This is a genomic window from Ottowia sp. (assembly GCF_046348305.1).
Taxonomy (GTDB): Bacteria; Pseudomonadota; Gammaproteobacteria; order Burkholderiales; family Burkholderiaceae_C; genus Ottowia.
Genome location: NZ_JAXMEM010000006.1, coordinates 284,178 through 339,470, shown reverse-complemented (window position 1 = coordinate 339,470; position 55,293 = coordinate 284,178). Strand labels below are relative to the sequence as shown.

The window sequence follows — 55,293 nt, the reverse complement described above, 5'->3', positions numbered from 1 at the left end:
GGCCGACGTCGCCAAGGGGCACCCGGCCGCGCGGGCGCGCGACGACGCCATCAGCCACGCGCGCTTCGAGTTTCGCTGGGAAGACCAGTTCAACCTGGGACTGGACCCGGACACCGCGCGCGATTTTCATGACGAAACCCTGCCCAAGGACAGCAGCAAGACGGCGCACTTTTGCAGCATGTGCGGGCCCAAGTTCTGCTCGATGAAGATCACGCAGGAGGTGCGTGACTTTGCGGCGGCCAAGGGGCTGAACGAGGCCGAGGCGCTGCAGGCCGGCATGGACGAGAAGTCGGCGGAATTCGCCAAGCAGGGCGGCGAGTTCTACATTCCCATTGCCAAGATTTAAAGCCAGATTGCCGTCTGGCGACCGGTGGATGGGCGCCAGCAGCTATCAATTCAATAGTTTTCATGACCAACTCGATGCACATCGGCATTGCCGGCGCCGGCCTGCTGGGGCGCCTGCTGGCCTGGCGGCTGGCGCGCGCCGGGCATGCGGTGCAGGTGTTTGACGCGGCGGCCGGGCCCGAGCCGGTGTTTCGCAGCCAAGCGCCCGAGCAGGGATATGTGCCGACGGCGGCCGGCTTCACGGCGGCGGGCATGCTCAGCCCGATGGCCGAGCTGGACAACGCCGAGCCCGGCGTGGCGGCGCTGGGCTGGCGCTCGATTGCGCTGTGGCGGCGGATCGTGGCCGCGCTGCCCACGCCGCAACCTCTGCTGTCGGTGCAGGGCAGCTTGTTATTGGCGCATCGCGGTGATGCGGGGGCGGCGCAGCGCGTGCTCGATCGCTTGCACGCGGCCACGATGGCGCCCGCGTGGCAGCGCGCCAGTCCGCCCGAACTGGTGCAGGCGCTGGACCTAGCGGCCTTGCGCGCGCTGGAACCGTCGATCGCCGGCCCGGCGCAGGCCTGGCTGCTGCCGGGCGAGGGCTTCATCGACACGGTGGCCGCCATGCACGCCTTGCACGCCGACGCAGCGCAGGCGCAGTGGCACTGGGGTCAGCCGGTGCTGGCGGTGGACGCGGGCGCGGGCGGCGGCACGCTGCGCCTGGCGGGTGGGCGGGTGCTGGCCTTCGATGCGGTGATTGATGTGCGCGGTGTGGGTGCCCGGGGGCTTGCTCCTTCGCCCCTTTTGGGAGAGGGCGGGGGTGAGGGGCCGGCGGTGGTGACTGAGCGCGCGCCGCCGGCCCCCACCCCAACCCTCCCCCAGCGGGGGAGGGAGCACCCTCACCCCAACCCTCTCCCGCGAGCGGGAGAGGGGGCAGACCGGCGCGATGCGGGCGCCATGGGCGTGCGCGGCGTGCGCGGCGAGGTGATCACGCTGGACTGCCCCGGCCATGGTCTGACTCGGCCGGTGCGGCTGCTGCACCCGCGCCACCGCGTCTATATCGTGCCGCGCTCGGCGCGTCAGTTGATCGTGGGCGCCAGCGAAATTGAAAGCGAGGACCGCTCGCCCGTCAGCCTGCGCACGGCCGTCGAGCTGATGGCGGCGGCGCACAGCGTGCTGCCCGCCCTGGCCGAGGCGCGCATCGAGCGCCTGGACGTGAACCTGCGCCCCGCGCTGCCGGACAACAACCCGCGCATCGATCATGCCGGCCGCAAGCTGGCCATCAATGGCCTGTTTCGCCACGGCTGGCTGCTGGCGCCGGCGCTGGTGGAACAGGCCTTGCAGCAAACCGGTTGGGCGCTGCCGATGACCGCACAAACGGAGCTTGCATGAGCGACCTGGACTCGACCCCAACCGTGGCCATCCAGGTCGATGGCGCCGCGCGCCAGGTGGCTGCGGGCACCACGCTGGCGCAACTGGTCGATGCGCTGGGCCATGCGCCGCAGGCGGTCAGCACGGCCGTCAACGCGCAGTTCGTGGCGCGGGCGGCGCGGCACAATCGCGTGCTTCAGGCCGGCGATCAGGTGCTGCTGTTTCAGCCCATCGTCGGCGGCTAGGCGGTCGATGGACAGCAATCGAAAAAAACTCGGGGTGGGCGCGCTCACCGCGCTGGTGGTGGGCTCGATGGTGGGCGGGGGCATCTTCTCGATCCCGCAGAACACGGCGGCCAGCGCGGGCGTGGGCGCCACGGCGCTGGCCTGGGGCATCACCGGCGTGGGCATGCTGGCGCTGGCTTTCGTGTTCGTCAACCTGGCGCTGCGCCAGCCGAAGCTGGATTCGGGCATCTACGCCTATGCGCGTGCCAGCTTCGGGCCGTTTACCGGCTTCAGCTCGGCCTGGGGCTACTGGTTCATGGCGGTGCTGGGCAACGTGGGCTACTACGTGCTGCTGTTCAGTACCCTGGGCCACTACTGGCCGGTGTTCGGCGACGGCAACACCAAAGTCGCGGTGGCCTGCGCCTCGGTCATGCTGTGGGGCACGCACGCGCTGGTGCTGCGCGGTGTGCGCGAGGCGGCGCTGATCAACCAGGTGACCACGGCCGCCAAGCTGGTGCCGCTCTTGCTGTTCGTCGTGCTGGTGGCGCTGGCCTTTCAGCCCGGCGTGTTCCAGGCCGACGTGTGGGGCCGTGCCAACCCCCGGCTGGGCAGTGTGCTGGAGCAGGTGCGCGGCATGATGCTGGTCACCGTGTGGGTGTTCATCGGCGTGGAGGGGGCCAGCGTGTATTCGGCCTACGCCGCGCGGCGCGTGGACGTGGGGCGCGCCACGCTGGCGGGCTTTTTGTTTGTGCTGGCGCTGCTGGTGGCCGTCAGCCTGCTGTCGATGGGGGTGATGGCGCAGCCCGAGTTGGCCGCGCTGAAGAATCCGTCGATGGCCTACGTGCTGGAGCGCGCCGTGGGCCCGTGGGGCGCCGTGCTGATCAGCGTGGGTTTGTTCATCTCGTTGTCGGGGGCGCTGCTGTCGTGGCTGATGCTGTCGGCCGAGACGCTGTATTCGGCCGCGCGCGACGGCGCGGCTCCCGCCTGGCTGGCGCGCGAGAACGCCCGTGGCGCGCCCGCGGCGTCGCTGTGGCTGACCAGCGCCTCGGTGCAGCTTTTTCTGCTGGTGACCCTGGTCAGCGAATCGACCTACCTGTCGCTGGTCAACCTGGGCACGGCCATGATCTTGCTGCCCTACACCGGCGCCGCCGGCCACGCGCTGAATGTGGCGCTGCGCGGCGAGAGTTACCACGTGGGCGAGGGCCAACGCCGGCGGCGCGACGCGGCGGTGTCGGCGCTGGCGCTGCTGTACGCGCTGTGGCTGGTGTATGCCGGCGGCATCAAGTATTTGCTGCTGGGCTGCCTGCTGTACGCGCCGGGCGCGCTGCTGTATGCCTGGGCGCGGCGCGAGCACGGACGAGCGGTGTTTTCGCGGCGCGAATGGGCGGGCTTTGGATTGCTGGTGCTGGCGGCCCTGGTGGCTGCCGTGGGGCTGCGCCAGGGATGGCTCACGTTGTGATGCAAGGGATCGATTCGATGACGACAGACAAACCGGGTGATGACCATTGGCATGTGGGCGAGGTGCGGCTGGCCAGTCGCTTCCTGCTCGGCACGGCCGGCTACCCCTCGCCGCAGGTGCTGGGCGATGCCATTGCCGCGTCGGGCACGCAGATCGTCACCGTGGGTCTCAAGCGCCAGTTGGCGGCGGGCGGCGACAACGGCTTCATCGACATCATCCGCGCTGCCATGCGCCGGCAGGGCGCGCGCCTGCTGCCCAACACCGCCGGCTGCACCACGGCGCGCGAGGCGGTGCAGCTGGCCCACATGGCGCGCGAGCTGTACGACACGCCCTGGGTCAAGCTGGAGGTGGTGGGCGATGACTACACGCTGCAGCCGGATCCGGTCGAGTTGGTCGAGGCCGCGCGGCAACTGGCGCGCGATGGCTTCACGGTGTTTCCGTACTGCACCGACGATCTGGTCACCTGCAAGCGCCTGCTGGACGCGGGCTGCCCGCTGCTCATGCCTTGGGGTGCGCCCATTGGCTCGGGCCAGGGCCTCATCAACCCCTTTGCGCTGCGCCTGCTGCGCGAGCGCCTGCCGGGGGTGGTGCTGATCGTGGACGCCGGCATCGGCGCGCCCAGCCACGCGGCGCAGGCGCTGGAGCTGGGCTTTGATGCCGTGCTGCTCAACAGCGCCGTCAGCCAGTCGAGCGACCCGGTGCGCATGGCGGGCGCCTTTCGCCAAGCCATCGAGGCGGGGCGGGCGGCGTATCGCGCCGGCGTGATGGCGCGCCAGGACTTTGCCGTCGCCACCACGCCGGTGACGGGCAATCCGCTGCTGATCGGATAGGGCTGTGACGCCCGTGCAGCAAGCGCAAGGCGCTTCGGATATCGGAGCAAGGCCGCCCATCGTCTGGAGCATTGCCGGCAACGACAGCGGCGGTGGCGCGGGCCTGAGTGCCGATGCGCGCGCCGCCCAGGCCTTTGGCGTGCACCTGTGCCCGGTGGTGGCGGCCATCACGGCGCAGAACTCGGTGGGCGTGATGCGCGTTGTGCCCGTTGATCCGGATGTGCTGGATGCGCAGTTGGCCGCGCTGGCGGGCGACATGCCGCCGGCGGCCGTCAAGACGGGCCTGCTGGGCAGCGCTGACAACGTGGCCGTGGTGGCGCGCTGGATCGACCGGCTGCGCGCGCGCGGCCCGGTGGCACTGGTGATCGACCCGGTGCTGGGCGCGACGACGGGTGCCGCGTTTGCCGACGACGCCGTGCTGCGCGCCTACCGCGAGCTGCTGCTGCCGCGCGCCACGCTGGTCACGCCCAACGAGCGGGAGGCGTGGCGGCTGGTGGGTGACGTGGGGGGCACGGCGGATCAAGTACCAACCGAGGCAACCATCCCTGCACTCGCGCAAGCCATGCGCGCGAGAGGCGCCCAAACCGTCGCCATCACCGGCGGCGACAGCGCGCACGCGCTGGGCCTGGCGCTCGACTGGATCGACACGCCGCACGCCCGCGGCTGGCTGGCACTGCCGCGCATCGACACGGCCCACACCCACGGCACCGGCTGCACCTTCGCCACCAGCGCGGCTTGCGCGCTGGCGCTGGGCTTTGTCGCGGCCGACGCGCTGGTGCTGGCCAAGATGGCAACCGCGCACGCCATCGACTGCGGCCATGCGGCCGGGCAGGGCGCGGGGCCGGTGGCCGCAGCTGCCGGATTTGGCGCATTGCCCGCACGGCTGCCGCTCATGAGCTGGAGCGAAGACTTTGATTTTGATAGCTGGCTGCGCTTTATTGACGGGGGGGATAGGCCAGTTTCATCAAAATCGGAGGACATCGGCCTGTACGCCATCGTGGACACGGCCGAGCGCGTGCGCCAGGTCGTGCAAGCGGGCGTGCGGGTGGTGCAGCTGCGCATCAAGACCCCCGACGCGCCCGACGCGGCCTGGCATGCCGCGTTGCACGAGTCCATCGCGCAATCGCTGCTGGCGTGCCGCGCCGCTGGCGCGACCCTGGTCGTCAACGACCACTGGCGCCTGGCGGTCGAGCTGGCCGGAGAGAAGGATCGCCGCCATTTGGCCGTGCACCTGGGCCAGGAAGACCTGCTGGCCCTGGGCGACGCGGGCCGCGCCGCGCTGGCGGCCAGCGGGCTGCGCCTGGGCATCAGCAGCCACAGCCTGTGGGAGCTGTGCCGCGCGCGCACGCTGGCGCCGGGGTACGTGGCCTGCGGCCCGGTGTGGCCCACGCTGACCAAGGCCATGCCCTGGCAGCCGCAAGGCCTGGACAACCTGGCCTGGTGGGTGCGCATGGCCGGCGTGCCGGTGGTGGCCATCGGCGGCATCCTGGAACACGCGCAGGCCGGGCAGGCGGCGCAAACCGGCGCGGCCGGGGTGTGCGTGGTGCGCGGGCTGGGGGATGACCTTGCAAGCAGCGTGCCTGCGTGGCAAGCGGCCATTGCCAGCGGGCGCGGGCAAGAGCGCTTGCCGACGCCGGCCCTGCCTCACCCATCGCTCCTGAACCAATAGCTGGCCGCGCACAGCGGGCGCGCGCCAACACCGAGTTTGACCATGACGCACATGACCCAGCAATACATTCGCGTGCTCACCATCGCCGGCAGCGACTCGGGCGGCGGCGCCGGCATTCAGGCCGACCTGAAGACCTTTGCCGCGCTGGGTTGCTACGGCATGAGCGCCATCACCGCGCTGACGGCGCAAAACACACAGGGCGTGACGGCCATCCACGCCGCGCCGGCCGACTTTCTGGTGGCGCAAATCGACGCGGTGATGGGCGACATCGGCGCGCACGCGGTCAAGGTCGGCATGCTGCACGCCCCCGAGATCGTGCGCACCGTGGCCGCCGCCATCGACCGCCACGGCATGGCGCCCGTGGTGCTCGACCCGGTGATGGTCTCGGCCACCGGCGCACCGCTGATCGAGCCGGCCGCGGTGCAGGCCATCGTGCGCGAGCTGTTTCCACGTGCGGCGATCATCACCCCCAACCTGGATGAAGCCGCGCTGCTGCTGGGCCGGCCCATCACCGCTGTTGCGGACCTGGAAAGCGCGGCGCAAGCGCTGATCGGCCAGGGCGCGCACGCCGTGCTGCTCAAGGGCGGCCACCTGCCGGGCGACGCGGTGCATGACGTGCTGGCCATTGCCGGCCAGGCGCCGCTGCGCATGGTGGATGCGCGCATCGCCACGCGCAACCTGCACGGCGCGGGCTGCACGCTGTCGTCGGCCGTGGCGGCCCACCTGGCGTTGGGCCTGGCGCTGCCCGATGCCGTGCGCGCGGCGCGGCAGTATGTGCGCGCGGCGCTGCTCGCAGGCGCGCCGGTGCGAACCGGCCACGGCGTGGGGCCGCTCGATCACGGCTTTGCGCCGTGTCCCATGGTGCTGCGCGAGCACGGTTGAGCGCCCTGCAGGCCGGCGCAATCCGGTGCCGATATTGATGCCGAAAGATGTAACTTGATACCGATTTATTGCGTGACATACGCCTGAAGGAATACACAAACCGACATCCGGCGTCTTACCATCGCATCGTCGGTTTCGCCAGCGCGGCGGGCTGGCCAAGCACCTGCGAGGGGCGGCACCCAACGCAGGCGGCCCAGCGCATGACGGGTCCGACGGCCAAGAGAAGGAAGCCGGACATGGCCCCGCAAACCCTTGCATGCCCGAGCCCCGTCGGGCCCGCGCCGCAGCCGGCGCGCGCAGTCTGGATCGACCTGCGCTGCCAACCCGATGCGCGCAGTCTGTGGCTGGACGCCGCGTCGCAGGGTGACTGGGTGCGCCTCACCCGGTTGGCGGACTTGGGCGGCGCCGTCGCGCGCCAGCGGGCGCAGTTTGCCTGTATCGAATTCGACTACCCGGACCGCACCCGGCTGGCCGCCGTGCCGCTGCTGCGGCGCGAGTTTCCGGCGCTGCCGCTGTTGATGTTCACCGAATACCACACGGAGGCGCTGGCGATCTGGGCGTTTCGCTGCCGGGTGTGGGACTACCGCGTCAAGCCCGTCAGCGCCGACACGCTGGCGCGGCTGATCCAGGCCGCGGGCGCCTTTGTCCGCCGCGTGACGCTGGACGGAGGCTGGCTTGCTCCGGCGCTGCCACCCGGCCTGCTGGCGCCGGCTGGGCACCTGCGCCGGCCTTTGACGGCGCCGCCGCGCACCGCGGCGGCGGTGGCCTGGGTCGGCGAGCACTATGCCGAGCCGTCCCCGGTCAAGGCCGTCGCCGAGCTGTGCCACCTGTCCGAGTCCGAGTTCAGCCGCGCCTTCCATCGCGAGCAGGGCGTGTCGTATCGGCGCTTCCTGCTGCATTACCGCATCGACCGGGCGCGCGAGTTCCTGGCCGAGCCGCGGGCGTCGGTGTCGCAAGTCGCGTATGAGGTGGGCTTCAACGACCTGTCTTACTTCGGGCGCGTGTTTCGACGCCTCGTGGGCGTGCCCGCCTCGCATTTCCGGCAACGCCTGCAGGTGCAGGCTGTCGCGGCGCTGTCGGCCCACGCAGAATCGTTCCAGTCAAGCGCAGATCAGGGCTAACGCCACCCGCCGTCGCCGCGGCAAGCTGGCGGCTCCGTTCACATGCGCGTCCCGCCGGCTCATCGATGGGACGCGTGCCCGAGGAGCGCAGCATGACCAAGATCGTCGGCGAACTGGATCTGAGCCAGATCCCGGATGCGGAGTACAAGCCCGAACTGGAACTGCGCGTGGCCGTCGTGCGCGAGGACAGCGTCCTCGGATCGGTCGTGCTCAAGCCGGCCGGTGCCAAGCAGCGGCGCCTGCCTTTCGAGGTGGAGTTCACGCCGCCGCTGCTGCCCGGCGCGCGCCGGCCGTGTCCGGTGGTGGTGCTGGCCGGTCCCAACTTGGCCGATCGCGAATTCCTGGCGCTGGACACCGTGCGCCACGTGGTGGACCTGGGCGCGGCGCCCGAGCGCGCCGCCGCACGGGCCGCGGCTGCGACGGCGGCACAACTGAAGATCGGCGCGGTCGCGGTCGACGCCTCCATCTACCGCTGCTGGTTGCTCTGCTGTCGCACCTACACCATCAACGGCCGCATCGTCTGCCGCCACTGGCAATACGACCCGCGGCGCCATCGCTGGAGCTTTTGCGACGAGCCCGTGCCCGGCGCCATGGTCGAGGCCTGGGACGTCGATCGCTTCTGGTGGTGGTTCTGGCGCGACGAAGTCGCCAGCGCCGTGACCGACGTCAACGGCAATTTCCACATGACCTTCCGCTGGTGCTGCCTGCGCTGGCGGCCGTGGCTGCGGCCCAACCCGGCGATCGATCCCGAGGTCTTGGCGCGCATTCAGCAGGTGCTGGCCGCGGCGCAACTGCCCTTGCCCTCGATCCCGCCCGGTCCGGACCCGGACCCGATGGTGTTCCAGCGCCTGCTGGGTGGCGCTGCCAGCCTGCCCGGGCCGGTGCTCGCCGCGGCGGGCTTGCCCGCGGTCCAGCAGCCAGCCGCCGCGTTGTCGGCGCAAGGCCTGCGCGCGCTGCTGCCGGCCTCGCCCGAACTGGCGGCGCTGCGCGTGTGGCCATGGTGGGAGTGGGACGACTGCGCACCGGACGTGGTGTTTCGCGCCACGCAGCGCTGCGATGGCCGCGTCAGCGTGATCTACGAGGAGTCCAACGCGCAGACGCGCTGGGACATTCCGACCACGCTGAACGTGACGCTGATCGCCAACGACCAGGCCTGCTGCCTGCCGAGCTGCCGCGACCCCGAATGCCCCGAATGCCTGACGCTCACGTGGGTCGGCTGCACGCCGGTTGACTTGATCAGCACCAACGCGGGCCCGCCCGACCTGCGCGGCTACGCCCGCGTGGCACTCGCCGATGCCGACCCCTGGAAGGACAACCCGTTCTTTGGTTCGCTGCAAATTCGCGGCGGCGTGGGCTGGGACGTGGACTACTTCAAGGTGCAGATCTCCCGGGACGGCGCGCCCTGGGTCGATCTGCCGGTGCCCGCGTTTGCCGGCTACGCGCGCCGCTACTGGACGGGCGGCGGCTTCTCGCCCTACATCGACTTCACGCCCAAGAACAACAGCGGCCAGACGGTCATCATGACCCGTCACCACTACGAGCAGCTCAACCCCGGGCTGCCGCAGTTTGGCGGGCAGGTGCTGTGGGACGACTACGACACCCTGTTCTACTTCGACAGCACGCAGCCGGGCCTGACGCCGGACGGCCTGTACGAGTTGCGCTTTGTGGGCTGGGCGGCCGACGCCGCCGACAAGCTGATCGCCAGCAGCGAGCGCATCCTGCCCACCTGCGGCCAGGACACGGCCGAGCGCGTGGACCTGCGCATCGACAACCAGGCGCGCGTGCACCCGGCGCCGTCGCTGGGGGGGCCGTGCAAGATCCCGCACGGGCTGGAATGCAACCCCGTCACGCTGTCCTGCGGCCTGATCCACCAGTACACGGTCGAGCCCGACTGCTACATCCGCGAGATCTGGAAAAACGAAGGCCAACCCGGCCAGAGCTGCGTCGCGGCCTGCGACATCGTGCGCCTGGAGCCCACCGACACGCTGACCATTCATTTCAGCGTGACCTGCCCGGCCACCGTGCAGGACGGCCACCTGGGAGGCTACTGGCTGCGCGCCGAGTACGGCGCCAGCCAGGCCTTCTACATCGTCGAGGCCGGCGGCGGCGTGGGCACGCTGGCGGGCGACCCGACGTCTGAGTTCGGCCCCGGCTACAGCCAGGCGCTGGCGCAGGGCGCGCCGCGCCCGCAGTGGTATGGCGGCGACTTCAAGGTCACGCTGCACGGATCGGACTTTCCGGGGTGCTGTGCCTACCTGCTGCGCCTGTGGGCCTGGAAGCGCACCACCAACGGCTGCTCCGATCCGACGGTGACGCACGTCAACCAGTTCGAGCTGAGCTTTACCGTGCTGCGCCCCGAAATGTGCCCGGATCTGTGCCCGCCGCCGCGCGATCCATCCGGGGCTGCTGGAGACAACGCGCCATGACGGCCAGAGCAAGCCGACGGCAACTCCCCGCGATGGACGACGGTCGTGACCCTGCTCGATTCCTGGCTGACGTTCGCGCTGGCTGCGCTCGCGACCTGGCGGGTCACGCACCTGCTGGCCGAGGAAGATGGCCCGGGCGCGCTGGTGCTGCGGCTGCGCATGCGGCTGGGGGCCGGCGGCCTGGGCGCCCTGATGGACTGCTTTCAGTGCCTGTCGCTGTGGGTGGCCATGCCGTTTGCCTTGGCCCTCGCGCACTCGGTGGCTGGTTGGGTCCTGGCCTGGCTGGCGCTGTCGGGCGCGGCCTGCCTGCTCGAGCGCATCGGCGCGGGGCGCCCGCCGTGGCCCGGCGATCCCCTGAACTTTCCGGAGAACAACCATGAGCTGTTGCGGACAAGGACGGATGGCCCTGAAAGCTAGTCAAGCGGCAACCTCGACCGCGCCGGCACGGACCTGGCCCGGTGTGCAGGCGCGGACGATCGCGCCGCCCCGCGCGGGCGTCCCGCTGCGCTACCTGGGCGCCGCACCCATCGTGGTGCGTGGCCCCGTCACCGGCATGGCCTATTCGTTTGCCGGCGGCCGCAACATCCAGCCCGTGGACGCGCGCGACCTGCCGGGTTTGTTGAAAAAAGGAATCTTCCGCGGTGGCGGTTGAAGGAGAAAGTCATGAGCACGAAACTGGACGACCCCAAGAAATTGGCCGAACTCAAGAAGCAGCTCGAGGCGCTGGCGGGGCATGAGATCGATGCCAGCCCGCAGCAGATCATCAAGTTCCGCTATCCGGTCAGCTCAAGCACCTCCGCCGACGGCAGCACGACCTGGCGCAGCATCTTCCTCCCGGGCAAGAGCTGTAGCGACGCGAACCTGCTGGACGTGGACGGTGCCGGTTGGACGGGCGCCAATGGCCAGCAGACCTTTTTGCTCAGCGACGTCCTGTGCTGGTCGAGCTTCGTGTTTGCCTACCCGGCCAACGTCGTGGCCACCGCGCGCGGCGCCAGCCCGTTCTTCCTGACCACCGACTACCACACGGTCGGCCCCGCGCCCGGCACCTTGAACACGGACCTGCAGATCACCGTGTACGCGTGGCAGCCGGGCGGCGCCCCGGCGCCGGGCGTCTCGTACGACTGGCGTTGCCGCGTGGTTTCGGTGCCCATCATTTTCTGAAGCGCACACCCGCAGCGCGCCGCTCGTTCGCAACGCGTGTCCTTTCATCGCATGACCGGAGCAACACCATGGCCACCTCGACCAACGACAAACCCTCCACCGTGGCCTGCTGCCCGGACCTGGCGCCAGACGATGTCTGCGATGAACTGGACTTTTTCTACCGCCTGACTTCGTGGACGACGGTGGCCGGGCGGCCCGGCACCGTCGCGCCGGCACCCATCCCGGTCGAGGTCAAGCTGCACTTTCACCTGAAGCGCTGCCGCGGGCCGCTGGCGCTGGGCGACCTGCTCTACACCACCACCTTGCTTCCGGGCGAGAAGGTGCGCCTGTTCACCTCGGACCGCCGCAGCAAGTTCACCTTCGACACCGAGAGCAAGTTCGGCTATCGCAATTCGCAGTCGTCGGAAGAGTCCTTCTTCATGCAGCAGATGAGCGACTCGCTGTTCGACGTCAACTCGCGCGACACCGCGCACTCCAGCAACCAGTCGCACTCGCACGTGGACGGCAAGGCCGACGCCGGGGTCAACATCTTCGGCCTGGGCGGCTCGGCCAGCATGAGCGGCAACTTCGACGCCAACTCGGTGTCGGACTTTCTGGGCGAGCACAGCGCGCACGCGCAATCGTCGTCCAAGGCTGCCGAAATGGGCGTGCGCAAGGCCTCCAGCGTGTCGATCGGCGAGGCGCAAAGCCGCACCCACACCGAAAGCGAATCGCAGGACCATTACGAATCGGCCTCGCGCGAGTTCCAGAACGGCAACGACTGCCACGCCCTCACGTTCTACTTCTACCAGATCAACAAGACGCAGACCATCAGCTACACGCTCGAATCGGTGGACCTGCGCGCCATGATGGACACCGACCCGGCCAGCGACTTCACGCGCGTCGCGGCCACCCCGCTGGACCCCAGCACCGGCGTGGGCGTGCTGTCCAACAACGTCCTGTCGACCGACGCCAATCGCCGCGCGAGCTACCTGGAAGCGGCCACCCAAGTCGAAGGCAGCGACCGATTGGCCGCCGGCGCGGCGCTGCGCCAGCAAATCCCGGTGCTGGCGATCGCCACGCGGGCGCAGGCGATCAAGCAGGTGCGGGACAGCCTGGTCAATGCGGGGCTGCTGGACAAGAGCGGCACGGTGTCGGCTGATGCGCAGAAGCGCTACTCCTTCACGCGCCAGTCCTCGCTGCCCACGCCCGGCGTGCTGGTCAAGGGCTGCCTGGACGAGTGCAACGTGTGCGAGTCCACGCGCCTGCAGTTGATCGAGCTCGACATCGAGCGCAAGCAACTGGAGAACGCCTTGCTGCAAAAGCAGATCGCGCTGCTGGAGCAATCGCAGGAATACCGCTGCTGTCCGCCGGCGCCGGTGATCGAGTCCTGAGCCGCCGGGCTGCGCGGCGTCGCCGACACAAGCGGCGTGCGGGTCGGGTGCCAAACAATGCAACGGAGGATAAGCCATGTTGAGAATCGAGATCGACGTCTTCTCCGGCCGGCCCAATCCGGTCTGGATGCTCACCGACGAGGCCGAGACGAAGCGGCTCATCGGAGCGATCGCCGAGGCCAAGGGTGCACTGGCCAAGCCGGGCACGGGTTTCACGGGGCTTGGCTTGCGTGAGGTGCGCGTCAGCTTCATGGCCGACGACCCGGTGCGTCCGCGGGGCGTGCCGCAGTCGTTCGCGCTTGCGTCCACCGCCAGCGCGGACCTGAAGGCCTCGGGCGTCCTTGCCCGGGGCCTGATTGAAACGATGCCGGTGTCCCCGCGCATTCACCAGGTGGAGCACGCGATCACGCCGCTGTCGCGCGAACTGCGTGACCACATGCTGGAGTGGCTGGAGCGCCATCTCGGCGATCTGCCGCATCCGCGCCCACCCCAGCCGACGCCACGCCCCAGCTCGCTGCGCACCACGATCCACGACGAAAAATGCGAGCGCTGCCAGTACGAGGTCAGCAAGTTCAACCCGGCCTTCTGGAACCGCCCGGCCGTGCAGCCCTACAACAACTGCTACAACTACGCGCGCAACTGGCGCACCGACACCTTCGCGCAGCCGGGCCGGGCGCACGGCGCCATGACCCACACCATGGCTTGCCCCAACGTCACCACGGCCGCGATGGCCGACGGCCTGGTCAAGCGCTGCCAGTGCCTGCCGCCCTCGGAGTACCCGCGCCGGCTGATGGCGCTGGTGATCGCCCCCGGCTGGGACTACCATTGGTACCGGCATCAGCGCGGCGGCTTCTGGGGTCACAAGCCGGGCAGCACCGCCGCGCGCAACGTGGACAACAGCAACGTGCTGATCGTGAACCCCGAGACCTGCAACCGCGGCCCCTATACCGAGTTTTGCGGCTACTTCTACGCGGGCCGCTCGGTGGTGATCAACTGAAGGCGGATGACGCACGATGCGGGTCGAGCTTGATGTGTTCAGCGGTCGGCCCAATCCGTGCTGGGAACTCGACGAGTCCCAGGGCGACGAGTTGCTGCAACTCCAGGGCCAGCTTGAGCTGAGCCGAAGCGGGGGCGCCGAGCCGCCTGCGCTGGGCTACCGCGGGTTCGTGTACTCGGATGCGAGCGGGCCGGTGCGCGCATACCGCGGTTGCGTCAAGACCCTGCACGCGCTGTATGCCGATCCCTCGCGGCGCGTCGAGCGCTACCTGCTCGAGCAGATGCCGGCGCCATACGCCACGCTGCGCGCACAAGTCGCGTCCGAGCTTGACGCTTGAGGACGGCCGCGCGCTTGAGGCTGCATCCGGGCGCATCAACGGCCGGCATCAGCCGGCCATGGCCACCCGGGTCCTGGCCTGCAGCGCGCGCACGCGCGCCAGCGCGGGCCGGTTGGCGACGGCGCTGCGGTACATCCGCGCCAGGTCGGCCTTGAGCGCGGTGCGCGAGCCGCCATCCAGGTAGATCATGTGGCCCGAGGGGTAGAAGGTCGCATTGAGGTTGTTGCGGATGGCCTGGCTCTGAAGCGGCATCTTCTGCAGGTCCATGATGGTCTGGTAGAAGGGCGTGACGAAGTCGTAGTAGCCGTTGGCCGACAGCACCTTGAGGTCGGGGTTGAGCGACATCACCGCCGCCAGGTCGCCGGCCGTGCACAGGATGACGTTGCCCCGGGCGTCCACGCCCTTTTGCGCGCCCGTGGGGTCGATGTGGCCGAAGTCCCAGTTCTGGAAAGCCTGGTCGTTCAGGTCGGTGAAGGACGAGTTGCAGGTGAACTTCAGCTCGTCGTTCAGGTAGTGGTTCCACATGGCCGTGTACACGCCGGACACCGCTGTCATGGTGGGGTCGTTGCCGCCCGAGTTGGGGTCGATGTTGCCGGCGATGCCGGTGTTTATGGCCGTCACGCGGCCGTCATAGGCACCCACGGCCAGCCCCTGGTCCTTCAGCAGCGTGATCAGGAACAGCGAATGGCCGCGGTTGTCGTAAGCCGCGATGTCCATGCTCCAGCTGCTGAGCGTCTGCGTGTCGATGCCGGTGTATTGCGCCATCTGCTTGAGCGCGGCCGCCACCGCCGCATTGCCGGGGGCGGGGAATTTGCGCAGCGCCTGCGCGTACCCGGTGCGGGCGAACTGGGCCACCTGATCGGCAAAGGCATTCAGGTTGGTGGGCGCCGGCTTGAGGCCCAGGCGGTGGTGATACCAGGCGTCGGCCGCGGCGGTGGGCAGCGCGCCCATGGGGTTGCCGGCCTGGGTGTAGTCGAGGATGGACGATTGCAGCGTCACGCCGTTCAGGTCCACGCCGTCCTCATGCAGCCGATAGGCCAGCACGCAGCTGCGCGCCGTGCCGTAGGACTCGCCGAACAGGAACTTGGGCGAGTTCCAGCGGTCATTGGCCGTCAGGTAGCGCTTGATGAATTGCTTGATCGAATCGGCGTCCTGGTCCACGCCCCAGAACTCGCGGTTGTGCCGCGGCGCCACGGCGGCCGAATAGCCGGTGCCCACCGGGTTGATGAACACCAGGTCGCTTTCATCGAGCAGGCTGTCGGGGTTGTCCTCCATGGCGTAGGGCGCGGGCGGCGTGAAGCCGGGCATCGAGGTCTTGATGCGCCGCGGCGCGAACGAACCCAGCAGCACGAACACCGACGAAGAACCCGGCCCGCCGTTGTAGAAGAAGGTGAGCGGGCGCGTTTCGGGCTTGACCCCGGGGCGCGTGAAGGCCACGTAGAAGAACTTGGCGCTGGGCTGCGAGCTGCTTGGGTCCACCGCGACCAGGTGCCCGGCGGTCGCCACGTAGGCGATGGTCTGGCCGCCGATGCGCACGCTGTGGTGGGTGATGGCCGCGTTCTCGCTGGCGTCGCTCACGGCGTCGTCGGGGCCGTTGCCGTAGGCGGTGGGGTCGAACAGCGGCTGGTCTTTGGAGCCGGACGGTGCGGCGGTCGTGCCCATGTTGTTCTCCTTCTTCGATGGTTGAGCGGGTGCGGTGCTGGCGCCAGGCTGCGACGCGCCCAGCGCGGCCGCCACCTGCATGCCGCGCGGCGAGCCCAGGCCGGTGCAGGCATCCCAGCCGGCGGCGGCGGCGTAGCTGCCGTTGCCGCCTTGCGTGATGTCGTTGAAGGCCTGCGCATGCGCATACAGCGTCGCGTTGACGAAGCCCGCCGGCTGGCCGCGCGCCGCATTGATGCGCGCGATGAGCGCTGCCCACAGGGGCGCCACGGCGCTGGTGCCGCCGATGGGCATGTCGGTGCCGCCGATGCGCACCACGTAGCCGGTGCTCGGGTCGGCGTTGGCGGCCACGTCGGGCACGCCACGGCGCGCCAGCGCCTGGGTCTTGCCGCCGCCGTGGGCCACCAGGCCGCGCTGCCAGGGCGGCAGCGGCACGCTGGCGCTGATGCCGCCGCCGGTGGCGCCGGCGCTCGCATCGTTCCACACCGTTTCGCGGGCGATGCGCCCGGCGGTGGCGAGCAGCCGCGTGCCGCCGCAGCCCAGCGCGTGCGCGCTGGAGGCCGGGAAGTCCACATGGCTCGCGCCATCGCCCATGCCGTCGCCGGAGCCGCTGTCGCCCGCCGCGGCGCAGACCGTGACACCCAGGGCCACGGCGGTTTGCAGCGCATCGTCCAGCGCGCCGAGGGCTTGCGCCGACCAGCGGGCCTCGGGCGCGCCCCAGCTGATCGACAGCACCGAGGGTTGGTGCGTCTTGTCGTGCAGGGCCTGGCTGATGGCATCGGCAAAGCCGGCCTCGGAGTTGGGCGCGAAGTACACGGCCAGCGTGGCGGCTGGCGCCAGGGCGCCGGCAATCTCGATGTCCAGCGTCACTTCGCCGTCGGGGCCGTTGGGGTCGCCGCCCGCGTCGGGCTGGGCGCCATCGACCGACACGGCCACCACCTGCGGCGCCGGCACCCCCAGTTGCCTGAAATACGCGGAGAGGTCGGACGCGAGGTAGCCGCCACCCAGCTCGATCAATCCGATGCACTGCCCCTTGCCGTCGCCGGGCGGAAAACCGTAGAGCTGCGCCACCTGCAGGGGCGTGAAGCTTTGCCCTCCGGCGCGTGCGGGCCTGAAGGCCGGGCTCAGCGGAGGGCCCAGGCGAAAGTGCGGAGCCGCCTTGGCCTGGTCGTCCAGACCCAGCACCGCCGTGACCACGCCCTGCAGCGCGTCCGGCAGCCGCACCGCGCCGGCATGCTGGCGAAAGTGCCGCAGCACCGCGCCGTCCCGCTGCTCGAAGTGCTGCAACTGCACGCCGAAGGCGGCGTTGAACTGCGCCACCGTGCCCGACAGCACCACGCGTCGTGAGCGCGGGTCCTGGTGCACGACGCGCAGGCCGTGCGCGCGGGCGAATTCGAGCACCTGCTGCACATCCTGCGCCGCGGTGCCGTGGCGTTGCTCGTACTCGTCGCGCGAGACGGGGCGGGCGTCGGGGTCGCCCGCCTCCAGTCGGCTCACCAGGCTGCGAAAGCCCGCTTCATCGGCGCGGCGCAGCATCAGCACGACCTCGAAGCGCTCCGCCGGGTCGCAAGCGCCCAGCGCGCGCGCATGGATGGCGGTGGCGGGCGTGGCGCCTTTTGCCGCAGGATGTTGTCGCACCATGGGGCGTTCCTTTCTCGCGTGCCTTGGCGCGTGCTCCGGCTGCGCCACGGCTCACAGTGGCCCCAAGGCGGTGCGCTGTCAACGCGCGAATCACAAAATCTGTATCCGCCGGTGTGCGCCCGTGCGGCCTTGCAATCGGCCGGCGGCGCAAGCCGCGGTGTCGACCCCTATCATGGCGCTTGAAAGGCCTCGCGTCGGGCTTCGGCTGGGAGGTCGCCCTCCTTGCCCGCCGCGCACGCAAACCGGGTTCATCGTTGTCACCATGATCAGCTTTACCACCGCCGAGCAGGCGCTGCACGCGCCGGAGCACGAATTCTTTCGCGGCCAGCGCGTGCCCTGCTTCGAGAACCCCACGCGCGCGCGCTTTGTCGAAGACGCCTTGCGTGCCCACGGCCACGCGCTGCGCCCGCCCACGGCGGACAGCGCGCCGCTGCTGGGTGAGGTGCACGCGCCGCGCTACCTCGACTTTCTGCGCACGGCCTGGGACCAATGGCTGGCGCTGGACGCCGCCAACGCCCAGGTGCAACCCTTTCCCAGCGTGTGGCCGGTGCGCACGCTGCGCAGCGATGTGGAGCCGGCCAACTTCGTCGCGCGCCTGGGGCTTTATTCGATGGACAACGGCAGTCCCATGGCGGCCGGCACCTGGGCGGCGGCCAAGGCCGCAGCCGACGCCGCCGCGAGCGCCGCGCACGCGCTGCGGGGCGGCGAGCGCGCGGTGTTCTGCGCCACGCGCCCGCCCGGCCACCACGCGGGGCCCGACTTCATGGGCGGCTATTGCTTCATCAACAACGCCGCCGTCTGCGCGCAGGGCTTGCGCGCGGGCGGCGCGGCGCGCGTGGCGGTGCTGGACGTGGACTATCACCACGGCAACGGCACGCAGGCCATTTTTTACGAGCGCGCCGACGTGCTGTTCGTCAGCATCCATGGCGATCCGCGCACCGAATACCCGTTTTACCTGGGCCATGCGGACGAGACCGGCGCCGGGGCGGGGCAGGGCTTCAACCTGAACCTGCCGCTGCCGGCGCGCGCCAGCGTGGCCGCGTGGTTCGACGCGCTGGAGCAGGCCTGCGCGCGCATCGGGCAGCATGGAGCGGATGCGCTGGTGGTGTCGCTGGGGCTGGACACCTTTGCGGGCGATCCCATCAGCACCTTTGCGCTGCAGGCCGGCGACTTCACGCGGCTGGGCCAGCGCCTGGCGCGGGTCGGCCTGCCCACCGCGTTCATACTGGAGGGCGGCTACGCGGCGGCCGAGCTGGGCGAGAACGCGGCGCGCGTCATCGAAGGGTTCGAAGCATGAGCGTGGAGAAAGTCGATACCGTGGTCATCGGCGCCGGCGTCGTTGGCCTGGCGGTGGCGCGCGCGCTGGCGCTGGCGGGGCGCGAGGTGCTGGTGCTGGAGGCTGCCGAGACCTTCGGCACGCAGACCAGCGCGCGCAACAGCGAGGTCATCCACGCCGGCATCTATTACCCGGCAGGATCGCTGAAGGCGCGCCTGTGCGTGCCGGGGCGCGACCTGCTGTACGCCTACTGCGCCGAGCGCGGCATTGCGCACCGGCGCTGCGGCAAGCTGATCGTGGCGGCCAACGCCGCGCAGGTGGCCGAGTTGCGCGCGATCGAGGCGCGCGCCCGCGCCAACGGTGTGGCCGACCTGCAATGGCTCTCGCGCGGCGCGGCACTGGCGCTGGAGCCGCAGCTCGACTGCCAGGCCGCCTTGCGCTCGCCCTCGACCGGCATCATCGACAGCCACGCCCTGATGCTCTCGCTGCTGGGCGACGTGGAGAACGCCGGCGGCGTGCTGGCCACGCATTCCACGGCAAAGCAGCTTGCAGCGCTTGCTGGACAAGCGCAAGAAGCTATTGAAATAATAGTATCTGACGGTCTGCGCCTGCACGCGCGCCAGGTCGTCAACGCCGCCGGCCTGGGTGCCATCGCGCTGGCGCACGCCACGCAGGGCCTGGCGCCCGCGCTGCGGCCGCCCCTGCCCACGCGCTGGGCCAAGGGCAATTACTTCACGCTGGGTGGCCGCGCGCCTTTCAAGCACCTGATCTACCCCGTGGTCGAGCGTGACTCGCCCAGCCTGGGCGTGCACCTCACGCTCGACCTGGGCGGGCAGGCCAAATTTGGCCCCGATGTGCAGTGGGTCGATTCGCCCGACGACATGCAGGTCGATCCCGCGCGCGCCGACGTGTTTTATGCCGAGGTGCGCCGCTACTGGCCCGGTCTGCCCGCTGGCGCGCTGCAACCGGGCTACGCCGGCATGCGTCCCAAGATCACCGGCCCGGGCGAGCCGGCGGCGGACTTCGTGATCCAGGGGCCGCGCGCACACGGCGTGGCGGGCCTGGTCAACCTGCTGGGCATCGAGTCGCCGGGGTTGACCAGTTGCCTGGCGATCGGCCAGGCGGTGGTGGCCGAGCTGGCGCGCTGAAAGCCGCCCCGATTCGTCAGCCGCCGCCCCGCAGCGCCGTGCCCCGGTCGATGTAGCCGGCCATCTCATCGGCCGGCACCATGCTGCCGCCGGTGGCCCAGACGATGTGGGTGGCGCGCGCCATGCGCTCGTCGGTCAGGCCCAGGCCTTGGCGGTACGCCGCGTCGGCCAGCACGCGCGCCGGGCCGGGGAATCCCGCCGCAGCCGAGGGCTCGACCTCGATCGCCTCGCTGTCGTGCAGCATCGACAGGCCGCGAAACAGCTGGTCGTCATCCACCGTCAAGCAGCCGTCGATCAGGTGCTGCATGCGCCGGCCGACAAAGCCCGATGCACGCCCCACGGCCAGGCCGTCGGCGGCGGTGCGGTTGTCGATGCCGAAGTCCTGCACGCTGACTTCGTCGTGGCGTCCGGTGGCCAGTCCCAGCAGCATGCAGGGCGCGTGCGTGGGCTCGGCAAACCAGCAGTGCACGGCGTCGCCAAACACCGTCTTCAGGCCAAAGGCCACGCCGCCCGGCCCGCCGCCCACGCCGCAGGGCAGGTACACGAACAGCGGGTGCCAGGCGTCCACGCGCACGTCCAGCGCCTGCAGCTGCCCCGCCAGGCGGCGCGCGGCCACCGCGTAGCCCAGAAACAGGCTCGTCGAGTTTTCGTCGTCGACAAAGTGACTCATCGGATCACCCGCAGCCTCGGCGCGCCCCTGGGCGACGGCTGCCGAATAGTCGCTGACGTGCTCGACCACCCGCACGCCGTGGCTGCGCAGGCGCTCTTTTTTCCACGGGCGGGCGTCGCTGGACATGTGCACGCTGACCTGAAAGCCCAGCTGCGCGCCCATGATGCCGATCGACAGCCCCAGGTTGCCGGTCGAGCCGACGGCGATCGTGTGCCGCCCGAAAAACGCGCGCAGGCGCGGCGTGGCGAACTGGCGGTAGTCCTCGTTCGGGTCGATCAGGCCGGCGGCCAAGGCCAGTGCCTCGGCGTGCTGCAAGACCTCGTAAATGCCGCCGCGCGCCTTGATCGAGCCGCTGATCGGCAGCGCGCTGTCCTGCTTGACCCACAGCTGCCCCGGGATTTCGACGCCGCACGCCTGCGCCAGCAGCCCCTGCATGGCGGGCACGGCCACCAGGGGCGACTCGATGATGCCGCCGCTGGCCCGCGTGGCCGCGAACACCTGCGCCAGGTAGGGGGCGAAGCGGCGCAGGCGGTCGGCCGCATCGTCGATGTCGGCCACCGAGAGCCCGACCCCGGACAGGGCCTGGGCCGCGGGTTGAAGGGCGGGGTTGGACCAGCCCACTTCCTTCAGCGCCTGCAGCTCGCGCAAGAGCGGCAACTGGCGCTGCCAGGCGCTCAGGCTTTGGCCGGCGATCAGGCGGGTCATGGTCGTGGGGATGGGGGAGGGCGTGAAAGCCCCCGATTGTGAACGGGCGCCGGCACGGGCGCGCAACCGGGGTCAATGCGCAGTCGTTGATCGAAGTCAGATCATGGTCTTTGCAAGCTGCCTATGGTGGGCGGGCTTTTGCGGCGCCCCACGCATCGCCGCCGCCCGACCCATGAATGCCACCTTGACCACCACCGCCAGCCCCCCTGTTGCCGCCCCGCGCGTCGCCCCCGAGCTGGTCTGCCCCGCCGGCAGCCTGCCGGCCCTGAAAACTGCCGTTGACCACGGCGCCGACTGCGTCTACCTGGGCCTGCGCGACGCGACCAACGCGCGCAACTTTGCCGGCCTGAACTTCGACGAGACCGCCATCCAGACCGGCATTGCCTACGCCCACCAGCGCCGCCGCAAGGTGCTGATGGCGCTCAATACCTATCCGCAGGCGAGCAACCCCGCGCCCTGGCGCTCGGCGCTGGATCGCGCTGCCGCCTGGGGCATAGACGCGGTGATCCTGGCCGACCCGGGCCTGATGCGCTACGCCTGCGACAGGCACCCCGCGCTGCGCCTGCACCTGTCGGTACAAGGCTCGGCCACGAATGCCGACGCCATCAACCTGTACCAGCAACAGTTCAACATCCAGCGCGCGGTGCTGCCGCGCGTGCTGTCGCTGGAGCAGGTCAAGCAGGTCACCCAGCGCACCGGCGTCGAGATCGAGGTGTTTGGCTTTGGCAGCCTGTGCGTGATGGTGGAGGGGCGCTGCGCGCTGTCGTCCTACGCCACGGGCGAATCACCCAACACCCATGGCGTGTGCTCGCCCCCGAAGTTCGTGCGCTGGCAGGAGACGCCCCGGGGCCTGGAATCGCGCCTGAACGGTGTGCTCATCGACCGCTACGCCCAGGGCGAGAACGCCGGCTACCCGACGCTGTGCAAGGGCCGCTTCGACGTGGGTGACGAGAGCAACTACTACGCGCTGGAAGAGCCTACCAGCCTCAACACCCTGGAACTCTTGCCCCAGCTGGTGAAGATGGGCGTGCGCGCCTTCAAGATCGAGGGCCGCCAGCGCAGCCCCGCCTACGTGGCCCAGGTCACCCAGGTCTGGCGCGAGGCCATCGACCATTGCATGGCGCAGGGCCATCTGTACGCCCCCAAGACCGCCTGGATGGCCAGCCTGGACCAGGTGGCCGAGGGGCAGCAGCACACGCTGGGGGCTTATCACCGACCCTGGAAATGACGCGGCAAACGTCTCCCTCCCCCTCTGGGGGAGGGTGGGGGTGGGGGCCAGCGGCGCTCGATTCAGCGCCGTGCCTGATCGAGCGCGCCCCCATCCCCACCTTCCCCCAAAGGGGGAAGGAGTGAAATCCGAAAGCACAGACATGAAACTTTCCCTCGGCCCCCTTCAGTACTACTGGCACCGCGACACGGTTTTTGAGTTCTACCAACAAGTCGCCGAGTCGCCGGTGGACATCGTCTATCTGGGCGAGGTGGTGTGCTCGCGCCGCCACGAACTCCAGCAGAGCGACTGGCTGGACATCGCCCGCATGCTGCGTGATGCGGGAAAGGAACCCGTGATGTCCACCATGGTGCTGCTCGAATCCACCAGCGACGTGGCCGACATGCACAAGATCGTGCGCGATGAAGAATTCTTGATCGAGGCCAATGACATGGGCGCGGTGCACAAGCTGGCGGGCAAGCGGCCCTTCGTAGCCGGGCCGCAGCTCAACCTCTTCAATGCCGATTCCCTGGCCTGGATGGCCGGCCTGGGCGCCAGCCGCTGGGTCATGCCGCTGGAGATGAAGCACAGCGACCTGGCCGTGTTGCTGCAGACCCGGCCCGCAGGACTGGAGACCGAGGTCTTCGCCTACGGCCGCATGCCGCTGGCCTTCTCGGCGCGCTGCTTTACCGCACGCCACTACAACCTGCCCAAGGACGACTGCGGCTTCCGCTGCATCGAGCACCCCGACGGACAGCTCTTGCAGACGCGCGAGAAGGAGTCCTTCCTGGTCATCAACGGCATCCAGACGCAGTCGGCCAAGGTGCACAACCTGCTGCTGGACTTGCCATCGCTGCGCGCCGCCGGCGTGGACATCCTGCGCATCTCGCCACAGTCGCAGCACACCGACAAGATCATTGCCGCGTTCGACGCCGCGCGCCGCGCCGCGCAGCCCAACCCGGCCGCGCTGCAAGCCATGCGCCCCTTCATGCCCGAGGCCTCCTGCAACGGCTACTGGCATGGCCGCCCCGGGCTGGATCTGATCGAACCTGCCCTGGCCTGAAAAACTGAGAGGCACCCCCATGACCACCACCCCCCCCCCCCCCCTCACCCTGCCCGCCCCCGTGGGCGCGCTGCTCTCGCGCCTGCCGGCCTACCCGGGCTCCATGCTGCTGGTCACGGCCATCAACTTCGCCCTGGCCAAACAGCTGCCGCAGGACGTGAAAGACATCCTGCGCGCCCAGCGTCTGGCGATCCGCGTGCGCGATGCGCGCGTGGCGTTCGACTTCTCATGGAACGGCCAGCGCTTCGTGCCCTGCAAACCGCAGGCCGAAACCGATCTGGCCATCAGCGCCAACGCCCAGGACTTCCTGCTGCTGGCGCAGCGGCGGCAAGACCCGGACACGCTGTTCTTCAACCGCCGCCTGGTGATGGAGGGCGACACCGAGCTCGGCCTGGTGGTCAAAAACGCGCTGGACGCGCTGGAGCTGCCCGTGCTCGACCCGCGCGAGTGGACGCCGCGCGCGGTGCTGGGGCGGCTGGCGCCCGGCCTGGCGGGCGGTGCCCGCGAAGCGGTGCGCCGATGAGCAGCGCGCCGCGCCGCATCATCGTCGGCATCTCGGGCGCCAGCGGCGCGGTCTATGGCGCCCGGCTGCTGCAGGCGCTGCGCGAGATGGAGGGCGTCCAATCGCATCTGGTCGTGTCCGATGCCGGCTGGCGCAATCTGCGCCACGAGCTGGACATGGAGCGCGCCGACGTGCAGGCCCTGGCCGACGTGGTGCACGACCTGACCAACGTGGGTGCCAGCATCGCCAGCGGCTCGTTTGCCGCGCATGGCATGGTGGTGGCGCCCTGCTCGATGCGCACGCTGGCGGCCATTGCCCATGGCCTGGCCGACAACCTGCTGACCCGGGCCGCCGACGTGACCCTGAAGGAGCGCCGTCCCCTGGTGCTGCTGGCACGCGAAACCCCGTTGCATCTGGGCCACCTGCGCAACATGGTGGCGGCCACCGAAATGGGCGCCATCGTCTGCCCACCCGTGCCCGCCTTCTACAGGCGCCCGCGAACGGTCGAAGACATCATCGAACACAGCGTGTCCCGGGCACTCGATGCGCTCGGCATCGAGCAAGACATTGACACGCGCTGGCCCGGACTGCCACCCGATGCTTGAAATCCCGCCACGGGCCGCCAGCTACCATGGGACAAAGCCCATGTACCATGGCCTTTGCGCCATCGTTATTGATCACCACGCATGATTTGAGGAGGTTCGCCATGCTGTCCATCAGTGTTCCCGTCGAAAAGTACATCACGCCCGACCCGGTGGTCGCCACCGAAGCCATGGGCATCGACGAACTGCAGCGACTGATGACCAAGCACAACATCCGCCACCTGCCCGTGGTGCGCGAGCACAAGGTGGTCGGCATCATCACCGACCGCGACGTGCGCCTGGTGTCGGGCCTGAGCGCTGCCGAAAAATACCAGGTGCAGGCGCGCGACCTGATGGCGCTCGACCCGCTCATGTTCAGCGTCGGCACACCGCTGGAAGATGTTGCGCAGGCCATGGCCGAGCGCAAGATTGGCAGCGTCATCGTCAACGACCCCGACGGCGCGCTGCTGGGCATATTCACCGCCACCGATGCCCTGAAAGCCCTGATCGAAATGATCCACAAGGCACCGCGCACGCTGACACCCTGAAACGCGGCACACGTCCCCACCGCTCCGCCTTCTGAACACGGCTTCCACCCCACTGCCCCAGCCCGCATGCCCGACCGCGATCTGCGCGACTTTCTGGCCCGGCTGGAGGCCGCGGGTGAATTGCGCCGCATCACCGAACCCGTCTCGCCGCAGCTGGAGATGACGGCGCTCTCAGACCGCGTGCTGCGCGCGGGCGGCCCCGCGCTGCTGTTCGAAAATCCGGCCGGCCACGCCATGCCGGTGCTGACCAACCTGTTCGGCACGCCGGGCCGCGTGGCGCGCGCACTGGGCGTGGCGGGCCTGGCCGAGATGCGCGCCTTTGGCGAGGTGCTGGCGCAGCTCAAGGAGCCCGCGCCGCCCAGCGGTGTGAAGGACCTGTGGGGCCGGCGCGAACTGGTCAAGACGCTGTGGAGCATGGCGCCGGCCACCGTGCGCCGCCCGCCCTGCCAGCAGATCGTCTGGGAGGGCGCCGACGTGGACCTGGGCCGGCTGCCCATCCAGCACTGCTGGCCCGGCGACGTCGCGCCGCTGCTCACCTGGGGCCTGACCATCACGCGCGGCCCGCACAAGACGCGGCAGAACCTGGGCATCTACCGCCAGCAGCTGCTGTCGAAGAACGAACTCATCATGCGCTGGCTGGCGCACCGCGGCGGCGCGCTCGATTTTGCCGAGCATTGCCGCCAGAACCCCGGCGTGCCGTATCCGGTGGCCGTGGCCATCGGCGCTGACCCCGCCACCATCCTGGGCGCCGTCACGCCCGTGCCCGATACGCTGTCCGAATACCAGTTCGCCGGCCTGCTGCGCGGCGCGCGCACCGAAGTGGCGCCTGCCATCGGCGTGCCGCTGCAGGTGCCCGCGCACACCGAGATCGTGCTGGAAGGCCACATCCACCCCGACGCCGACCACCCCAGCGGCTGGCAACATGCGCTGGAAGGCCCCTACGGCGACCACACCGGCTACTACAACGAGCGCGCCGAGTTCCCCGTGCTCACCGTCGAGCGCATCACGCTGCGCGAGGACGCGATCTACCACAGCACCTACACCGGCAAGCCGCCGGACGAGCCGGCCATGCTGGGCCTGGCGCTCAACGAGCTGTTCGTGCCGCTCTTGCAGCGTGCCTTTCCCGAGATCGTCGATTTCTACCTGCCGCCCGAGGCCTGCAGCTACCGCATGGCGGTGGTCAGCATCAAGAAGGCCTACGCCGGACACGCGCGGCGCGTGATGATGGGCGTGTGGAGCCATCTGCGCCAGTTTCTGTACACCAAGTTCATCGTGGTGGTCGATGACGACGTGGACGCGCGCGATTTGAAGGAAGTCATCTGGGCCATGACCACGCGCATGGACCCGGTGCGCGACACCCTGCTGATCGAGAACACCCCCATCGACTACCTCGACTTTGCTTCCCCGTCAGCGGCCTGGGCGGCAAGATGGGGCTGGACGCGACCAACAAATGGCCCGGCGAGACCCGGCGCGAATGGGGGCGCCCGATGGCCATGGACGCCCAGGTGAGCCAGCGCATGAACCAGCTGGCCGACCAGTTGGGCCTTTGATTCCCGACGCCGGCCCCACCCCGATGGGTGCGACGCACTCGCACACACTTGCCAAGCATGGTGGTAGGGGCGTACACTTGCTTATCATTTCCATAATTATCGAATAATGGAAGAACAAACCGTACTCAAGGCCCTGGCCGCCCTGTCGCAGGCGCACCGGCTGCGCGTGTTCCGCACCCTGGTAGTCGCCGGCCAGACCGGCCTCACGCCGGGGCAGATCGCCGAGGCGCAGCAGATTCCCGCGGCCACGCTGTCGTTTCACCTCAAGGAGCTGGTGCAGGCCGGCCTGCTGACGCAAGAGCGCCAGGGCCGCAGCCTGATCTACCGTGCCGACTTTGCGCAGATGAACGCGCTGCTGGCCTTTCTGACCGAGAACTGCTGCCAGGGCGATGCCTGCGCCGCCACCCCATCCGCACCCTGCTGCTGACCCTATGACCACCCACGTTCTCATCCTGTGCACGCACAACTCGGCGCGCAGCGTGCTGGCCGAGGCCATGCTCCAGCACCTGGCCGCCACGCAAGGGCTGGACGTGCGCGCGCACAGCGCCGGCAGCGCGCCCAGCGGGCGCGTCCACCCGCTGGCGCTGGAGGTGCTGGCCGCGGCTGGCGTGGCCACGCAGGGCCTGCGCAGCAAGAGCTGGGACGAATTCAGCGCCGCCGATGCGCCGCGCATGGACATCGTCATCACCGTCTGCGACGGCGCGGCCGAGGAGGCCTGCCCGCTGTGGCCCGGCAGCCCGGTGCGGCTGCACTGGGGCTACGCCGACCCGTCCAGCGCGCCGGGCGGCGACGCCGGCCAACGCGCCGCCTTCGAGCACACGCGCCAGGCCATCGCCGCGCGTCTGCAGCACCTGCTGGCGCTGCCACTGGCCACGCAGGGCGCCGCCGCCCTGCACACCGAACTCTCCCGCCTCTGACCCGTCATGAGCCAACTCACCCGCAAACTCTCGTTTCTCGACCGTTACCTCACGCTGTGGATCTTCGCCGCCATGGCACTGGGCCTGGCGATTGGCTGGCTGATGCCGGACATCGAGGCCGTCATCGGCCGCTACCAGGTCGGCAGCACCAATATCCCCATCGCCATCGGCCTGGTGCTGATGATGTACCCGCCGTTTGCCAAGGTGCGCTACGAAGATCTGCCCGCCGTGTGGCGCGACACGCGGGTGCTGTGGCTGTCGCTGCTGCAAAACTGGGTCATAGGCCCGGTGCTGATGTTCGTGCTGGCCATCGTCTTTCTGCCCGACCAGCCCGAGTACATGGCCGGGCTGATCCTCATCGGGCTGGCGCGCTGCATCGCCATGGTCATCGTCTGGAACGACCTGGCGCGAGGCTCCACCGAGTACGCCGCCGCCCTGGTGGCCTTCAACGCCTTCTTCCAGGTGCTGTTCTACAGCGTCTATGCTTGGCTGTTTTTGACGGTGCTGCCGCCGCTGTTCGGCCTCAACGGCTCGACCATAGCCATCTCCATGGGCCAGATCGCCGAAAGCGTGTTCATCTACCTGGGCATTCCGTGCATCGCCGGGCTGCTCACGCGCAGGGTGCTGCTGCGCTTTGTCAGCAAGGACTGGTACCACGGCCGCTTCGTGCCGCGCATCGCGCCGCTCACGCTGGTGGCGCTGCTGCTGACCATCGTCGTGCTGTTCAGCCTCAAGGCGCGCACGGCGCTGGCCCTGCCGCTCGATGTGCTGCGCATCGCGCTGCCGCTGCTCATCTATTTCGTGCTGATGTTCGTCCTCTCGTTCGCCATGGGCCGGCGCGCCGGCGCCGACTACCCGCGCTGCGTGACGCTGTCGTTCACCGCCGCGTCCAACAACTTCGAGCTGGCCATCGCCGTGGCGGTGGCCGTCTATGGCATTCACTCCGGCGCGGCGTTTGCCGCCGTCATCGGCCCGCTGGTCGAGGTGCCGGTGATGATCGCGCTGGTGGTCCTGGCGCTGCGTTGGCAGCGGCGCTGGTTTGCCGGCGAGAAAGCAGGGCCGTTGGTGGCCCAGACATGTACCCCAATAGGAGAGCAACGATGACACAAACCCAGGACATCCAGCAGATCGTCAAGGAAAAATACGGCGAGGCAGCGCGCCGCGTCACCCAGGGCGCGGCGGCCTCCTGTTGCCGCGGCGCCGTGGCCGCGCCCACCAGCTCCTGCTGCGCCACTGGGCCGCTGGCCGGCACCGACCCGATCACGCGCGACCTGTACGACGCGGTGCAGACCGGCGGCCTGCCCGAGGCCGCCGTGCTGGCATCGCTGGGCTGCGGCAACCCGACGGCGCTGGCCGAGCTGCACGCCGGTGAGGTGGTGCTGGACCTGGGCTCGGGCGGCGGCATTGACGTGCTGCTATCAGCCAAGCGCGTCGGCCCCACGGGCAAAGCCTACGGCCTGGACATGACCGACGAGATGCTGGCACTGGCGCGCGAGAACCAGCGCCAGGCGGGCGCCACCAACGTGGAATTTCTCAAGGGCGAGATCGAGCACATCCCGCTGCCCGACGCCTCGGTGGACGTGATCATCTCCAACTGCGTCATCAACCTCTCGGCCGACAAGGATCGCGTGCTGGCCGAGGCGTTTCGCGTGCTCAAGCCCGGCGGGCGCTTTGCCGTGTCCGACGTGGTGACGCGCGGCGCCATCCGCCCCGAGATACGCGCCAGCGCCATGGCCTGGGTGGGCTGCGTGGCCGGGGCGCTGGACGAGGACGACTACCGCCACAAGCTGGCCGCCGCCGGCTTTGTCGACATCGGCGTGGAGCCCACGCGCATCTACACGGCACAGGACGCACGCGAATTCCTGAACGCCAACGGGCTCGATACCTCGGTGGTTTCCGACGAGATGGATGGCAAGTTTTTCAGCGCCTTTGTGCGCGCGACTAAGCCGCAGGCTTGACTCAGGTGCGCGCGCGCAGCGCCCGCGCCACCTCATCCACCAGCGCCGGTCCCTTGTAGATGAGCCCGGTGTAGATCTGCACCGCATCGGCGCCGGCTTCGATCTTGGCCACCGCATCCGCGCCGCTCAGGATGCCGCCCACGCCGATGATGGGAAAGCCCTTGCCCAGGGCGGCGCGCAACTGGCCGATGACGCGGTTGCTGGCTTCGCGCACCGGCGCGCCCGACAAGCCGCCGGCTTCATCCGCATGCCGAAGGCCTTGCACCGCATCGCGCGACAAGGTGGTGTTGGTGGCGATCACGCCTTCGATGGCGTGCTTTTGCAAGGCGTCGGCAATGGCCTGCACCTGCGACTCATCCAGGTCGGGCGCGATCTTGAGGAACAGGGGCACGCGCCGGCCGTGCTCGTCGGCCAGCTCGGCCTGGCGTGACTTCAGGGCCGCGAGCAGGGCATCCAGCGCGGCGTCGCCTTGCAGATCGCGCAGGTTCTTGGTGTTGGGGCTGGAGATGTTGACGGTCACGTAGTCGGCGTGCGGGTACACGCCCGCCAGGCAGGCCAGGTAGTCATCGGTGGCGCGCTCGATCGGCGTGGCGGCGTTCTTGCCGATGTTCAGGCCAAGAATCATGCGCTGGCGCCCGCCAGCCGTGCGCAAGCTGCTATGAAATCGGGACTTCTTGACGTGGGCGACGAAGGCCTGCAGACCCTCGTTGTTGAAGCCCATGCGGTTGATCAGCGCGTTGGCAGCGGGCAGGCGGAACATGCGCGGCTTGGGGTTGCCCGGCTGCGCCAGCGGGGTGACGGTGCCGACTTCGACAAAGCCGAAGCCCATGGCGCCCAGGCCGTCGATGGCGCGGGCGTTCTTGTCCAGCCCGGCGGCCAGGCCCACGCGGTTGGGAAAAGCCAGGCCCGCCAGGGTGATGGGGTCGTCGATGCGCGGGTTGCACCAGGCCCATTCCAATGGCGTGCCGGCGCCGCGCGCCAGCATCTCGATGGTGTGCTCGTGCGCGGCCTCGGGGTCGAGGCTGAACAGGAAGGGGCGCGCGAGGCCGTAGGGAACGAGTGCCATCGGATAATTCTTGCTGGATGAATCAAACCGGAAATTGTCGCAAATGACGCAGGACGAACTCAAAGCCATGGTCGGGCGCGCGGCGCTCGCGTATGTCGAGCCCGGGCAGATCGTGGGCGTGGGCACGGGCTCCACGGTCAACCACTTCATCGACGCGCTGGCCGGCATCAAGGACCGCATTCCGGGCGCGGTGTCCTCGTCCGAGGCGTCCACCGCGCGCCTGCTGGAGCACGGCATCGCCGTGTTCCACTGCAATGCGGTGGGCGAGCTGGCGGTTTACATCGACGGCGCCGACGAGATCGATGGTGCGGGCTGCATGATCAAGGGCGGCGGCGCGGCGCTCACGCGCGAGAAGATCGTGGCGGCGCAGGCACGGCGCTTCGTCTGCATCGCCGACGCCAGCAAGCGGGTGGAGGTGCTGGGGCGCTTTCCGCTGCCGGTGGAGGTGGTGCCCATGGCCGCGCAGCGCATCGTGCGGCAGTTCGCGGCGCAGGGGGGTCAGGCCACGCTGCGCCTGAAAGACGGCGCGCCGCTGGTGACCGACAACGGCCAGCACATTTTGGACGTGCGTGGCTTGCAGATTGGCGATCCGCTGGCCTTCGAAAGCGCGGTCAATCAATGGCCCGGCGTGGTCACCGTGGGGGTGTTCGCGCACCAGCGGGCCAGCGTCTGCCTGCTGGGCACGGCCGACGGCGTGCAGACCCTGCGCTTTACGCCCCGAGCAGGCGAATGACCCAGTAGACGCCGATCAAGGTCTGTACCGCGAGGGCCGTGAAGCGCAGGCTGACGGCGCGCGCTGAGGTCGAGGTCAGATGGATGACGGACTGCACCCCGCGGGCCGCCAGCAGCACCAGCGCCAGCGGGTCGGTGACGGCCGAGCGGCCGGCCACCACGGCCAGCAGCAGCAGCCCGCCGAAGATCGGCAAGCCCTCCAGGCAATTGGCGTGGGCGCGCGCCAGCCGCTGCATGAAGGGCGACAGCCGCGAGTTGCCGGGGTCGAAGCCGTTGGCCGGCACGCGGCCCGTCACCACCAGGCGGGTGCGCAGCACCTCCATCAGCACCAACAACAACAGCGTCCAGGCGATGAAGCCCAGCAAGGCCAGCAGGGAGGGTGACATATGAGCGAGTCTCCTGGGGTGACGTGAGGCCGGTGGCCCGAAGACTAGCGCCAGGCTTGCGCGGCGGCAAGCGTAACGTTTTGTTGCCATTGGCACGCGCGCTTCATCGGTCGGAAACGGGACCGATCTACCGTCGGCCCTGGCACGACGACACGTGCCAGGCGAAAACAAGCAACTGGAGACTCATCATGCGAACGATTCACGAGGGATTCGACCCGCAACGGGCCGGGCGATCGGCGGCGTGCACGGCTGGCGCGTTGCTGCTGGCGCTGGGCCTGAGCGCCTGTGGCGGCGGCTCTGGCGACGCGCCCGCGCCAGCACCGGCACCGGCACCGGCACCCGCGCCAGCGCCGGCTCCGGCACCGGCACCGGCACCAGCACCAGCAGGCCCCGATCTGGCCGCCCGCGTCACCGCGGCATCGACCACGGCACAAAGCAGCAGCAACGCCTGCGCGCCGATCCAGCCGTTTTATTGGGAGGTGGGCGATCAAAACGGGCGCCTCGGCTCGGGCTCGGTGCCCAACAGCGCTGCGCCCACCTACACCGGCGCGACGGTGATGGCGATCGCCTCGGCCTCCAAGTGGCTGTATGGCGCCTACGTGGTGCAGCTGCGCCAGGGGCAGCTCACCGACAGCGACGTCAAGTTCCTGACCTTTCGCAGCGGCTACACCAACTTCTCGCGCTGTCTGCCAGGCCAGACGGTGGACGCCTGCGAGGCCTACCAGAACAACGGCGTGTATTCGGCCCGCACGGACGGCTATTTTTCGTACGGCGGCGGCCACATGGAAAAGCACGCCAGCGGGATCGGCCTGGGCGCGGCCGACAACGCCGGCCTGACCGCGGCGGTGCAAGGGCAACTGGGCAGCGACGTCGCGCTCATCTACACCCAGCCCCAGCTGGCCGGCGGCGTGGCCACCAGCGCCGACAACTACGCCGTGTTTCTGCGCAAGATCCTGTCGGGGCAGCTCTTGATGAAAGCGGCGCTGGGCACCCACGCGGTGTGCACCAACCCCGCCACCTGCGCGCAGGCGCTGAACACGCCGGTGCCGCCCAGCGAGAGCTACCACTACTCGATCGGCCACTGGGTGGAGGACGACCCGGTCAACGGCGACGGCGCCTTCAGCAGCGCCGGGGCGTTTGGCTTCTACCCCTGGATCGACGCCAGCAAGAGCTGGTACGGCATCGTGGCGCGCAAGGACGGCAGCCGCATCACCGACCAAGACAACCCCGACGCGGCGGGGCACGGCTTCGACTCGCTGCAGTGCGGCGGGCTGATCCGGGCCGCGTGGATGGACGGCGTGGCGCGCTGACGCCCGCGCCGCGCCGCTCGCAGCGTCCGCGCGGCGTCAACCGCCGCCGGTGCCCTGGCGCATGGCCTCTTGCTGCTCGCGCAGCTGGGCGCATTGCGGGTGCTTTTGCTGGCCGGGCTTGTTGCACTCGGTCTGCAGGCACAGGCCGCGCGCCAGAAACTGGGTGCCGGCGCACAGCTCGCGCGGGGCGGCAGGGCGCGCGGCGACCACCGGTGCGGGGGCGGGCGGTGGGGGCTCCGCCACCGGGGCGGGCGCCGCGACGGGCGTCGGGGCGGGGGCCGGCGGCGCCTTGGGCGGGGCGCGGCGCGCCGCAGGTTTGGCCGCGGACGCCGACACGTGGGCGGCTGTGACGGTGGCGCTGGCGTGCGGCGTGGGCGCGCTGGCCTGCGTGTGCAGTTGCTGCAAGGCCTCGGCGGCGCGCATCAGCGCGGCGGACTCGGGCGCCGACGTGGGCGCGGTCGCCGCCTGCGCCAGGGTGGTTGGCGGGTTGGCCGACGCCGGGGCCTGACGCGCGGCGGCGCTGGCCGATGCCGTCGTGGCGCCGGGCACCGCGGGCTGAGCGCCCCAGCGGCCGATGAGGATGCCCATGCCGATCAGCGCGCCGACCAGCACCACGCCCCACAGCAGCATCTGGCGCCGGCGCGCGGGCTGATCCTGCGCGACGGGGCGGCGCTTGCGCCGGCGCTTGCGCGGCTCGGCCGGGGGCTCGGTGGCGGCGCCCAGGGGCACCAGCTGGTGCGCGCACTTGAGGCAGAACTTGGCGGAATCGCGATTTTCCGCGCCGCATTGGGGGCAGATCAGAGACATGCAGGCAAGGGGGCGGCGAGGGGCAAATCCCGGTGTGTGGACGATGTGATTCAAAGTGTAAAGGTTTTGGGCTTGCGCGCTTGCGCCCGGCGGCAACGGCCGGCCGGATGCCGGCAAGTCGCGGATACTCGCGTCCCATCATGACCGCACCCCGGCCCGAACCCCTCGATCGCGTGCAGCGCGGCCTGCGCCAGCTCGGCCCGGGCCTCATCACGGGCGCGGCGGACGACGACCCCAGCGGCATCGCCACCTATTCGCAGGCGGGCGCGCAGTACGGCCTGAACATGCTGTGGACGGTGGTGCTGGCGCTGCCGCTGATGGTGGCCATCCAGATGGTGAGCGCGCGCATCGGTTACGTCACCGGCCGCGGCCTGTCGGAGAACATGCGCGCCGCCTACCCGCGCTGGGTGGTGCAGGTCTGCGTGGGCCTGCTGGTGATGGCCAACACGCTCAACCTGTCGGCCGACATCGCCGCCATGGGCGAGGCGCTGCGCCTGCTGGTGGGCGGATCGGCGCATATCTACGCCGTCACCTTCGGCCTGCTGTGCCTGGTGCTGCAGGTGTTTTTGCCCTACGAGCGCTATGTGCGCTGGCTCAAATGGCTCACGCTGTCGCTGTTTGCCTATGTGGCGGTGGTGCTCACCCTGAACATCGACTGGCTGGCCGTGGCGCGTGCGGTGGTGTGGCCGCAGCTCGCCTGGGGGCGCGAGGCGTTCTTGCTGATCGTGGCGGTGCTGGGCACCACCATCAGCCCCTACCTGTTCTTCTGGCAGGCCAGCCAGGAGGTGGAGGACAAGAAGCCGGGCGTGCACAGCGCCGAGGAGGTGCGCTTTCACCTCGCGCGCATCCGCACCGACACGGTGATCGGCATGGGATTTTCGGAGCTGGTGGCGTTCTGCATCATGCTGGGCACCGCCGCCACGCTGTACGCCGCCGGCGTGCGCGACGTGGAGACCGCCGCGCAGGCGGCCGAGGCGCTGCGGCCGGTGGCGGGGGACTTCGCCTTTCTGGTGTTCGGCCTGGGCATCATCGGCACTGGCATGCTGGCGGTGCCGGTGCTGGCGGGCTCGGCCGCCTATGCGGTGGCGGGCGCCGCGGGCTGGCACGGCAGCCTGTCGCAAACGCTGCGGCGCGGCGAAGGGCGGGGCTTTTACAGCGTCATTGCCGCGTCCACCGTGGGCGGCGTGATCCTGTGCTTTACCCCCACCACGGCGATCGAGGAGCTGTTCTGGTCGGCCGTCATCAACGGCGTGGTGGCCGTGCCCATCATGGCGGTGCTGATGCGCCTGGCCAGCCGCCCGGACGTGATGGGCGAGCACGTCATCAGCCGGCGCGTGCGCTGGCTGGGCTGGCTGGCCACGGTGTGCATGGCGCTGCCGGTGATCGGGCTGGCGCTGACCTGGAAGTCCTAGGAAGGTGGGGACTGAAGCCGCGCGATCAGGGCCTGGTCGGCCGGGCCGTCCACCGGAATCCACACGCGCAGCGGGTTGCCGGGCGCCACCTGGATCGCCTGGCCCTCGGCGTTTTTCATGGTCGTGAGCTGCACCGTGCGGTTGCCGGCGGGGTGAATGATCTCGATCCAGTCGCCCACGGCAAAGCGGTTCTTGGTCTCGACCTCGGCCCAGCCACCCGCCACCGCCTTGACCTCGCCGACGAACTGGCTGCGCGTGGCCACCGAGTGGCCGGTTTCGTAGTTCTGGTAGTCGTTGGCGGGGCGGCGCTCCAGAAAGCCGCTGGTATAGCCGCGGTTGGCCAGGCCTTCCAGCTCGGTGATCAGTTGCGGGTTGAAGGGCCGGCCCGCCACGGCGTCGTCGATGGCGCGGCGGTACGTCTGCGCCGTGCGCGCCACGTAGTACTGGCTCTTGGTGCGGCCCTCGATCTTGAGCGAGTCCACGCCGATCTGGGTCAGCTTCTCGACCAGCTCGACGGCACGCAGGTCCTTGCTGTTCATGATGTAGGTGCCGTGCTCGTCCTCCATGATGGGCATCAGCTGGCCGGGGCGGCCTTCTTCCTCGATCAGGTACACCTTGTTGGCGGCGGGGTGGCGCGGCGGCTGGAGCGTCCCTGCCTCGTCGGCGCGCTCCTGCTCGGCGCCAAAGGAAAAGCCCGCCAGCTGCTCGCCACGCGCCAGCGCCTCGCCGGTGTTGGGGTCCACGTCGGCATCCTGCGTCTTGTAGTTCCAGCGGCAGGCGTTGGTGCAGGTGCCCTGGTTGGGGTCGCGCCGGTTGAAGTAGCCGCTCAGCAGGCAGCGGCCGCTGTAGGCGATGCACAGCGCGCCGTGCACGAACACCTCCAGCTCCATGTCGGGGCATTCCTGGCGGATTTGCTCCACCTCGGCCAGGCTCAGCTCGCGCGAGAGGATGATGCGCGCCACGCCCACGCGCTGCCAGAACTTGACGGCCGCCCAGTTGGTGGTGTTGGCCTGCACGCTCAGGTGAATCGGGATGTGCGGCCAGCGCTCGCGCACCTGCATGATCAGGCCCGCGTCGGCCATGATGAGGGCGTCCGGTGCAAGGTCGATCACCGGCTGCAAGTCGCGCAGGTAGGTGCGCAGCTTGTCGTTGTGGGCGATCAGGTTGCTGGTGACGAAAAATTTCTTGCCGCGCGCGTGCGCCTCGTTGATGCCCTGCTGCAACTGCTCCAGGCGAAATTCGTTGTTGCGTGCGCGCAGGGAGTAGCGCGGCTGGCCGGCATACACCGCGTCGGCGCCAAAGTCATACGCGGCGCGCATCTTGTCCAGGCTGCCCGCGGGCAGCAGCAGTTCGGGGGCTCGTGTGCTCATGGTCACATATTGTCCGTGTTTGGCCGAATCGAACTTCGAGCTGATTACCATCACCCGGTCAATCGATTGAGGATGAACGAGATGAGACATGCGTTGATCGCGCTGTGCGCCCTTGGGGCACTCGGCACAACCGGGGTTGCCCAGGCGGCCGGCGGGCCCAAGGCGGGCTTGTGGGAAACCAGCAACACCCGCATGGAGTTGGACGGCAAGGACATGCTGCCCGACATGCGCCAGGCCGACGAGCAGCTGCGTGCTGCCGCGGCCAAGATGACGCCCGCGCAGCGCCAGCAGGCCGGTGCGGGATTGGCCAACCTCGGGACCGAGCCGATGTCGCGGCGCCTGTGCATCAGCGCGGAGACGGCTGCGCGCGATCAGCCGTTGATTCCGCGCCCTTCCGGCGCCGAGTGCGAAACGCCCAAGGTCGAGCAAAGCGGCAACCGCACGCGCTTCGAGATCGCCTGCAAGCTGCCCGGCGGCGGCACGATGACGGGCAAGGGTGAAACCGTGGCCGGCAACGACCTGGTCACCAGCAACCTGGACAGCGTGAGCACCGACGCCGCCGGCAAGCGCCGCACCATGTTGATCGAGACGCGGATGAAGTACATCGGCAAGGATTGCGGCGGCGTCAAGCCGATCGAGCAGCAGGCCCAAGCCCAGGCACCGGCGCGCGCGGCAAGCGCCGCAGCAGCGCCCCGCGCGCCCGCGCCGCGCAAGTGAGCCATGCGGGGCAAGGCCCCAGTTACTATTGTATTGATAGCTTCAAGCGCTTGTCATGCATGCGCAAATGGCTTATTTGTACCTAAAATTGTCGGACTTTGACCTTGCCGACGGCATGCGCAATCGGGGACTGCCAAAATGAACCGATCCCGCAGCTGCGGCCCAAGAACCCCGAGGAAGACGCCATGGCCAACCCCACGATCTCGCACGCATTCGCGTCCACGCGCAAGGCTTTCAAGACGGCCTCCGGCAAGTCAGGCGAGTTCTACTCGCTGCCCGCGTTGGCACGCGAGTTTCCCAACATCAAGCGCCTGCCGCATTCGATCCGCATCGTGCTCGAATCCGTGCTGCGCCACTGCGACGGCAAGAAGGTCACGCGCGAGCACGTGGAGCAACTGGCCAATTGGCGGCCCAACGCCGCGCGCACCGAAGAGATCCCCTTCACCGTGGCGCGCGTGCTGTTGCAGGACTTCACCGGCGTGCCGCTGCTGGTGGACTTGGCCGCCATGCGCGCGGCGGCGCAGCGCGTGGGCAAGGACCCGGCCAAGGTCGAGCCGCTGGTGCCGGTCGACCTGGTGGTGGACCACTCGGTGATGGTGGATGTCTACGGCGTCAAGAATGCGCTGCAGCAGAACATGAAGCTGGAGTTCGAGCGCAACCACGAGCGCTACCAGTTCATGAAGTGGGGCATGCAGGCCTTCGACACCTTCCGCGTGGTGCCGCCGGGCTTCGGCATCTGCCACCAGGTCAACCTGGAGTATTTGACCAAGGGCGTGCACAAGACCAAGGACGGCCTGTACTACCCCGACTCGCTGGTGGGCACCGACAGCCACACCACCATGATCAACGGCGTGGGCGTGGTGGGCTGGGGCGTGGGCGGCATCGAGGCCGAGGCGGCCATGCTGGGCCAGCCGATGTACTTTTTGACGCCCGACGTGGTGGGCTTTGAGCTGAAGGGCCGCCTGCGCGAGGGCTGCACGGCCACCGACCTGGTGCTGACGGTGACCGAAATCCTGCGCCAGCACAAGGTGGTGGGCAAGTTCGTCGAATACTTCGGCGAGGGTACGGCGTCCCTGTCCGTGCCCGACCGCGCCACCATCGGCAACATGTCGCCCGAGTACGGCGCCACCATGGGGCTGTTTCCGGTCGACGAGCGCACGCTGGAATACTTTGAAGGCACGGGCCGCACCAAGGCCGAGCGCGAGGTGTTCGAGGCCTATTTTCGCGCGCAAGGCCTGTTTGGCGCGGCGCGCGCCGGGGATGTGGATTATTCGCAGGTCATCACGCTGGACTTGGGCGATGTCACGCCCAGCATCGCCGGCCCGCGCCGCCCGCAGGACCGCATCGAGCTGGGCCGCGCGGCCGAGCGCTTTCAGGCGCTGTTCACCACGCCGATGGAGCAGGGCGGATTTGCCTGCCACGCCGACGCGCTGGACGAGCGCGTGACGCTGCATCCCAGCGACGCAGGGCAGGACGCGCAGGAGCTGGAGGCCGTCACCGCCGGCAGCGCGCGCAACCTGGCGGAGATGACCGCCAACAAGCCCACGGGCCAGGCCCATGGCACGCATGCGCGCGAGGGCGAATACACGGTCGGCAACGGCGACGTGCTGATTGCGGCCATCACCAGCTGCACCAACACCAGCAACCCCAGCGTGATGCTGGCCGCCGGCCTGCTGGCCAAGAAGGCGGTGGAGGCGGGCCTGAAGGTGCCGCACCACATCAAGACCTCGCTGGCGCCCGGCTCGCGCATCGTCACCGAATACCTGCGCGAAACCGGCCTGCTGCCTTACCTGGAGAAGCTGGGCTTTGACGTGGCGGCCTACGGCTGCACCACCTGCATCGGCAACGCGGGCGATCTGGCGCCCGAGATCAACGCCGCCATCAACGACCACAACCTGGTGTGCGCCTCGGTGCTGTCGGGCAACCGCAATTTCGAGGCGCGCATCCACCCCAACATCAAGGCCAACTTCCTGATGAGCCCGCCGCTGGTGGTGGCCTATGCCATTGCCGGCAGCGTGCGCGTCGACCTGATGACCCAGCCCGTGGGCCGGGGCAAGCGGGGCAGGGACGTGTACCTGGGCGACATCTGGCCCACCAGCGACGAGGTGCAAAAGCTGCTGAAGTACGCCATGAAGGGCAAGGCCTTCCGCGAAAACTACGCCAAGATCGCCACCGAACCGGGCAAGCTGTGGCAGGCCATCCCGGGCGTGACGGGGCAGGTCTACGACTGGCCCACCAGCACCTACATCGCCGAGCCGCCGTTCTTTGACGATTTCACGCGCAACAAGGGCAAGACCGACGCCGGCGCCCAGGGCGCGGGCGAGCGCTTTTCGGTGCGCGGCGCGCGCATCATGGCGCTGTTCGGCGACTCGGTCACGACCGACCACATCTCGCCGGCCGGAAGCATCAAGGAAAGCTCACCCGCCGGGCTTTGGTTGAAAGCGCACGGGGTGCAAAAGCAGGACTTCAACAGCTACGGCTCGCGCCGCGGCCAGCACGAGGTGATGATGCGCGGCACCTTTGCCAACGTGCGCATCAAGAACCTGATGATCCCGCCCAAGGCCGACGGCAGCCGCGAGGAGGGCGGCCTGACGCTGGCCCAGCCCTCGGGCCAGAAGAAGTTCATCTTCGACGCCGCCATGGACTACATGCAGGCCGGCACGCCCACCGTGGTCTTCGCGGGCGAGGAGTACGGCACCGGCTCCAGCCGCGACTGGGCGGCCAAGGGCACGCAGCTGCTGGGCATCAGGGCCGTGGTGGCGCGCAGCTTCGAGCGCATCCACCGCAGCAACCTGATCGGCATGGGCGTGCTGCCGCTGCAGTTCAAGCCCGGCCAGTCCTGGGACAGTCTGGGCCTGAAGGGTGACGAGGTGATCGACATCGAGCTGCCCCCCGGCCTCACGCCGCAGAGCGACGCGCAACTGGTCATCACGCGCGCCGACGGCTCGCGCCAGCAGGCGCCGCTCACGCTGCGCATCGACACCCCCATCGAGGTGGACTACTTCCGCGCCGGCGGCATTCTGCCCTACGTGCTGGAGCAGTTGCTGGCCTGATCCGAATGCGCGTCGCCGCGTGACGCTTTTGGCGATCGGGAGCTTGGCGCGGGCACGCGCGCCAGTTTTTCGTTGCCGCGCCCGCGGGCACGTGCACATACTTGCGTTCTCAATTTTTCGGCGAGGAGCGTGGTGATGCATCCGTGGCTTCGATTTTTTGCGCAGGCGGCTTCATGCGCCGTGCTGGCGCTGGCGGCCGGCGGCGCGGGCGCACGGACGGTGACCCTGGACACCGCCAGCTTCCCCGACCCGGCGGTGCTCGACGGCGTGTCGCTGCCGTTGAACGGCGCCTTGCACGCAGCGGGTGGAGGTGATCAAGGAGCAGGAGGCGTTCACGGCATTGCTCAACATCTGGCTGGGCGCGAAACCGGCCGATGAAGAACTCAAGGCCAGGCTGCTGGGCGCGGCACCCAAGAGCGCGCGCAACCTCAAGCCAGCCAGCGGCGAAGCGGCCAACTGAGCGCGGCGCCTGCCCGCGCGCCGGTCGCGCGGCGAGGTGACAATCGACACCATGAGCGCACCCCAACAACTGCTGATCGCCGGTGGCGGCATTGGCGCCATGGCCGCCGCGTGCGCCGTGGCGCGTGCCGGCTGGCAGGTGCGCGTGTACGAGCGCGCGCCGCAGTTTGCCGAGGTCGGCGCCGGGCTGCAACTGGGCCCCAACGTCACGCGCGTGCTGCATGCCTGGGGGCTGGCCGACGCCTTGCGCGCCGTGGCGGCCTTTCCGGATCGCCTCACGGTGCGCAGCGCCATCACGGGCGCCGAGTTGGGAGCTCTGGCGCTGGGCGCCCGCTCGGTGGCGCGCTATGGCGCGCCCTACGCCACCGTGCACCGCGCCGACCTGCATGCGCTGCTGCACCGCGCCAGCCTGGCCGCGGGCGAGGTGCACATCAATTGCGGCCAGACCGTGCTGCGGTACGAGGACCTGGGAACGGCCGTGCGCATCCACACCGGCGCCACGCCCGTGATTGAGGGCGATGCGCTGCTGGGCGCCGACGGCCTGCTTAGCGGCATGCGCCAGCAACTGCTGCGCGACGGCCCGCCGCAGCCCGTGGGCGATCTGGCCTATCGCGCCATGCTGCGCATGCAGGCCTTGCCGGCGGCGTGGCGCGTCAACCAGGTCACGGCCTGGCTCGGCCCGCGCCTGCACCTGGTGCAATACCCCGTGCGCGGCGGCCAGGCCCTGAACGTGGTAGCCATCGTGCGCGGCGCCGCGCGTCCCGGTGACGTGGACGATTCGAGCGCCGCCGCGGCCGAGCTGGAGCGTGGATTTCACGGCACCTGCACCCCCTTGCGCGACCTGATCACCGCCGTGCCGCAGGCCAGCCTGAACCCGCAGCCCTGGCGCCGCTGGGTGCTGGCCGCCCGCCCGCCCGTGCATGGCGCAGCGCACATGGCGCGCGGCGCGGTGGCGCTTCTGGGCGACGCGGCGCACCCCATGCGTCCCTATCTGGCGCAGGGTGCCGGCATGGCCATCGAAGACGCGGCCGAGCTGGCCCAAGCCCTGGCCATGGACGCCGTGGACGTGCCCACGCGCCTGCAACGCTACGCCCTGGCGCGCTGGCAGCGCGTGGCGCGCGTGCAGGCGCGCTCCATGCGCAACGGCCAGATCTTTCACGCCGAAGGCGTGGTGCGCATGGGGCGCGATGCCTCCATCCGCCTGCTGGGCGAGCGCGTGCTGGATGTCCCCTGGCTTTACGGGCGCTGAGCGGCGCCGCGCCGGTCGCGGCCCTACACTCGGGCCATGACGTCCGCCTCTTCGCCCAAGCCTTCCGTCCTGATTGCCCGCCCCATCTTCCCCGAGGTGGTGCAAAGGCTGCGCGCGCATTTCGAGGTCAGTGCCAACGCGGATGACGAGGCCTGGAGCCACGATCAGTTCATCGCCCAACTGCAGGGCAAGCAAGGCGTGTTCACCACCGGCGGCGAGCGCATCGACGCGCGCCTGCTGGCCGCCTGCCCCGACCTGCGCATCTGCGCCAACATGGCCGTGGGCTACAACAACTTCGACGTGCCGGCCATGACGGCTGCCGGCGTGCTGGCCACCAATGCACCCGACGTGCTGACCGAAACCACCGCCGACGGCGGCTTTGCCCTGCTGATGGCCGCCGCGCGCCGCATCACCGAGGGCGAGCACTACCTGCGGGCCGGTCGCTGGCAGCGCTGGTCCTACGACATGCTGGTGGGCCAGGACGTGCATGGCAGCACGCTGGGCATCTTCGGCATGGGTCGCATCGGCCAGGCCATCGCGCGGCGCGGCGCCCTGGGTTTTGGCATGAAGGTGCTCTATCACAACCGCACCCGCCTGCCGGCCGCGGAAGAAGCTGCCGTGCAAGCCGAATACGTCGCCAAGGACGAACTGCTGCGCCGCGCCGACCACGTGATGCTGGTGCTGCCGATGACGCCCGAGACGCGCCACTACGTCGGCGCGCCCGAGCTGGCATTGATGAAGCCCACCGCCACCCTGGTCAACATCGGCCGCGGCGGCGTGGTGGACGACGCCGCGCTGGCCCAGGCCCTGCGCGCGGGGCGCATTGCCGCCGCCGGACTGGACGTGTTCGAGGGCGAGCCGCGCGTGCATCCCGATCTGCTGGCCTGCACCAACGTGGCGCTGACGCCGCACATCGCCAGCGCCAGCATCCCCACGCGCCTGGCCATGGCCAACCTGGCCGCCGACAATCTGATCGGCTATCTGACGCAGGGCAGGGCGCTGACGCCGCTGAACCCTGAGGTGATGGAACGCTGATTGGGGTTGCTCCCTCGCCCCTTTGGGGAGAGGGTGGGGGTGAGGGGCTGCGGCCGATCGTCGCGCGCCGCGCCCGTTTCGCCTCAGCCCGCCTCGCGCCGCAGCGCCGGGAACAAGATGACGTCACGGATGCTGGCGCTGTCCGTCAGCAGCATCATCAGGCGGTCGATGCCCACGCCGCAGCCGCCGGTGGGCGGCATGCCGTATTCGAGCGCGCGCACGAAGTCGGCGTCGTAGTACATGGCTTCCTCGTCGCCCGCGTCCTTGGCGCTGGACTGGGCGGCAAAGCGCGCGGCCTGGTCCTCGGCGTCGTTCAGCTCGGAAAAGCCGTTGGCCATCTCGCGGCCGGTGATGTACAGCTCGAAGCGCTCGGTCACCTCGGGGCGCGCGTCGTTGGCGCGCGCCAGCGGGCTGATCTCGGTGGGGTGCTCCATGATGAAGGTGGGCTGCCACAGCTTTTCTTCCACCACCTCCTCGAAGTACAGCACCTGCAGGCTGGCCAGGCTGCGGCTGCCGAGCTTGTCCTTGGCTTCGGTGAGGCCCAGCTTCTTGAGCCGTTCGATCAGCGTGGCCGCATCGTCCACGCCCGCGCCGATGTCGGTGTGAGCGGCGATGGCTTCGCGGATGGTCAGGCGCGCAAAGGCTTGGGACAGATCGACCGGCTTGCCCTGGTAGCTGAGGTGCAGCGTGCCCGCGGCCTTGCGAGCCGTGTCGCGCAGCAACTGCTCGGTAAAGCCCATCAGGTCCTGGTAGTTCCAGTACGCCGCATAGAACTCCATCATCGTGAACTCGGGGTTGTGCCGCACGCTGATGCCTTCATTGCGAAAGCTGCGGTTGATCTCGAACACGCGCTCGAAGCCGCCGACGATCAGGCGCTTCAAGTACAGCTCGGGCGCGATGCGCAGGAACATGTCCTGGTCCAGCGCGTTGTGGTGCGTGACGAAGGGTTTGGCGTTGGCTCCGCCCGGAATGGGGTGGAGCATGGGCGTCTCCACCTCCATGAAACCGTGCCCGGTCATGAAGGCGCGCATGGCGGCGAGCGTTTGGCTGCGGGCAGCAAAGCGCGCACGCGCGGCCTCGTCCATGATCAGATCGACGTAGCGCTGGCGGTACTTCAGCTCCTGGTCCTGCATGCCGTGGAACTTGTCGGGCAGCGGCCGCAGGCTCTTGGTCAGCAGGCGCACCGACGTGGCATGAATCGACAGCTCGCCGGTCTTGGTCTTGAACAGATGGCCCTCGGCCGCCACGATGTCGCCCAGGTCCCAGTGCTTGAAGGCGGCATAGGCCTCCTCGCCCACGTCATCGCGCACCACGTAGATCTGGATGCGTCCGGTGGCGTCCTGCAGCGTGGCAAAGCTGGCCTTGCCCATCACGCGCTTGAGCATCATGCGCCCGGCCACGGTCACGGCAACCTTCTTGCCGGCAGCGATATCGGCCTCGAACGCTTCTTTTTCAGTAGCGCCATGCGCTTGATGGATCAGCGCCGCGCGGTCTCTTGGCTTGAAATCGTTGGGAAAGGCCACCGCGCCGCCAGCAGCCTGCGCGCCGCGCAAGGCCTTGAGCTTTTCGCGGCGCTCGGCGATCAGCTTGTTTTCGTCTTGTTCGGGGGCGGCGGGCTGGTTCATGGCGGCTTGGGATGGGGCGGCGGGCGAGATAATCGCGCCCAGCACGTTTGCATGTGCAAAACCTTGCATTTTAGTTTCGACCGCCACCCTTCCATGCCGGCCCCGTGCCAACCATCCCAAGCGCGAATCCCGCAGCGCGCAGCGCGGAGGGTCGTCCCGTGAGCGCAGCGCGCGCACCCACGCTGCTGGGCGCCACGCTGACCCTGCTGGCCGGCGGCGCGCTGGCGCAATTGGTGCCGCTGCTGGTGGGGCCCTTCATTGCGCGTGTGTTCACGCCCGAGGCCTTTGGGCTCTACACCCAGTTTGTCACCGTGGCTGCCGCCGTGGCGGTGGCCGCCAGCTTGCGCTACGAGCAGGCCTTGCCGCTGGCGCAGGACGAGGGCGAGGCGCGCGCATTGCTGGCGCTGGCGCTGCGGCTGCTGGCGGCGGCGGTTTTGCTCAGCGTGCCGCTGGCCTGGGCGCTGCACGCGGCCGGTTGGCTGCAGCTTGCCGCCTGGTTGCCGATCGCGGTGGCGACCGCGGGAGCCTTGCAGGTGCTGATGCTGTGGGCCAACCGTGCGCAGTGCTTTCGGGCGCTGGCTGTCAGCCGGGTCGTGCAATACGGTGGTGCAGCGTTGCTGCAACTGGCCTTGGGTTGGGCGCTGTGCAAGGGTGCGGCGGCAGGGCGCGAGGGCGCTTGGGCCCTGGTGCTGGCGCCCATCGTGGCGCAGGCGATCGCGGGCATTTGCTTGTTGCGCCCGGCGCCGTCGGGCGGCTGGCGGACCGTGCTGGCACCCGCCGCCGGCGCGCTGCGCCAGCCCATGCGCACGGTGGCGCGCCAGCACCGCGACTTTGCGCTGATAAACACCCCGCACGCGTTTTTGGGGACCTTGCAGGACGCGCTGGCCGTGGCCTTGCTGGTGGCATGGTCGAGCGATGCGGCGGCCGGGTTCTGGGGGTTGGCGCTGCGCTACCTGAAGGCGCCGGCCACCCTGGTGGGCAGCGCCGTGTCGCAGGCGCTGTACCCGCGCCTTGTGGCTGCAACGCCGGCGCAGGCCCAGCGCATGGTGCGGCAGGTGATGGGGTTGCTGGGCGCCTTGGCGCTGGGTTTGATGGCCGTGCTGCTGCTGGCGGGGCCGTGGTTGTTTGAACGCCTGTTTGGGCCGCCCTGGCGCGAGGCGGGCGAACTGGCGCGCGCCCTGGCGCCCTACATTGCCGCGCACTTCGTGGCCGCGCCGCTCGCGGTCGTCACCATGGCCTGGCGCGCGCAGGCCTGGGCGTTTCGGCTGGCGCTGGCGGGGCAAGCGGCCTTTGTGGCGGCACTGGCGGCTGGCCTGTGGCAGGGCGGACTGTTGGGCGGCGCCTGGGCCGTGTCGGCGGTGATGGTGCCGTATTTCGGCTGGTACTTCTGGCGACTGGCGCGCTGGCCGAACATTCCCGTGCAAGGTGCGTCGGCATGACCGCGCTGCGCGCGCTCGTCAACCGCTGGCGCCGCCGCTGGTGGCATTTACTGTTCTTTCGCATGCTGTTTGGCGAGCGAAGTGGTTGGCGCAGCTTGCCCGGAACGCGCATTTCGCCCGCCACCTGCATCGAGCATGAAGCCGATCTGGTTCTGGAGGACGAGGTGTTCATCGGACACTTCAACTACATCGAGGCCAGCGCCGGCGTGCGCATCGGGCGCGGCACGCAGGTGACCAATTTCGTCAGCATCGTCAGCCACAGCACGCACCGCGCGGTGCGCGTGGCGGCGCAGCTCACGGGTGCCGAGCTGGACGTGGCCGTGATTCGCGCGCCGATTGCCATGGGCGAGCGCTGCTTCATCGGCCCGCACAGCACCATCGAGGCGGGCAGCACGCTGGGGCATGGCACGCTGGTGGCGGCGCACAGCCGGGTGCGCGGCGTGTTTGCGGACTTTGCCGTGCTGTCCGGCAGCCCGGCGCGCCAGGTGGGCGACACGCGCAGGCTGGACGCGCCCTGGCTGGCCGAGCATCCTGAGTTGCGCGCCGACTACGAGCGCTGGCTGGCGCGAGTGTCAGGCCAGGCGGCGCCCGCACCATGAGCGCGGCATCCCCGCATTTGGCCTTGCTGGGCGACGCCACCAGCGTGCACGTGCAGCGCTGGGCACGCGAGATGTTGGCGCGCGGCTGGCGTGTGTCGCTGGTGACGGCGCGCCCGCAGGCCATGGATGGCGTCGAACAAGTCGTGGTGCGCCCGGTGCGCCGATCGCTCGATTGGCTCGGACGCGTGGGCGAAACCAGGCGCGCGCTGGCGCGGTTGGCGCCCGACATCGTGCATGCACATTACGTCACCTCGTATGGCTATCTGGCCGCGCGCGCCGGCCGCCAGCCGCTGGTGATGACAGCCTGGGGCACCGACCTGCTGGTCACGCCCCGGCAAAGCGCCGCCAAGCGCTGGCTCACGGCCTTCAGCCTGCGCCGCGCGCGCCTGGTGACGGGCGACTCGCGCGACTTGCTGGAGGCGGCGCAGCAATTGGCACCGGGCGTGGCCACGCAGCTCATCCATTGGGGTGTGGAGCGCGAACGCTTTGCGCCCGCGGCCTGGGCCGACAAGCCGGCGCTTGAAGCGGTGAGCCTGCGCAGTTGGGAGCCCAATTACCGCATAGACGTCATCGTGCGCGCCTTCGCTCAGGTACAGGCGCAGTATTCCGATGCGCGCCTGCATCTGCTCGGCGGTGGCAGTCAGGAAGGGGCTTTGCGCGCGCTGGTGGGCGATCTTTCGCTACGGGATTCGGTGCAGTTTCACGGCCGGCTGGATGATGCCGGCATGGCCGCGGTGCTGGCGCGCTGCAAACTGTCGATCAGCGTGCCCGAGAGCGATGCGACTTCTGTGTCGGTGCTGGAGAGCATGGCCTGCGGCCTGGTGGTGATCGCCAGCGACCTGCCCGCCAACCGCGAGTGGCTGGCCGACGAGGCGCTGGTGCCGACGGGCGATGAACACGCGCTGGCGCAGTGCTGGGCGGGCTTGCTGCGCGATGATGCGCGCTGCGCCGCACTGGGCGCGCGCAACGCCGATCGCATCGCCTTGGACGGCGACCGGCGGGTGCAAATGGATGCGGTGGATGCGGCGTATCGGCACTTGCTGGCGGAGCACGGGCGATGAATGAGGTTGCCAACCCACTGCACCGCGAGCCGACGCAGCCGGGCGAGGAGCGTTTGGTCAGCATCATCGCTCCCTGCCGCAACGAACGCGCCCACATCGACGCCTTTTGCGACAGCGCCCTGGCACAGCGCCTGCCCGATGGCTGGCAGATGGAGCTGCTGGTGGCCGACGGCGCCAGTGACGACGGCACGCGCGCGCGGCTGGATGAGCGGGCTGCGCAGGACGCGCGTCTGCGGGTGGTGGACAACCCCGGCCTGATCGTCTCCACCGGACTGAACGCCTGTTTGGCGCAGGCGCGGGGCGCGGTGATCGTGCGCATGGACATCCACACCACCTTTGCGCCCGACTACGTGGCCGAATGCATTGCGGCGCTGGCGCGCAGCGGCGCCGACAACGTGGGCGGGCCGTGGGTCGCGCAAGGGCAGGGCGCCTGGGGCCGGGCCATTGCGGCGGCGTTTCAGAGTCGCTGGGTGGTGGGCGGGGCGCGCTCGCGCGACGCGGCTTACGAAGGCGAGGTTGACACGGTTTACCTGGGTTGCTGGCCGCGCGCCAGCTTCGAGCGCTTTGGCAGCTTTGACGAGCAACTGGTGCGCAACCAGGACGACGAGCACAACCTGCGCATCCGCCGGGGCGGCGGGCGCATCTGGCAAAGCGCGCGCATCCGCTCGGTGTATGCACCGCGCGATTCGCTGCGCCTGCTGTTTCGCCAGCAGTTCCAGTACGGCTACTGGCGGCCGTTCGTGCTGCGCAAGCATGGGCAACCGGGCTCGGTGCGGCAGCTGGTTCCTATGGTTTTTGTAGCTGCTTGCGCTTTGTCCATAAGTGCTGCGCCCTGGTTTCCCGCGCTATTTGGGTTGCTGGCAGCCTGCTACGGCCTGTATCTGGCGCTGGCGTCGGCGCAGGCGGGGCGCCAGGCCAGTGGTAGCTGGCCGGTCGCCTGGCGGCAGCCCGCCGTGATCGCGGCCTATCAGATCGGCTACGGGCTGGGCGGCTGGCGCGGCTGGTGGGATATCGTGCGGGGACGCGGTGCGGGTTCCGGGTTCAGGGGCCTGACGCGCTGACATCATCATGACGAACGAATCAAACCCCTTTCTGCCCTTCGCCCGCCCCGACATCGGCAACGCCGAGATCGAGGCCGTGGCGCGCGCGCTGCGCTCGGGCTGGGTGACGACCGGGCCCGAGACGCGCGCCTTCGAGCAGGAGTTTGCGGCGTATCTGGGCGGGGGCGTGCAGGCCATCGCCGTCAACTCGGCCACGGCCGGCCTGCACCTGGCGCTGGAGGCGGCGGGCATCGGGCCGGGCGACGAGGTGATCGCGCCCACGCTGACCTTCACCGCCACGGTGGAGGTGGCGCGCTATCTGGGGGCCGATGCGCGGCTGGTGGATGTCGATCCGGTCACGCTCAACATCGACCCGGCGCAGATCGAGGCGGCCCTCACGCCCGCCACCCGCGCGATCCTGCCGGTGCATTACGGCGGCCTGGCCTGCGACATGGGCGCGATCTTTGCCATTGCGCAACGCCACGGCTTGCAGGTGATCGAAGACGCCGCGCACGCGCTGCCCACGCGCAGCAAAGGCGCGCTGGTCGGCACCTTGCCCAGCGCCGCCACGGTGTTCAGCTTTTACGCCAACAAGACCATGACCACGGGCGAGGGCGGCATGGTGGTGACGAGGGACGATGCCCTGGCCGCGCGCATGCGGGTGATGCGCCTGCACGGCATCAGCCGCGACGCGTTTGACCGCTTCACCAGCAAGACGCCGGCGTGGTATTACGAGGTGGTGGCGCCCGGCTTCAAGTACAACCTGACCGACATGGCCGCCGCGCTGGGGCGGGTGCAGTTGCAGCGGCTGCCCGCCTTTGTGCAGCGGCGCCAGCAACTGGCCGCGCGCTACCTGAGCGAGTTGAAGAGCCTGCCCCTGATCCTGCCCGCGGACGCCCCGGCGGGCGACAGCCACGCCTGGCATCTGTTCGTGCTGCGCCTGTCGGATGAGGCCCGGGTGACGCGCGACGAGGTGATCCAGCGCCTGTCCGACGCCGGCATCGGCACCAGCGTGCATTTCGTGCCGCTGCACCGCCAGCCGTACTGGCGCGACCGCTACGGCTTGCGGCCCGAGCAGTTTCCGCACGCCGACCAGGCGTATCAACACATGTTCAGCATTCCGCTGTTCACGGCCATGAGCGATGACGAGCAGGGGCGGGTGATTGCGGCGCTGAAAGCGGTGGTGCGGTGAATACGGCCGTGCGCCACGATGGGCCGGCCGGCCCGCACCCCAACTTTTTGCCGGAGAGAGAGTGGGTTTGCGGGTGACCACGAAGGCCGCGCTGGCCTGCTTTGGCTGGAGCGCGCGCGCCTGGGCGCGGCCCTGGCGCGCCTTTTTGCGTGCGCATCCCGGCCTGCGCGTGGGCGACGCGCTGGAGGTGGGCGTGGGGCCGCGATCGTCGCTGGTGCCGCTGCTGTTGCCGCTGGCCGATCGCGTCGAATGCTCGGCCTTCGACGCCGCCGCATTGCCCGCGGTGCAGGCGCTGAACGCGCGCCGGCTGGGGCCCGCCGAGTCGGCCCGCGTGCGCTACACGCGGCAGGACGTGACCGCGCTGCAAGGCCGCTGGGACCTGATCGTGCTCAAGTCGGTGCTGGGCGGCGTGCACCGCGTGCACGACTCGACGCTGGCCGACGTGCACGCCACGATCGCGCGGGTGGTTGACGGCCACCTGAACCCCGGCGGGCTGCTGCTGACCCTGGACAACGGTCGCACCGCGCTCGAGCCGCTGTTGCGCCACGCCGGCGCGCGGCGCAACGGCTGGCGTTTTTTTGCGCGCGAGGACTGGCCGCCCGCGCAGGAGCGCCACGGCTTTGGCGTGCTCAGCGTGGCATCGGCCGCCACGCGCCTGGGCGCCGTGGGGCGGCTGGTGGACGACGGGCTGTACGCGCTCGATTGCGCGCTCAGCCCGCTGGCGCGCCAGCATGCCGTGCACCTGCACGTGTTTCAAAGGCGTGCATGAGCGCGCGGGGCCGCTCCCAAGCGCGAATCCCGCAGCGCGCAGCGCGGAGGGTGTGTCAGGTTTGCGCGCCGGGCCGCCCCCAAGCGCGAATCCCGCAGCGCGCAGCGCGGAGGGTGTGTCAGGTTTGCGCGCCGGGCCGCTCCCAAGCGCGAATCCCGCAGCGCGCAGCGCGCAGGGGTTGTCAGGTTTGCGCGCCGGGCCGCTCCCAAGCGCGAATCCCGCAGCGCGCAGCGCGCAGGGATGGCCCATGAGCAAGCGCCTGATGGACTGGCTCATCACGCTGGCGCTGCTGCCCGTGGCGCTGCCGCTGATGGCCGCCATCGCCCTGTGGGTGCGGCTGGATTCGCCCGGGCCCGCGCTGTTTCGGCAAGAGCGCGTGGGGCGCGGCGGGCGGCTGTTTCGCATCCACAAGTTCCGCACCATGCGGCTGCACGACGACAGCGGGCCGCAGATCACGGCCTCGGGCGATGCCCGCATCACGCGTGCCGGGCGCTGGCTGCGCCGCAGCAAGCTGGACGAGCTGCCGCAGCTCATCGACGTGCTGGCCGGCGACATGAGCCTGGTTGGCCCGCGCCCCGAGGTGCCGCGCTACATGGCGCTGTACCCCGACGAGGCGCGCCGGCGCATCCTGTCGGTGCGGCCGGGCATCACCGACCGCGCGGCGATCGGGTTTCGCGACGAGGAGCGGCTGCTGGCCGCCAGCGACAATCCCGAGCGCACCTATGTCGAGCAGATCATGCCGATCAAGCAGCGCCTGTACCTGGACTACGTGGCGCACCACAGCATCGGGGGCGACCTGCGCATCCTGCTGGCGACGGTGCGGTCCGTCATCAAATGAGAATATTTGAATCAAACAGGGCTCTGGCGCTTGTGTATATTGCGCAAGCAGCTATGAATAATGTAGTAATTCGCGCCCGCCGCAAGGCCGCCCCATGCTGAGCACGCTGCGCCGCACCCTGGTCAGCAAGAGCTGGCTGCCCGACCTGGCGCTGATCGCGCTGGCGTGGTGGGGGGCGTTCTGGCTGCGCTTCAACTTCGACGTGCCGCCCGAATACGCCCAGCAGGCCTGGCAGACCATGCCGCTGGCGCTGCTGTGCATGGCCGGCGCACTGGCGCTGGCGCGGGTGCCGCGCCAGTCCTGGCGCTACGTCACGCTGACCGACCTGCGCCAGCTTGCCGGCGCCGTGGCGCTTGGGGCGCTGCTGACGATGGCGCTGGTGATGGGCCTGCGCTTTGACGGCTTTGCGCGCTCGGTGTTTCCCATCAGCGCGCTGCTGACCCTGGTGCTGCTGGTGGGCGCGCGCGCGGCCTGGCGCACGCTGACCGAGCGCGCCAACGCGCACGCGCCGGACGGTGCGGCACAGCGCCCGCTGCTCATCGTCGGCACGCTGGATGACGCCGACCACAGCCTGCGCACGCTCAAGGGCGTGGCCGGCTGGCAGGTGGCGGGCATCGTCTCGCCCCTGCCGCAGGACGCCGGCCGCACGCTGCATGGCGTGGCCGTGCTGGGCGTGCCCGACGCGCTGGCCGACATCGCCGCCGCGCAGCGCGCCAACACCGTGCTGCTGGCCAGCGCGCCCGGCGCGCCGCTGCGGCGCGAGCTGATGCTGCGCTGGGCCGGCTCGGGACTGAACCTGCTGACCCTGCCCACCGCCGACGAGTTGCTGCAGCCGGGCGCCACCACGGCGCTGCGCGAAGTGCGGCTGGAGGACCTGCTGGGCCGCGCGCCCGTGCAGCTCGACGCGCAGGGCCTGGCGGCGCTGCTCAGCGGCCAGACCGCGCTGGTGACGGGTGCGGGCGGCTCCATCGGCGCCGAGCTGTGCCGCCAGGTGGCACGCTTTGGCGTGGCGCGGCTGGTGTGCGTGGACGTGTCCGAATACGCCATCTACCGGCTGGAGCAGGAGCTGCGCCAGGCCTTTCCGGCGATGGAGGGCGTGTACTGCACCGCCGACGTGCGCGATGTGCAGCGCCTGCGCGCCATCGCACAGGCCCAGCGCCCGGCGGTGGTGCTGCACGCCGCGGCCTACAAGCACGTGCCGCTGATGGAGATGGGCAACGAGATCGAGGCGCTGCGCACCAACGTGCTGGGCACGCTCAACGCCGCGCGCGTGGCCGGCGAGGTGGGGGCGGCGCGCTTCGTGCTGGTGTCCACCGACAAGGCCGTCAACCCCACCAGCGTGATGGGCGCCAGCAAGCGCCTGGCCGAGCAGGTGGTGCAGGCCGTGGCCGTGCAGCACCCGGGCACGCAATACGTGTCGGTGCGCTTTGGCAATGTGCTGGGCTCCAGCGGCTCGGTGGTGCCGCTGTTCACCGCTCAGATCGCGCAGGGCGGGCCCGTCACCGTCACGCATCCGGACATCGTGCGCTACTTCATGACCATTGCCGAGGCCGCGCAGCTGGTGCTGCAGGCCGGCTGGATGGGCCAGTCGGGGCAGATCTTCGTGCTGGACATGGGCGAGCCGATGAAGATCGCCGAGCTGGCGCGCCTGCTGATCCGCCTGTCGGGCAAGAGCGAGGCCGAGGTGCCGATCGCCTTCACCGGCCTGCGCCCCGGCGAGAAGCTGTTCGAGGAGCTGCTGGCCGACGACGAGACCACCGAGCCCACGCCGCACCCCAAGCTGCGCGTGGCCAAGGTGGCCGCCGCCGACGCCGGCGCCGCGCGCGAGATCGAGGCCTGGATCGCGGCGCTGGGCGTGGCGCCCGCCGCCGCCGAGCTGCGCGCCGGCCTGCGCCAGCGCGTGCCCGAATACCGGCCCAGCAGCACGGGGTTTTGAGGATTGTTGGCCGCTGGCGCAGGTGGGACAAGCGCAGAAAGCTATCAAATCAGTAGTTATTCGGGGCGGCCCTGTTCAAGTCCGGCGCGCTCCAGCAGGTCGGTCACCAGTTCCAGGCGCAGCAGCGGGCTGTCCACGTCCAGCAGCTGCTGCTTGAGCGCGAGCGACAGCGGCAGGCACTCGCACCAGCGGTTGGCCACCCAGCCGCAATCGTCATAGTGCGCGCCGCCGTCCGCGGGCAGGCCCGCATGGGGCAGGCCCTGGCGCGCTTCGCCCAGCACGCGCCGCAAGGCATCGGCGGCGGGGCGCAGGTCGCTCGGCACGGCCATGCGGGCGTCGACCGCGAGCAGGGTCACGTCGGCCACCCACAGGCCGTGCTTGAGCCGCGACGACTGGTCGATGCGAAAGCGCTCGGTGCCCACGCAGGTGATCAGCAACAGGCCCGGCTGCGGCCGCTCCAGCTGCCGGATGTGGGCCAGCGTGCCCACCGATTGCAACTGCTCGATGGGCGCACCGGCGGCCAGCACCTCGCTGCCGCGTTCCAGCGCCACCACGCCGAAAGGCGCGCCGGCGTGCTGGCACTTGAGCACCATGTCCAGGTAGCGCGGCTCGAACACCCGGAGCGGCAAATGCCCGCCCGGAAACAGCACGGTGCTCAGGGGAAACAGCGGCAGCGAGTGCAGGGTCAGCATGGGGCGGTCGGCGGTTTGCGGCAGGGGCGCGGGCGGCCAGGGCGGCGCCTGCGTCCCGCTATCATCGGGCGTCATGGGTTTTTGCGCTTGAGCCGTTGCCATCCACATGCTGTTTGACATCCTGACGTTCGTCCTTGAAGTGGTCGTCACGCTGATTGGCAGCGCCTGCCTGCTGCGACTGGCCATGCGCTGGCGCCGCATGTCGCTGGCCAACCCGGTGGGCCGCTTCGTGCAGGCGCTGTCGGACTGGATGGTCGTGCCCCTGCAGCGCGTGGTGCCGCCCAGCGGCCGGCTGGACACCGCGGCGCTGCTGGGCGTTTGGCTGCTCAAGCTGGTTCAGTACGCGCTGCTGCTGTCGCTGGTCGGCGGCCAGCGCTGGGCGGCGCTGCCGGTGCTGGCGCTGCTGGGCGTGGCCAAGCTGGCCGTGTCGGTGGCCATCGCCGTCATCATCGTCGCGGCCGTGCTGTCGTGGACGCAAAACCGCACCCTGTTGGCCGACGTGCTGCAACGCCTGGGCGACCCCTTGCTCGCTCCGCTGCGCCGCGTCATTCCGCTGGTGGGCGGCATCGACCTGTCGCCCCTGGTCGCGGTGGTGGTGCTGCAGGTGCTGTCGATGGTGATCGGCTCGCTGCAGGGCAGCCTGCTGGGCACGGCCCTGGGGGTGATGGCCGGGGCTTGAGGGCCCGTCGGCGCGCGGGCCTGGCGCTCGTCTTGGCCGAGCGTGGGCAAGCCCGGTTCAGACCGACAGCAGTTTCTCGACCACCGCCCATTCGCCAGGCGCCACCGGCGTGATCGACAGGCGGTTGCCGCGCTGCAGCAACGCCATCCGTGCCAGTGCGGGCTGCTGGCGCAACTCGGCCAGCGAGAGCAGCCGCGTCTTGCGCAGGGCCTGCACGTCCAGCAGCAG

At 69.7% G+C, this 55,293-nt stretch carries 52 protein-coding genes and 1 pseudogene (1 of these 53 cut by a window edge); 44 read left to right on the top strand and 9 right to left on the bottom strand.

What is annotated here, in order from left to right; genetic code table 11:
- From U1F38_RS09265 to U1F38_RS09195, 15 genes are all read left to right on the top strand, one after another.
- On the top strand, positions 1–346 hold a 346-nt coding region (locus U1F38_RS09265; protein WP_409986764.1), incomplete at its 5' end, for a phosphomethylpyrimidine synthase ThiC.
- Positions 347–408: 62 nt separating this feature from the next.
- Positions 409–1,716, top strand: coding sequence for an FAD-dependent oxidoreductase (locus U1F38_RS09260; protein ID WP_409986763.1), 1,308 nt, complete (start codon positions 409–411; stop codon positions 1,714–1,716).
- A complete protein-coding gene (thiS, locus tag U1F38_RS09255; protein WP_409986762.1) occupies positions 1,713–1,940 on the top strand; it encodes a sulfur carrier protein ThiS in 228 nt (75 codons plus the stop codon). The genes U1F38_RS09260 and thiS overlap by 4 nt, the downstream gene beginning before the upstream one ends.
- A gap of 7 nt (positions 1,941–1,947) precedes the next feature.
- Complete coding sequence (arcD, locus tag U1F38_RS09250; protein ID WP_409986761.1) at positions 1,948–3,378, top strand: arginine-ornithine antiporter; 1,431 nt, start codon at positions 1,948–1,950, stop codon at positions 3,376–3,378.
- Positions 3,379–3,395: 17 nt separating this feature from the next.
- Positions 3,396–4,208, top strand: coding sequence for a thiazole synthase (locus tag U1F38_RS09245; RefSeq protein ID WP_409986760.1), 813 nt, complete (start codon positions 3,396–3,398; stop codon positions 4,206–4,208).
- Positions 4,209–4,221: 13 nt separating this feature from the next.
- Positions 4,222–5,877: a bifunctional hydroxymethylpyrimidine kinase/phosphomethylpyrimidine kinase gene (gene thiD, locus U1F38_RS09240; RefSeq protein WP_409986759.1), complete on the top strand. Its 1,656-nt coding sequence runs from the start codon at positions 4,222–4,224 to the stop codon at positions 5,875–5,877.
- Positions 5,878–5,919: 42 nt separating this feature from the next.
- Positions 5,920–6,759 (top strand): bifunctional hydroxymethylpyrimidine kinase/phosphomethylpyrimidine kinase, encoded by an 840-nt coding sequence (thiD, locus tag U1F38_RS09235; RefSeq protein ID WP_409986758.1) that lies wholly within the window; start codon positions 5,920–5,922, stop codon positions 6,757–6,759.
- A 236-nt stretch (positions 6,760–6,995) separates the two neighbouring features.
- Positions 6,996–7,880 carry a helix-turn-helix domain-containing protein gene (locus U1F38_RS09230; RefSeq protein WP_409986757.1) on the top strand — a complete coding sequence of 295 codons (885 nt, stop codon included), beginning with the start codon at positions 6,996–6,998 and terminating at the stop codon, positions 7,878–7,880.
- Positions 7,881–7,972: 92 nt separating this feature from the next.
- Positions 7,973–10,306 (top strand): hypothetical protein, encoded by a 2,334-nt coding sequence (locus U1F38_RS09225; RefSeq protein ID WP_409986756.1) that lies wholly within the window; start codon positions 7,973–7,975, stop codon positions 10,304–10,306.
- 45 nt (positions 10,307–10,351) lie between these two features.
- Positions 10,352–10,723 (top strand): hypothetical protein, encoded by a 372-nt coding sequence (locus tag U1F38_RS09220; RefSeq protein ID WP_409986755.1) that lies wholly within the window; start codon positions 10,352–10,354, stop codon positions 10,721–10,723.
- Positions 10,707–10,958 (top strand): hypothetical protein, encoded by a 252-nt coding sequence (locus U1F38_RS09215; protein ID WP_409986754.1) that lies wholly within the window; start codon positions 10,707–10,709, stop codon positions 10,956–10,958. The genes U1F38_RS09220 and U1F38_RS09215 overlap by 17 nt, the downstream gene beginning before the upstream one ends.
- An 11-nt stretch (positions 10,959–10,969) precedes the next feature.
- Positions 10,970–11,467 carry a hypothetical protein gene (locus tag U1F38_RS09210; protein ID WP_409986753.1) on the top strand — a complete coding sequence of 166 codons (498 nt, stop codon included), beginning with the start codon at positions 10,970–10,972 and terminating at the stop codon, positions 11,465–11,467.
- Positions 11,468–11,535: 68 nt separating this feature from the next.
- Complete coding sequence (locus U1F38_RS09205; RefSeq protein WP_409986752.1) at positions 11,536–12,840, top strand: hypothetical protein; 1,305 nt, start codon at positions 11,536–11,538, stop codon at positions 12,838–12,840.
- Between the two features lie 76 nt (positions 12,841–12,916).
- Entirely contained in the window at positions 12,917–13,837 is a 921-nt protein-coding gene (locus tag U1F38_RS09200; RefSeq protein ID WP_409986751.1) for a hypothetical protein, read from the top strand.
- 16 nt (positions 13,838–13,853) lie between these two features.
- Positions 13,854–14,174 carry a hypothetical protein gene (locus U1F38_RS09195; RefSeq protein ID WP_409986750.1) on the top strand — a complete coding sequence of 107 codons (321 nt, stop codon included), beginning with the start codon at positions 13,854–13,856 and terminating at the stop codon, positions 14,172–14,174.
- A gap of 48 nt (positions 14,175–14,222) precedes the next feature.
- Here U1F38_RS09195 and U1F38_RS09190 read toward each other — a convergent pair whose 3' ends face one another.
- Positions 14,223–17,474 carry a protease pro-enzyme activation domain-containing protein gene (locus U1F38_RS09190; protein WP_409986749.1) on the bottom strand — a complete coding sequence of 1,084 codons (3,252 nt, stop codon included), beginning with the start codon at positions 17,472–17,474 and terminating at the stop codon, positions 14,223–14,225.
- A gap of 262 nt (positions 17,475–17,736) precedes the next feature.
- On the opposite strand from U1F38_RS09190, the gene U1F38_RS09185 reads away from it, so the two are divergent.
- Both U1F38_RS09185 and U1F38_RS09180 read left to right on the top strand, forming a co-directional pair.
- Positions 17,737–18,771 carry a histone deacetylase family protein gene (locus tag U1F38_RS09185; RefSeq protein WP_409986748.1) on the top strand — a complete coding sequence of 345 codons (1,035 nt, stop codon included), beginning with the start codon at positions 17,737–17,739 and terminating at the stop codon, positions 18,769–18,771.
- A complete protein-coding gene (locus U1F38_RS09180) occupies positions 18,768–19,898 on the top strand; it encodes an NAD(P)/FAD-dependent oxidoreductase (protein WP_409986747.1) in 1,131 nt (376 codons plus the stop codon). The genes U1F38_RS09185 and U1F38_RS09180 overlap by 4 nt, the downstream gene beginning before the upstream one ends.
- 16 nt (positions 19,899–19,914) lie before the next feature.
- On the opposite strand, the gene U1F38_RS09175 is transcribed toward U1F38_RS09180, so the two are convergent.
- A complete protein-coding gene (locus U1F38_RS09175) occupies positions 19,915–21,273 on the bottom strand; it encodes a D-serine ammonia-lyase (protein WP_409986746.1) in 1,359 nt (452 codons plus the stop codon).
- A 172-nt stretch (positions 21,274–21,445) separates the two neighbouring features.
- On the opposite strand from U1F38_RS09175, the gene U1F38_RS09170 reads away from it, so the two are divergent.
- The 10 genes and pseudogenes from U1F38_RS09170 (at position 21,446) to U1F38_RS09125 (ending at position 29,599) form a co-directional block, all read left to right on the top strand.
- On the top strand, positions 21,446–22,501 hold the full coding sequence (locus tag U1F38_RS09170; RefSeq protein WP_409986745.1) for a peptidase U32 family protein: 1,056 nt from the start codon (positions 21,446–21,448) through the stop codon (positions 22,499–22,501).
- A gap of 142 nt (positions 22,502–22,643) precedes the next feature.
- The gene (locus U1F38_RS09165; protein WP_409986744.1) at positions 22,644–23,543 is read left to right on the top strand and encodes a U32 family peptidase; all 900 of its coding nucleotides are present in this window, start codon (positions 22,644–22,646) and stop codon (positions 23,541–23,543) included.
- A gap of 19 nt (positions 23,544–23,562) precedes the next feature.
- Positions 23,563–24,066 carry an SCP2 domain-containing protein gene (locus tag U1F38_RS09160; RefSeq protein ID WP_409986743.1) on the top strand — a complete coding sequence of 168 codons (504 nt, stop codon included), beginning with the start codon at positions 23,563–23,565 and terminating at the stop codon, positions 24,064–24,066.
- Positions 24,063–24,650 carry a UbiX family flavin prenyltransferase gene (locus U1F38_RS09155; protein ID WP_409986742.1) on the top strand — a complete coding sequence of 196 codons (588 nt, stop codon included), beginning with the start codon at positions 24,063–24,065 and terminating at the stop codon, positions 24,648–24,650. The genes U1F38_RS09160 and U1F38_RS09155 overlap by 4 nt, the downstream gene beginning before the upstream one ends.
- 101 nt (positions 24,651–24,751) lie before the next feature.
- Positions 24,752–25,174 carry a CBS domain-containing protein gene (locus tag U1F38_RS09150; RefSeq protein WP_409986741.1) on the top strand — a complete coding sequence of 141 codons (423 nt, stop codon included), beginning with the start codon at positions 24,752–24,754 and terminating at the stop codon, positions 25,172–25,174.
- Between the two features lie 66 nt (positions 25,175–25,240).
- Positions 25,241–26,724 (top strand): annotated as a pseudogene (gene ubiD / locus U1F38_RS09145) (4-hydroxy-3-polyprenylbenzoate decarboxylase).
- A gap of 106 nt (positions 26,725–26,830) precedes the next feature.
- Entirely contained in the window at positions 26,831–27,151 is a 321-nt protein-coding gene (locus U1F38_RS09140) for an ArsR/SmtB family transcription factor (RefSeq protein ID WP_409986740.1), read from the top strand.
- A 4-nt stretch (positions 27,152–27,155) separates the two neighbouring features.
- Complete coding sequence (locus U1F38_RS09135) at positions 27,156–27,641, top strand: arsenate reductase ArsC (RefSeq protein WP_409986739.1); 486 nt, start codon at positions 27,156–27,158, stop codon at positions 27,639–27,641.
- A 6-nt stretch (positions 27,642–27,647) separates the two neighbouring features.
- Positions 27,648–28,745 carry an ACR3 family arsenite efflux transporter gene (gene arsB, locus U1F38_RS09130; protein WP_409986738.1) on the top strand — a complete coding sequence of 366 codons (1,098 nt, stop codon included), beginning with the start codon at positions 27,648–27,650 and terminating at the stop codon, positions 28,743–28,745.
- On the top strand, positions 28,742–29,599 hold the full coding sequence (locus U1F38_RS09125; protein WP_409986737.1) for an arsenite methyltransferase: 858 nt from the start codon (positions 28,742–28,744) through the stop codon (positions 29,597–29,599). The genes arsB and U1F38_RS09125 overlap by 4 nt, the downstream gene beginning before the upstream one ends.
- Position 29,600: 1 nt before the next feature.
- Here U1F38_RS09125 and U1F38_RS09120 read toward each other — a convergent pair whose 3' ends face one another.
- The gene (locus U1F38_RS09120; RefSeq protein WP_409986736.1) at positions 29,601–30,665 is read right to left on the bottom strand and encodes a quinone-dependent dihydroorotate dehydrogenase; all 1,065 of its coding nucleotides are present in this window, start codon (positions 30,663–30,665) and stop codon (positions 29,601–29,603) included.
- Positions 30,666–30,708: 43 nt separating this feature from the next.
- Between U1F38_RS09120 and rpiA the strand changes: the two genes are divergently transcribed.
- Positions 30,709–31,398 carry a ribose-5-phosphate isomerase RpiA gene (gene rpiA / locus U1F38_RS09115; RefSeq protein WP_409986735.1) on the top strand — a complete coding sequence of 230 codons (690 nt, stop codon included), beginning with the start codon at positions 30,709–30,711 and terminating at the stop codon, positions 31,396–31,398.
- Here rpiA and U1F38_RS09110 read toward each other — a convergent pair.
- A complete protein-coding gene (locus U1F38_RS09110; RefSeq protein ID WP_409986734.1) occupies positions 31,376–31,783 on the bottom strand; it encodes an MAPEG family protein in 408 nt (135 codons plus the stop codon). The genes rpiA and U1F38_RS09110 overlap by 23 nt on opposite strands.
- 188 nt (positions 31,784–31,971) lie before the next feature.
- On the opposite strand from U1F38_RS09110, the gene U1F38_RS09105 reads away from it, so the two are divergent.
- Positions 31,972–33,093 (top strand): hypothetical protein, encoded by a 1,122-nt coding sequence (locus tag U1F38_RS09105; protein WP_409986733.1) that lies wholly within the window; start codon positions 31,972–31,974, stop codon positions 33,091–33,093.
- Between the two features lie 36 nt (positions 33,094–33,129).
- On the opposite strand, the gene U1F38_RS09100 is transcribed toward U1F38_RS09105, so the two are convergent.
- Positions 33,130–33,900, bottom strand: a complete 771-nt coding sequence (locus U1F38_RS09100; RefSeq protein ID WP_409986732.1) for a zinc-ribbon domain-containing protein — start codon at positions 33,898–33,900, stop codon at positions 33,130–33,132.
- A 140-nt stretch (positions 33,901–34,040) separates the two neighbouring features.
- Here U1F38_RS09100 and U1F38_RS09095 point away from each other — a divergent pair, with 140 nt between their 5' ends.
- A complete protein-coding gene (locus tag U1F38_RS09095; RefSeq protein WP_409986731.1) occupies positions 34,041–35,312 on the top strand; it encodes an NRAMP family divalent metal transporter in 1,272 nt (423 codons plus the stop codon).
- On the opposite strand, the gene yegQ is transcribed toward U1F38_RS09095, so the two are convergent.
- A complete protein-coding gene (yegQ, locus tag U1F38_RS09090) occupies positions 35,309–36,682 on the bottom strand; it encodes a tRNA 5-hydroxyuridine modification protein YegQ (RefSeq protein WP_409986730.1) in 1,374 nt (457 codons plus the stop codon). The two genes, U1F38_RS09095 and yegQ, sit on opposite strands and share 4 nt — an antisense overlap.
- Before the next feature lie 81 nt (positions 36,683–36,763).
- Between yegQ and U1F38_RS09085 the strand changes: the two genes are divergently transcribed.
- The 5 genes from U1F38_RS09085 to U1F38_RS09065 all read left to right on the top strand — a co-directional run bounded on the left by U1F38_RS09085 (position 36,764) and on the right by U1F38_RS09065 (position 43,195).
- Positions 36,764–37,399, top strand: coding sequence for a DUF3617 domain-containing protein (locus U1F38_RS09085; protein WP_409986729.1), 636 nt, complete (start codon positions 36,764–36,766; stop codon positions 37,397–37,399).
- A gap of 185 nt (positions 37,400–37,584) precedes the next feature.
- Positions 37,585–40,452, top strand: a complete 2,868-nt coding sequence (locus U1F38_RS09080; RefSeq protein WP_409986728.1) for an aconitate hydratase — start codon at positions 37,585–37,587, stop codon at positions 40,450–40,452.
- Between the two features lie 304 nt (positions 40,453–40,756).
- On the top strand, positions 40,757–40,912 hold the full coding sequence (locus U1F38_RS09075) for a chalcone isomerase family protein (RefSeq protein ID WP_409986727.1): 156 nt from the start codon (positions 40,757–40,759) through the stop codon (positions 40,910–40,912).
- Positions 40,913–40,963: 51 nt separating this feature from the next.
- The gene (locus tag U1F38_RS09070; RefSeq protein WP_409986726.1) at positions 40,964–42,160 is read left to right on the top strand and encodes an FAD-dependent monooxygenase; all 1,197 of its coding nucleotides are present in this window, start codon (positions 40,964–40,966) and stop codon (positions 42,158–42,160) included.
- Between the two features lie 36 nt (positions 42,161–42,196).
- Positions 42,197–43,195: a 2-hydroxyacid dehydrogenase gene (locus U1F38_RS09065; protein ID WP_409986725.1), complete on the top strand. Its 999-nt coding sequence runs from the start codon at positions 42,197–42,199 to the stop codon at positions 43,193–43,195.
- An 83-nt stretch (positions 43,196–43,278) separates the two neighbouring features.
- Here U1F38_RS09065 and lysS read toward each other — a convergent pair whose 3' ends face one another.
- A complete protein-coding gene (gene lysS, locus U1F38_RS09060) occupies positions 43,279–44,820 on the bottom strand; it encodes a lysine--tRNA ligase (RefSeq protein WP_409986724.1) in 1,542 nt (513 codons plus the stop codon).
- A 158-nt stretch (positions 44,821–44,978) separates the two neighbouring features.
- Here lysS and U1F38_RS09055 point away from each other — a divergent pair, with 158 nt between their 5' ends.
- The 8 genes from U1F38_RS09055 (at position 44,979) to U1F38_RS09020 (ending at position 53,694) form a co-directional block, all read left to right on the top strand.
- Positions 44,979–46,259: a lipopolysaccharide biosynthesis protein gene (locus U1F38_RS09055; protein ID WP_409986723.1), complete on the top strand. Its 1,281-nt coding sequence runs from the start codon at positions 44,979–44,981 to the stop codon at positions 46,257–46,259.
- Entirely contained in the window at positions 46,256–46,858 is a 603-nt protein-coding gene (locus tag U1F38_RS09050; RefSeq protein WP_409986722.1) for an acyltransferase, read from the top strand. Before U1F38_RS09055 ends, U1F38_RS09050 begins: the two co-directional genes overlap by 4 nt.
- Positions 46,855–47,919 (top strand): glycosyltransferase, encoded by a 1,065-nt coding sequence (locus tag U1F38_RS09045; RefSeq protein ID WP_409986721.1) that lies wholly within the window; start codon positions 46,855–46,857, stop codon positions 47,917–47,919. The genes U1F38_RS09050 and U1F38_RS09045 overlap by 4 nt, the downstream gene beginning before the upstream one ends.
- Positions 47,916–48,980, top strand: a complete 1,065-nt coding sequence (locus tag U1F38_RS09040; protein WP_409986720.1) for a glycosyltransferase family 2 protein — start codon at positions 47,916–47,918, stop codon at positions 48,978–48,980. The genes U1F38_RS09045 and U1F38_RS09040 overlap by 4 nt, the downstream gene beginning before the upstream one ends.
- Before the next feature lie 7 nt (positions 48,981–48,987).
- Positions 48,988–50,151 (top strand): DegT/DnrJ/EryC1/StrS family aminotransferase, encoded by a 1,164-nt coding sequence (locus U1F38_RS09035; RefSeq protein ID WP_409986719.1) that lies wholly within the window; start codon positions 48,988–48,990, stop codon positions 50,149–50,151.
- Positions 50,152–50,218: 67 nt separating this feature from the next.
- The gene (locus U1F38_RS09030) at positions 50,219–50,920 is read left to right on the top strand and encodes a hypothetical protein (protein ID WP_409986718.1); all 702 of its coding nucleotides are present in this window, start codon (positions 50,219–50,221) and stop codon (positions 50,918–50,920) included.
- Between the two features lie 247 nt (positions 50,921–51,167).
- Positions 51,168–51,758, top strand: coding sequence for a sugar transferase (locus U1F38_RS09025; RefSeq protein ID WP_409986717.1), 591 nt, complete (start codon positions 51,168–51,170; stop codon positions 51,756–51,758).
- Positions 51,759–51,852: 94 nt separating this feature from the next.
- On the top strand, positions 51,853–53,694 hold the full coding sequence (locus U1F38_RS09020; RefSeq protein ID WP_409986716.1) for a polysaccharide biosynthesis protein: 1,842 nt from the start codon (positions 51,853–51,855) through the stop codon (positions 53,692–53,694).
- 56 nt (positions 53,695–53,750) lie between these two features.
- Here the strand turns inward: U1F38_RS09020 and U1F38_RS09015 are convergent, their stop codons facing one another.
- Positions 53,751–54,386 (bottom strand): LON peptidase substrate-binding domain-containing protein, encoded by a 636-nt coding sequence (locus tag U1F38_RS09015; RefSeq protein ID WP_409986774.1) that lies wholly within the window; start codon positions 54,384–54,386, stop codon positions 53,751–53,753.
- Positions 54,387–54,492: 106 nt separating this feature from the next.
- On the opposite strand from U1F38_RS09015, the gene U1F38_RS09010 reads away from it, so the two are divergent.
- The gene (locus tag U1F38_RS09010; RefSeq protein ID WP_409986715.1) at positions 54,493–55,065 is read left to right on the top strand and encodes a YggT family protein; all 573 of its coding nucleotides are present in this window, start codon (positions 54,493–54,495) and stop codon (positions 55,063–55,065) included.
- Positions 55,066–55,122: 57 nt separating this feature from the next.
- On the opposite strand, the gene U1F38_RS09005 is transcribed toward U1F38_RS09010, so the two are convergent.
- On the bottom strand, positions 55,123–55,293 hold the end of the coding sequence (locus tag U1F38_RS09005; protein ID WP_409986714.1) for an EVE domain-containing protein. It continues 312 nt past the right edge of the window; 171 of the gene's 483 nt are visible here — the last part of the coding sequence; the start codon falls outside the window, past its right edge; its stop codon occupies positions 55,123–55,125.

What these genes read in the sequence shown, in the direction of transcription:
- U1F38_RS09260 (WP_409986763.1), top strand. Translation starts at nt 409, where the DNA reads ATGACCAACTCGATGCACATCGGCATTGCCGGCGCCGGCCTGCTGGGG.
- thiS (WP_409986762.1), top strand. Translation starts at nt 1,713, where the DNA reads ATGAGCGACCTGGACTCGACCCCAACCGTGGCCATCCAGGTCGATGGC.
- arcD (WP_409986761.1), top strand. Translation starts at nt 1,948, where the DNA reads ATGGACAGCAATCGAAAAAAACTCGGGGTGGGCGCGCTCACCGCGCTG.
- U1F38_RS09245 (WP_409986760.1), top strand. Translation starts at nt 3,396, where the DNA reads ATGACGACAGACAAACCGGGTGATGACCATTGGCATGTGGGCGAGGTG.
- thiD (WP_409986758.1), top strand. Translation starts at nt 5,920, where the DNA reads ATGACGCACATGACCCAGCAATACATTCGCGTGCTCACCATCGCCGGC.
- U1F38_RS09230 (WP_409986757.1), top strand. Translation starts at nt 6,996, where the DNA reads ATGGCCCCGCAAACCCTTGCATGCCCGAGCCCCGTCGGGCCCGCGCCG.
- U1F38_RS09225 (WP_409986756.1), top strand. Translation starts at nt 7,973, where the DNA reads ATGACCAAGATCGTCGGCGAACTGGATCTGAGCCAGATCCCGGATGCG.
- U1F38_RS09215 (WP_409986754.1), top strand. Translation starts at nt 10,707, where the DNA reads ATGGCCCTGAAAGCTAGTCAAGCGGCAACCTCGACCGCGCCGGCACGG.
- U1F38_RS09210 (WP_409986753.1), top strand. Translation starts at nt 10,970, where the DNA reads ATGAGCACGAAACTGGACGACCCCAAGAAATTGGCCGAACTCAAGAAG.
- U1F38_RS09205 (WP_409986752.1), top strand. Translation starts at nt 11,536, where the DNA reads ATGGCCACCTCGACCAACGACAAACCCTCCACCGTGGCCTGCTGCCCG.
- U1F38_RS09200 (WP_409986751.1), top strand. Translation starts at nt 12,917, where the DNA reads ATGTTGAGAATCGAGATCGACGTCTTCTCCGGCCGGCCCAATCCGGTC.
- U1F38_RS09195 (WP_409986750.1), top strand. Translation starts at nt 13,854, where the DNA reads ATGCGGGTCGAGCTTGATGTGTTCAGCGGTCGGCCCAATCCGTGCTGG.
- U1F38_RS09190 (WP_409986749.1), bottom strand. Translation starts at nt 17,474, where the DNA reads ATGGTGCGACAACATCCTGCGGCAAAAGGCGCCACGCCCGCCACCGCC.
- U1F38_RS09185 (WP_409986748.1), top strand. Translation starts at nt 17,737, where the DNA reads ATGATCAGCTTTACCACCGCCGAGCAGGCGCTGCACGCGCCGGAGCAC.
- U1F38_RS09180 (WP_409986747.1), top strand. Translation starts at nt 18,768, where the DNA reads ATGAGCGTGGAGAAAGTCGATACCGTGGTCATCGGCGCCGGCGTCGTT.
- U1F38_RS09175 (WP_409986746.1), bottom strand. Translation starts at nt 21,273, where the DNA reads ATGACCCGCCTGATCGCCGGCCAAAGCCTGAGCGCCTGGCAGCGCCAG.
- U1F38_RS09170 (WP_409986745.1), top strand. Translation starts at nt 21,446, where the DNA reads ATGAATGCCACCTTGACCACCACCGCCAGCCCCCCTGTTGCCGCCCCG.
- U1F38_RS09165 (WP_409986744.1), top strand. Translation starts at nt 22,644, where the DNA reads ATGAAACTTTCCCTCGGCCCCCTTCAGTACTACTGGCACCGCGACACG.
- U1F38_RS09160 (WP_409986743.1), top strand. Translation starts at nt 23,563, where the DNA reads ATGACCACCACCCCCCCCCCCCCCCTCACCCTGCCCGCCCCCGTGGGC.
- U1F38_RS09155 (WP_409986742.1), top strand. Translation starts at nt 24,063, where the DNA reads ATGAGCAGCGCGCCGCGCCGCATCATCGTCGGCATCTCGGGCGCCAGC.
- U1F38_RS09150 (WP_409986741.1), top strand. Translation starts at nt 24,752, where the DNA reads ATGCTGTCCATCAGTGTTCCCGTCGAAAAGTACATCACGCCCGACCCG.
- U1F38_RS09140 (WP_409986740.1), top strand. Translation starts at nt 26,831, where the DNA reads ATGGAAGAACAAACCGTACTCAAGGCCCTGGCCGCCCTGTCGCAGGCG.
- U1F38_RS09135 (WP_409986739.1), top strand. Translation starts at nt 27,156, where the DNA reads ATGACCACCCACGTTCTCATCCTGTGCACGCACAACTCGGCGCGCAGC.
- arsB (WP_409986738.1), top strand. Translation starts at nt 27,648, where the DNA reads ATGAGCCAACTCACCCGCAAACTCTCGTTTCTCGACCGTTACCTCACG.
- U1F38_RS09125 (WP_409986737.1), top strand. Translation starts at nt 28,742, where the DNA reads ATGACACAAACCCAGGACATCCAGCAGATCGTCAAGGAAAAATACGGC.
- U1F38_RS09120 (WP_409986736.1), bottom strand. Translation starts at nt 30,665, where the DNA reads ATGGCACTCGTTCCCTACGGCCTCGCGCGCCCCTTCCTGTTCAGCCTC.
- rpiA (WP_409986735.1), top strand. Translation starts at nt 30,709, where the DNA reads ATGACGCAGGACGAACTCAAAGCCATGGTCGGGCGCGCGGCGCTCGCG.
- U1F38_RS09110 (WP_409986734.1), bottom strand. Translation starts at nt 31,783, where the DNA reads ATGTCACCCTCCCTGCTGGCCTTGCTGGGCTTCATCGCCTGGACGCTG.
- U1F38_RS09105 (WP_409986733.1), top strand. Translation starts at nt 31,972, where the DNA reads ATGCGAACGATTCACGAGGGATTCGACCCGCAACGGGCCGGGCGATCG.
- U1F38_RS09100 (WP_409986732.1), bottom strand. Translation starts at nt 33,900, where the DNA reads ATGTCTCTGATCTGCCCCCAATGCGGCGCGGAAAATCGCGATTCCGCC.
- U1F38_RS09095 (WP_409986731.1), top strand. Translation starts at nt 34,041, where the DNA reads ATGACCGCACCCCGGCCCGAACCCCTCGATCGCGTGCAGCGCGGCCTG.
- yegQ (WP_409986730.1), bottom strand. Translation starts at nt 36,682, where the DNA reads ATGAGCACACGAGCCCCCGAACTGCTGCTGCCCGCGGGCAGCCTGGAC.
- U1F38_RS09085 (WP_409986729.1), top strand. Translation starts at nt 36,764, where the DNA reads ATGAGACATGCGTTGATCGCGCTGTGCGCCCTTGGGGCACTCGGCACA.
- U1F38_RS09080 (WP_409986728.1), top strand. Translation starts at nt 37,585, where the DNA reads ATGGCCAACCCCACGATCTCGCACGCATTCGCGTCCACGCGCAAGGCT.
- U1F38_RS09070 (WP_409986726.1), top strand. Translation starts at nt 40,964, where the DNA reads ATGAGCGCACCCCAACAACTGCTGATCGCCGGTGGCGGCATTGGCGCC.
- U1F38_RS09065 (WP_409986725.1), top strand. Translation starts at nt 42,197, where the DNA reads ATGACGTCCGCCTCTTCGCCCAAGCCTTCCGTCCTGATTGCCCGCCCC.
- lysS (WP_409986724.1), bottom strand. Translation starts at nt 44,820, where the DNA reads ATGAACCAGCCCGCCGCCCCCGAACAAGACGAAAACAAGCTGATCGCC.
- U1F38_RS09050 (WP_409986722.1), top strand. Translation starts at nt 46,256, where the DNA reads ATGACCGCGCTGCGCGCGCTCGTCAACCGCTGGCGCCGCCGCTGGTGG.
- U1F38_RS09045 (WP_409986721.1), top strand. Translation starts at nt 46,855, where the DNA reads ATGAGCGCGGCATCCCCGCATTTGGCCTTGCTGGGCGACGCCACCAGC.
- U1F38_RS09040 (WP_409986720.1), top strand. Translation starts at nt 47,916, where the DNA reads ATGAATGAGGTTGCCAACCCACTGCACCGCGAGCCGACGCAGCCGGGC.
- U1F38_RS09035 (WP_409986719.1), top strand. Translation starts at nt 48,988, where the DNA reads ATGACGAACGAATCAAACCCCTTTCTGCCCTTCGCCCGCCCCGACATC.
- U1F38_RS09025 (WP_409986717.1), top strand. Translation starts at nt 51,168, where the DNA reads ATGAGCAAGCGCCTGATGGACTGGCTCATCACGCTGGCGCTGCTGCCC.
- U1F38_RS09020 (WP_409986716.1), top strand. Translation starts at nt 51,853, where the DNA reads ATGCTGAGCACGCTGCGCCGCACCCTGGTCAGCAAGAGCTGGCTGCCC.
- U1F38_RS09015 (WP_409986774.1), bottom strand. Translation starts at nt 54,386, where the DNA reads ATGCTGACCCTGCACTCGCTGCCGCTGTTTCCCCTGAGCACCGTGCTG.
- U1F38_RS09010 (WP_409986715.1), top strand. Translation starts at nt 54,493, where the DNA reads ATGCTGTTTGACATCCTGACGTTCGTCCTTGAAGTGGTCGTCACGCTG.